The following is a 54,725-nucleotide window of genomic DNA, read 5'->3' as shown; positions in this document are numbered from 1 at the left end:
GCCGGCGGCCGTGCTTACACGCCCACTCGAGACCAGGCAAAGAGCGCGACTGCGGCCAGGGCCAGTACACCGAGTGCGAGCCACTGCCCGACTCCGGAGTCGGCGATCGGGGCGAAGAAGTCGACGAGCCCGGACCCCTGCAGGAGGCCGAGGCCGAGGAGGACCATGGCACCGATGGCGATCAGCCCGACCGTGATCCCCTCTTTCATCATCCACGCGGTCTCGTCGGCTTCCTGTGCGCCCGAGGTCGTCGGCTCGTCTATCGCGCCCTCGTCGGGGTCACTGTGCAACGGCCGTTCGTCGTTTTTGTCGTCCGCCATGTCACCGTTCTAGACGGTGAGTGGCCACGCAGACGGGAACCGGTTGTACCTGCAGTCACAGGGCGCGCTACGAGTGTTGGTCCTGTCGGCGTCGAAGGCCCTCGAGACGCAGGCCTAGAGGACGCCCATCTCGCCGAGTCGTTCGGGCAGATAGGTGTCCGTCACGAAGTCCAGGCCACGAGCGGCCAGCGACTGCTGTTCGGACTTCTTCCCGAGGTCGAGCTGGAGTTCGATCTGTTCCTCCCAGTAGTCGGTCTGGAACCGCGGGTCCTCGAGTTCGCTCTCGAGGGCGTTGATATCCGAATCCGACAGCGGGTCGGAGGGCAGATCGTACTCGACGATGTCGGCGGGCTGGATACCGATGAAGTCCGCCTCGGGGGTCGCGAGATACTCCGAGAGGTGGGCGGACTTGATCGAGCCGTAGGCCACCGAGCCGTAGATGCGGTACGACCACGGGTCGCCGTCGGTAAAGACCGTAACCGGCAGGTCGAGTTCGTCGTGGAGTCGCTTGGTGATCCGGCGGGTCGCGCGGGCGGGCTGGCCCTTCAGGTGGACGATCAGCGCGTTGAACTCCTCATCGAAGCCGTTCTCGACGAGCCGGTCGCGCATCCCGCCGGTCTCGACCGCGAGGATGAAGTCGGCGTCGGAGCCCAGAAACTCGATCGTGTCCGGGTTGTTCGGGATCTGGTAGCCGCCCTCGCCGACGTCTTCCTGACAGTGGATCTCGCGTTCGCCGCGGCGGGTCTGTTCGCGCAGGTGCAACGGCCCCATGATCGTCGCGCCCGACTCCTCGGGGCGCATGTGGAAGTCCTCACGGGTGACCCCCGAGACGATCTCGAGGTCCTCGACGAGGTTGTTCGACTCGTCCTGGCTCGAGAACTGGGCCTCCTCGTTGTCCCAGCTCTCCGAGAGGTAGTAGAGTTCACGCAGGGTCGAGGAGCGGTCCTCCTCGAGCTGGTCGGCGAGGAACTCGATCGTGTAGACCGCCTTCAGGAGCTTCCGAGCGCCCTGGACCGAGTTGGCCGATCGGGTCGACTCGCGGTCGCCGTAGACCCAGACGTCTTTGTCCTCGTCGTACTCGATGTTGTTCTTCGTCCGCGTCGGCACGGACATGTGGGGGATCTCGCCCAGTTCGAACTGGTCGTAAAACTGCGCGGCGAGATCGATCAACTGCTCTCTGGCTTCCTGGGTATCGTCTGCGCTCATTGGTTTACGGTCAGTTTCTCGCTTTCGACGCCTTTGACGTCCAGATCGAAGGTCGCGTCGTCCGGTACCTCGTACTCGAGGGCCGCTTCGTCGTCACTCGGGACCTCGGGTTCCCACTTGACGAACCACTCGCCGTCCATCTCGACGACGGTCGCGCCGTCCGAGAGGGCGGTCGGCTCCGCCGAGACGATGTCGGTGATCTCGAGCGATTCGTTCGTTCCCGAGTTGTTCTCGACGACGACCGAGACGGCCCGTCCGTCGCCGTTTGCCTCGACGTTGCGCTCGACGAGGACGTTGTTCATGATGCGAGCGATCGCGTCGTCGATGTCGGGTTCGTCGCGGTCGGTGACCTCGGCGACCTTCTCGGCCATCTCCGGGAGGATCTTCCCGAGGACGTTCTGTTTCTTCCGGCGCTGTTGCATCGAGCGCCGTTTGTTGAGGTAGCTCTTGAGATCGCGAGCGGCCTCACGGATGGCGAGTTCGATCTCGTCTTCGATCTCGGGGACGTTCGCGACGGCGTCTTTCGACTCGCTGGTGAAGGGGACGTTCGTCGAGGCGACGTGGACCATGATCACGACCGGGCCGTTGGGCAGGCCGGAGCCGCCGGGCTGATCTAACCCGTAGTTGCGCCAGCCGATCGACTTCACTACGTCCGTCGTGGCACAGGCCCCGCGCTGGTAGACCAGCGGGACGCGGTTGGCAAAGCGCATGACCTCGCCGGTGCCCTCCGCGGGGAGGTCGCCGCCGTAGGCGATCCCGGCCTCGACGATGAACGGATCGCCGCCGGAGACGCCCGCGTCACGGGTCGCCGAAGCGTAGAAGTCCGCGTCGAACTCCTTCTCGAGCCCCGCAGTGATGAGGTCCTCGGAGATCGGCGAGAGACACCGCGTCGGCGGTGCCATGATGTCGGTCGCCCGCATCGCGTCGACGAGGTCGCTGGTGGCGTCGCGGTCGCCGTTCAGCTCCCGCACGAGCGGCGGGTCGTCGGGCACGGTGGCCATCACGTCCCAGATTGCGTCGGTGACGTTCTCGCGGGCCGTCTCGCCGAAGGAGACGTCGTCGTACTCCTCGGTGAGATCGGCCGCGCGGTCGACGAACTCCCGAAGTCGCGTCCGCGTGAGCCGGTGGCGGACGTTCCCCTCGTCGTCGCCGGCCGCGAGTTCGTCCCCGAACGCGGCCCCGAGCCGGTCGGCGAAGGCGTGGATGGTCTCGTCGTCCTTGCGGGTACTCGTCGCCTCGTCCGCGAGGTCGTAGAGGTCGGCAACCAGTCGCGACTCGTCGTCAGCGCCACCGTCGTCCACCGACTCGGTTTCGACGGCGTCGATCAGCTCGAGCCAGACAGCTTCGACGGCGTTTTCCCGGACGGTGTCGCCGAACGTCGTTCCGTGGTCGTCTTCGACAGCTTCGGCGGCGGACTCGACCGTCTCGAGCAGTTCGTGGTAGGCGATGCGGTCGTAGTCGTCGACCCCGTCGGCGATGGACTGGGCGAACGCGGCCGTCGCCTCGGCACCTTTGTTCGCAGTGGCGTCTTCGACTGCGGCGTGGAGGTCGACGTTCTCGTGACTCGCGGGCGGTCGCCAGCGCATCTCGCGGCCGTAGTGACGATCGCGGAACTCGTCGATGATCGAGTCGGCAGTCTTCTTGCCGACGCGGGTGAACTCCTCCTGAACGAACCCGGAGACGGTCTGGGAGTCCGTGGCCGCGAGCATCTTCATCACGGTGCCGAGTTCGACGCCGTGGGGGTGGGGCCGGATCTCCTCGGTCTCCGCGGGGAGCTGGTCGGTCGCGCGTTCGAACTTGAAGTGTTCCTGCGGTTCGCGCAGCTCGAGGCGGGCGTGGGGGTTGACGACCGCCGTGTGCTTGATGTAGTCGTGGAGCTGCTGGCGGGCGCGCATGTTGGCTTCCATCTCGAGTTCGATGCGCGTGCCGTGGGGGCGGTCCCACGTGGTCGTCTCCTCGACGCTGATCTCGGGCTCGTTGTCGTCGGTATCGATGATGAGTTCGAAGTATTCGGCCTCCTCGGAGCCCTGCGTGCGGCTGGTGATCTTCGCGGGCTTGCCGCTGGTCAGTTGCGAGTAGAGGACGGCCGCGGAGATCCCGATCCCCTGCTGGCCGCGGGATTGTTCGCGTGCGTGAAAGCGAGAGCCGTAGAGCAGTTTCCCGAAGACTTTCGGGAGCGATTCCTTGGTCAGCCCCGGCCCGTTGTCCTCGACGATCAGGCGGTAGTAGTCGCCGGCCTCCTCGATCTCGACGTAGATATCCGGGAGAATTCCCGACTCCTCGGCGGCGTCTAAGGCGTTGTCGACGGCCTCCTTGACGGCCGTGACGAGGCCTCGAGCGCCGCTGTCGAAGCCGAGCATGTGCTTGTTCTTCTCGAAGAACTCGGCGATGGAGATCGACTGCTGGCTCTCGGCCAGCTCCTCGGCGATCCCCGGCTCGTCACCGAGTGTCGACTGGAACGACGTCATCGTCTCCCTGTACTAACGGGGAGGCTAAAAGGTGTGTGCTACCGGAGTGAAAGTGAATCCCCCGCGCGTTTCGTCTCGGTTCGATCCGCGGATACCGCCCGCTAACGGAACGAAACCGGCGTTCAGAAGGTAATAATCTCGTAATCGTCGTCGACCAGCGAGCGGATGCTCGAGTGACCCTCGTTGTCGTCTACCGTGACGACGCCGGCGTCGTTGACGGCGTCCTCGACGCCGAACGCGCCCGCACAGTAGTCACAGGCCGCTGCCTCGTCGCTGACCGACCGGTAGAGGTCGTGGTAGTCGTGGTCTGCGTCTTCCAGTTCGGGAATCCACTGCGTACCGGCTCCATCGAAGATGAGTTCCAGGTCGTCCTCGGGATTCTCGGCGAACTCCCGGGCCGCCTCGAGGCCGTTGACGAGCCGCCCGAGGTCGCTGTGGGAGTCGGTCCCTGCCAGAATTACGATTGCTGCGTTCGTCATTACGGAGGACGGTAGGCCAGTGGCCTATAAAAGGGAACGGCGGTCGCGTGCCGTGGACGCAGACCCGTCACGCTGACGAGGGTCAGCCGGGGCGAGGGGTTACGACACCGGGACGGACTGCGATAGAACGGTATCGTCCCGCCGGAGTCGGCCTCGGGCGGTCCCTGCCTTGTTGAAATCCTCGGTAGCGGCTCGGAGTGGCGTGCTGAATACAGCGGACGGATTCGAAACGACGGGAGCGTCACTCGGTCCACCTGATCTCGTACTCGAGTTCGTACCGTTGTTCTCCCGTTTCCGAATCAGTGAGTCGTTCGAGTTCGGTTTCAAATCGGGCGTGTTCCGGAATGGTGACGTCTCTCGAATCCGTTTCGCTCTTCAACTCGACGGGGCCGGATTCGATCTGTTCGGCCGCATCGCGTAGCGCCGCCGCGATTTCGGTTCTCGTCCGCTGGTCCTCGAGTTTGAACAGTTGCTCTTCGGGCATCGATTTTCCTCACGTTCCGGATTCCAATATAGGTGTGGCCCGCTCTCAAACCGCTCAGTGATCGACGGCGTCACCGCGGCCGGAATCGAACGGCAGGCGGTCGATCACGCCGTGTCCGCGTCCGGCGTCCCCTAGAGCGGCTCGACGCGAAATACGTACTCCGCGTAACTCCCATCGAGATTCGCGGGACTCTCCTCGGTGGCGTGCTCTTGACAGAGAACGGCCTCCGCCTCGACGGCACCGTGTCCGGTCTCCTCCTGATATCGTTCGAGGGCGACAAACGTCGCCCGCTCGGTGCAGCCACGGCGGTGACACTCGGGAGGCGAGTCCAAAGAGTCGTCGTCGCGTCGGTCCTCGTCGTCCGCTTGCCGCTCTCGTCCGCGTTCCGTGTCTGCCATCCCGACATCGTAGGGAAGCAAGCGGGATAATACTGTGGTCGTTCCCGATCTCGGTACCGCCTACGCGCTCCGTAAGTGGCTACTAGAGATCGGTATCGTAGCGGCGTACCCGCGTGGCAACTCCCGAGTGCGCGGGGAGTTACTGACAGAACAACAATAGATGTCCGTCTTACCGATCGTGGCTGTGGTCGTGTCCGTGGTCGTGCCCGCCCCGCGTGAACTGCCCCGAAAAGGCCCGCTGGACGACCTCCGAGAGCGCGGGGTGGATGTGGACCGACTGGCGGATGTCCTGGACCGTCCCGGAGCCGGCCGTCATCGCGACGACGACCTCCTGGATCAGGTTCGAGGCATCCGGCCCGACGATGTGACAGCCGAGGATCTCGCCCTCGAGGTCGATGATCGGCTTGACGAACCCCTCGGCTTTCATCGCCGACCCGCGGGCGGTCTCCTCGTAGCGGTAGGTGCGCGTGGCGTATTCCCGATCCGTCTCCCGCACTTCTTGTTCGGTCAGTCCGACGCCGGCGACCTCCGGCGAGCCGAAGACGGCGAAGGGCATCGCCGAGTAGTCGACCGGCTCGAGGGCCTCGCCGAACAGGTTCCGCGCGACGGTCCGCGCCTCGTGGTTCGCGTTGTGTTTCAGCAGGTATTCACCGACGATATCGCCCAGCGCCCAGACGCCGTCGGCGGTCGTCCGCAGATACTCGTCGGTTTCGACGAAGCCGGCGGCATCGGTCTCGATCCCGGCGGCCTCGACGTTCAGCGTGTCGGTGTTGGGGACGCGACCGGCGGCGACGAGCAGTTCGTCGCCGGTGACCGAGACCGTCTCGCCCGGCCCGGTCGTCTCCGCGTCCGCGTCGCCGTCCGACTCGGAGAACGGCCGTGCCTCGACCGTGATCGACTCCCCCGACTGCATTGCCGCAGTGGCCTCGTAGCCCGTGTAGACGTCGAACCGGTCGGCGTAGCGCTCGGTGAACTCGGCGGCGACCTCGTCGTCGGCGTCGGGAAGCAGGTGCGGCCGGCGGCCGACGATCGACACGTCGCTGCCGAAGGTACCGAAGAACTGCCCCAGTTCGGCGGCGATGTAGCCGCCGCCGACGATCACGAGGTGGTCCGGCGGCGACTCGAGTTGGAGCGCCTCGCGGCTGGTGAGGTAGTCGACGGAGTCGATCCCGTCGATCGGCGGGACCGCCGGGCGGGTCCCGGCCGCTACGAGGACGGTCTCGGCGGTGAGGCGCTCGCCGTCGTGGTCGCCGCCGGCGAGTTCGAGCGTCCGCTCGTCGACGAACCGGCCCTCCGCCTTGTACAGGTCGTGGCGGTCCGACGAGGAGAGGCCGCGCTCGAGCGAGTCGGAGCTGCCGTGGACGTCCGCGGTGACTTCGCGGACGATCTCGGCGACGTCGACGTCCTCGACGGTCGCGTCGATGTGGAACTCGTCGGCCCGCTCGATCGTCTCCAGCACGTCGGCGTGATACAGCAACTGCTTCGAGGGGATACAGCCGCGGTTCAGACAGGTCCCGCCGAGCCGTCCCTTCTCGACGATTGCGACCGATTGGCCCTGATTCACCGCCGCGTTCGCCACGTCCAGTCCCGATCCCGAACCGATGACCAGAAAGTCGTACTCTTCCATACGTGGGGGACGGCCCCTGACCCAATGAATATCGGGCCGTGTTTCCGCCCGATTCGGTCGGAACCCGTTCCGGTGGTGTCGGAAAATGACTGTGGGCTACCCCTGCGTTACTCCTCGATCGGCGGCCACTCCCAGGCGTCCGCCTCGACCACACCGAGGAGTCGCCGTCGCCGGTCGGTCTGATCGGCCAGCGCCTCGGCGAAGGCCTCGTCAGAGACTGTCGGGACGTCGTCCTCGCGCAGGCGCTCGAGGTCCGGCGCTCGCGGGACCGACGGCGCGGGGTCGATGAACGAGTCGTCTAAGGTCTCGAGGTAGCTCTGTGCGCTCGAGCGGCCGTTCTCGACGATCGCGGGGTCGAGCCCCTGTCCCTCGGGCATCGCGTACCGGGACAGCATGAGCGCCTCGTCGAGGATCGGGACGGCGACGGCCGAGGCCCGAGAGGCCTGCTCGCTGTGGTAGTAGTGGAGGATCGGGTAGGACTTGTGCTGTTCGGCGAGGGTACTCAGGTCCGCCGCGAGCGACTCGACGGTCAGCTCGAGCCCGCGGAAGTCCTCGCCGTTCCAGCCGGTTCGGAGGAACGCCTCGCTGCGCTCGCCCAACCCCGTCACGGTGCTGGCGAAGGAGCGTTTGTCGGCGACGGCACCGAGGACGGTCAGCACGTAGGAGACGCCGAGCGTGACGAAGGCCATGCCGGAGGCCGTCGTGAACGCGCTGGCGACCTCCCAGACGTTGCCGCCGTAAACGGGCGTGTAGTCGCCGTTTCCGTCCGTGAACATCGTGTAGGCGACGTAGTAGAACCGACCCCACCAGTCGGCGGGGCCGCCGGTCCGGCTGTCGACGACGGCGAGGGGCTCGCTCGCGAAGATGATCGTCCAGCCGACCCAGATCAGCCCGATCCACGTCGCGAGCGTGAGCATCAGAATGAGGGGGCCGGCGAGGCTGAGCGCGCGGTTGCGGTCCCCCGTCACGGCGCGCAGCCCCTTCCAGACCCCCGTCGTGAGTCGGCCCGACACGGGGCCGGAGCCACCGTCGACCCACAGCGTCGTCCAGACGATGTCGACGATGCCGGTGACGAGGATGACGATCCCGACGGCGAGATAGACCGGGTTCATTCGACGACCGCCCGCTGCTCGAGGGCCTCGGCCAGCACCTGTGCGATCTCCGCGTTGGTCTCGGGGCTGTAGTGGCCGCCCTCGCCGCGCTCGACGTACAGCGACTCGACGTCGCCGTCATCGGGCGAGAGGTGGATCGCCATGTCGATCGTCGTCAGGTCATCGTAGCGCTCGTCGAGTCGCTCGAGCAGGTCGCCGTAGATCGGGCCGTGTTCGGCCTCGTAGGTGGCGTACCGGAGCTGTTGGACCATCACGAACGTCGGCTCGAAGTCCCGCTTGTCCGCGTAGTCGACGAACTCCGCGATGAGCGCGTCGAAGAGGGCCTCGTGGGTGTCGAACAGTCGCTCGTGGTACCGCACGCGGGGCCGCTCCAGGCGGAGCGCCGACTGTGTCTGGGCCAGATCGAAGTCGATTCCCGGGATCGAGCGGCCGAGCCGCCGCTCGAGGTCCTTGCCGGCCGTGTACGCCGCGTAGCGGACGTGTTCGTTCTTCGCGAGGAAGTCAGCGGTGTAAGGACGGGTCGCGAAATGGGGCTCGAACCAGTGGTCGTAGTGGAAGTCGTACTCTCGGAGGAAATCCGCCTTGGACTCGAGATCGAGCAGCTCCTCCTTCTCGTCGACGGGGCTCTCGATCCGCTCTAATTCGCCGTCTTCCAGCACGTACCGGGGCTTGACCGCTAAGATATTGCCGAACTCCTGATAGTGTTTCCAGACCGAGAGGATGCGGGCGATCGAGGAGGCAGTGACGACCATGCAGACGTGGTCGGTCGGGTCCTCCGGATACTGCCGTTTGAGCCGCATCAGGGCCTGATCGAGACCGTAGTTGCCGCCGCCGTAGTTGGCGACGTGAGTGTCGAGTTCCTCGGCGAGGTAGTTCTGGAAGGTCTCGTCGTCGTCGACCTCGCGGCAGAAACAGTAGGAGTCACCGTAGGTCGAGACCGTCAGCTCGGCGTCGGAATCCCGCTCCTTGGCGGGACAGACCCGGCTCGCGTACTCGTCGGTCGAGTAAGTGACGACGGAACGGACCTCCTCGCCGGGGAGGTGGTCACCGGTGTCTTTCTGTTTCTCCCGGTTCGGCTGGGGACACCAGCCCAGTTCGGGGTCGAAGCTGCTGAACTTCCCCAGAAGCTCCCGATCGATCTCGGGGAACTCTTCGGTGGCGACCGAGGGGATCCGCTCGAGCGCTCGGTACGACACGACCTCGAGAACGACCGCGACGCCGACCACCGCGAGGGCGATCGCGACGAACGGAAGCATAGATATCGTACCGGAACGGGCGGTAAGTGGGTTGGGCCGGACAATGCCACTTTCAGGTCGCCGTGGGTCGTACGTCGACGGCTCGGCGTCGGTTTCGGATCCGGACGACGCTGTAAGTCCCCAGCGCGGTGGCGAGCAGTCCGGCGACGACGTCGATCCAGAAGCCGGGTTCGCTCGCCGTCTCGACGCCGCCACTGCCGGCACCCAGCAGGAACGTGGTGGCGACGAGCCAGAGGCCGACGAGCGCCGCGAGGACCGCGACGCCCATGCTCCCGAACGCCCCGTTCGTGCGGCGGACGTAGTTGTACGCGCCGGCGATCGACAGGGTCGCGCCGACGAAGACATCGTTCCAGAACTGGCCCGCGGCCAGTTCGAGGACGAACGCCTGCCCGAGGACCGCGAGCCCGACCAGGGCGATCGCCGCCGACAGCCACGTTCCGCGTTCGGCCCGGTTTGGTTCGAACGGCGTTTTGTCCCCGCCGGTCACCCCGTCGTCCCCGCGGTTGTCGTGTTCGCCGGTCCCGTCCTCGCGCCACGGGGTGTCGGGGTTCTCGGTACCGTCGTACTCGCTCATGGCCTCGAGATCCACGCCTCGGCGAAAAGAGGCCGCTGCCCGTGTATGCAGGCCGGACCGGTTCGAGGCCAGCGCCGTCAGAGCAGCCCGGCGATCGAGCGAACGAGCGACTCGGCGGTCACGAGCGACGTCAGGAACATCGCGACCACGGCCGCAAAGAAGATCGCCTGCTCGAGTCGGCTCGGCTCGAAGTAGCGCTTGATCGCCGCGAACAGTGCAAGCGCCGTGATCGGCAGCCCGACGACGCCGTTGACGGCGGGCATGAGCAGCGCCAGCCTGACCGGCGTGAACTCGGTGAACGCGAGGATCGGGATCGCGAGGGCGACCGAGAGGGCGATCAGGAAGTGGACGGTCCGGCGGAAGTGCAGGTCACCGAAGTGGGTCGTGAGTTCGTACGACTGGGGGACCATGAAGCCGGCGGCGAACAGCGTGCCGGTCGCGCTCGTGAAGGAGGCGGCACCGACTGCGAGGACGAACACCCCGAGTACCCACGGGCCGATCATGTCGATCAGCGGTTCCGCGGGGGCAGTTAGGGTGAGCGTCCCGTCGGGGACGGCCATCGCCGCCGCGATGACGACCGTCGCGCTGAGCGCGACGACGGCCGCCAGTCCGACGGTGTGATCTTTGCGGTAGCGGGAGACGTTCGTCCAGTCTTTCTCGTGTTGCATGCTCGTCTGGATGAAGAAGTTCGGATAGTAGACGGTCGTCCCCATCAGCGCGATGATCATCGTGAGATAGTTCAGATCGCCGGATATCGTCGGAACGAACCCCATCGCGACGCCGCCAAGCGAGGGCTGGAGGTTCGCGACGATGACTAGATACGAGGCGAAGATCGCGAGAACGAGCGTCGCGATGACGCCCTCGATGCGGCTGTACACCCGGAGTTCAACGAGCGAGATGCCCAGCGCCGCCATGAGGATGATCCCTACATATACGTTCGACAGTGGGGTCAGAAAGACCAGTGCTGCTCCCGCGAGCGCGTAGTTCGCTACGCTCCAGAACTGCATGATGAACGCGATTCCGAGCGCGAACGGTTTCGCCGCCGTCGGACCGATCACGTCCCTGATATAGTCCATGAGCGGTTCGTCCTTCGCCGCGAGGCGGGCCGACATCTCGTGCATCGTCAGCCCGACGCCGAGTGCCAGCGGCAGGACCCACAACAGGCCGAACCCGAAACTGACACCCGCCTGTGTCAGAATGTAGACGGACCCGGCTCCGAAAATGTTCGCCGCGAAGAGGAGACCGAGCCCGTACTGGTGAATTGTTTGTTTAGCCTTTTCGACAGGAACGTCGACCACGGTGCTGTGTTCTTCCATGTGTGGGACTGCTCCGAAAACCGGCAGACGCGTTGGCCGCTCGAGCCCGTCCGGCCGCATCGACTCGTGGCCGGACGAATTGCACCTGTGTACTGTCGCACGGAATGCTGTACCCGAAGCAACGATTGGGATCCGGTTGAGCGGAAAGCTTGAGATAGCAGCCCACCCCTCGCAAAGCCGACTCGAGTAATCCGATGTTTACCGATTCGTGACGGATCGACCCAGCGTGACGACCTCGAGGGCGTCGGGCTCGGAGCGACAGCGATCGCCGACACCGACCGATCAGCCCGCCGACCCGATCGAGACGTCGTCTCTCGAGAGTCGGCCGACGCCGCCGATCGGTCCCGTCTCGGGCCGCCCCCCTCGAGTCCCTGCTGGCACCACTTTCTTGGGAGTCCGGGTCGAAGCGGCCGATACAGGCCAAGTTGCCTTCAGAAGAAGGCCTATATATTTCTATCCCTTACCACAGGTGAAGACCAAATGCAAGGACAATCCCAACAGCAGGCCTACGACCGGGGTATCACCATCTTCTCCCCGGACGGACGCCTCTACCAAGTCGAGTACGCTCGCGAAGCCGTCAAACGCGGCACCGCGAGCGTCGGCGTTCGAACGCCCGACGGCGTCGTCCTCGCCGCGAACCGCCAGATCAGCTCGCCGCTCATGGAGCGCTCGAGCGTCGAGAAGATCCACAAGGCAGACGACCACGTCGGCGTCGCAAGCGCCGGCCACGTCGCCGACGCGCGCCAGCTGATCGACCTCGCGCGGCGACGCGCGCAGGGCGAACAGCTCCGCTACGGTCAGGAGATCGGCGTCGAGACGCTGACCCGATCGATCACCGATCACATCCAGGAGTACACCCAGACCGGCGGCGCACGGCCGTTCGGGGTCGCGCTGCTGGTCGGCGGCGTCGAGGACGGCCAGCCGCGGCTGTTCGAGACCGACCCCTCCGGCACCGACTACGAGTGGCAGGCCGCCGCCGTCGGCGGCGACCGCGACGTCATCCAGGGCTACCTCGAGGAGGAGTACCGCGAGGATCTGGACATCGACGCCGGCATCGAACTCGCCATCAGCGCGCTCAACGAGCCCGAAGAGGAGTCCGTCGCGGCCGAAGCGGTCGACGTCGCGACGATCACGACCGAGGACGAGTCGTTCAGTACGGTCGACGACGAGCGCCTCGAGTCGATCGTCGCGGAGATCGACACGGAGGAAAGCGATGAATAACCCGCTCTCGCAGGGCAACGGCGACCCCTCGCCGTACGAGCCCGAACTGGGGTCGCTGCCGAACGGCGGAGCGGCCGGCACCGACGACGAGACGGTCAACAAGACCGGGACGACGACCATCGGCATCACGACCGACGAGGGTGTCGTCATCGCGACGGACATGCGTGCCAGCCTCGGCGGGCGGTTCGTTTCGAACAAGAACGTCCAGAAGGTCGAGCAGATCCACCCGACCGGCGCACTGACGCTGGTCGGCTCCGTCGGCGGCGCGCAGTCGTTCATCTCGACGCTGCGAGCCGAGGTCAACCTCTATGAATCCCGGCGCGACGAGCCGATGCCGATCGAGGCGCTGGCGACGCTCGCGGGTAACTTCGCCCGGGGCGGCCCGTTCCGCGCGATCAACCCCATCCTCGGCGGCGTCGACAGCGAGGGCAGTCACGTCTACAGCATCGACCCCGCCGGCGGTGTCATGGCCGACGACTACACCGTCACCGGCTCCGGGATGCAACTGGCCTACGGCCTCCTCGAGCAGGAGTACGAGGACGACCTCTCGCTCGCGGACGCGAAGTCCGTCGCGGCCCGCGCGATCAAAAGCGCCGTCGAGCGCGACACCGGCTCGGGCAACGGCGTCTTCCTCGCGGAAGTCACCGGCGAGGGCGTCGACATTCAGGGCCACGAGGAGTTCGACGCGGTCATCTAAGCCGCTTCGACGGTCGTTTCGGGTTCGACGCCGCGATTCACCGGATCCGCGCTCGCGCGCGTACACGTGACTTTTATTAGGGCCGGACCGCTATCCGAAAGCAGGTTTTACATGTCCCAGGAAAGCGAGTACGGAGCCGGGCAGATTCAGGTCTTAGAGGGCCTGGAGGCTGTACGAAAGCGACCGGCGATGTACATCGGCTCTACCGATTCTCGAGGACTCCACCATCTGGTCTACGAAGTGGTGGACAACTCGATCGACGAGGCGCTGGCCGGCCACTGCGACGATATCACCGTCTCCATCCACGAGGACGGCTCGGTGAGCGTCGCCGACGACGGCCGCGGCATCCCCGTCGACACACACGAGGAGTACGACCGCCCTGCACTCGAGGTCATTCTGACCGTCCTCCACGCCGGGGGCAAGTTCGACAACAAGTCCTACCAGGTCTCCGGCGGCCTCCACGGCGTCGGCGTCTCCGTCGTCAACGCCCTCTCCGAACGACTCGAGGCCGAAGTCAAACGCGACGGCGGCGTCTTCCGCCACGCGTTCGAAGGCGGCGAACCCGTCGGCGACATGGAGCGGGTCCGCGATATGGAGCCCGACGAGGAGACCGGCACGCAGATCCAGTTCTGGCCCGATACGGGCATCTTCGAGACTGGCGAGATGTCCTTCTCGACGCTCTCGAACCGACTCCGCGAGCTGGCCTTCCTCAACTCGGGCGTCCGTATCACGCTCCGCGACGAGCGCGAGGAGACCGACGACGGCGACGTGGTCACCGAGACCTACGAGTACGACGGCGGCATCCGCGAGTTCGTCGAGTACCTGAACGAGACGCGCTCGGCGATGCACGAGGACGTCATCTACTTCGAGGACGAGGAACAGAGCATCCAGATCGAGGTCGCGATGCAGGCCACCGAGGAACTGCAGGGCTCGATCCACGCCTTCGCGAACAACATCAACACCCGCGAGGGCGGGACCCACCTCACCGGCTTCAAGACCGCCCTGACGCGGTGTGTCAACGACTACGCCAACGAGAACGACCTCCTCTCGGACCTCGATAACAACCTCACGGGCGAGGACATCCGCGAGGGGCTGACGGCGGTCATCTCGATCAAACACCCCGATCCCCAGTTCGAGGGCCAGACGAAGACCAAACTCGGCAATAGCGAAGTCCGAGGGATCGTCGAGAGCGCGATGCACGAGGGGCTTGGTACCTACTTCGAAGAACACCCCGACACCGCCGAGTCGATCGTCAACAAGGCCGTCGAGGCCGCCAAGGCCCGCATGGCCGCCCAGAAGGCCGAGGAACTCACGCGGCGCAAGTCCGCCCTCGAGTCCACGTCGCTGCCCGGGAAACTGGCCGACTGCCAGACCAAAGACCCGGAGGAGGCCGAACTGTTCATCGCTGAGGGAGACTCCGCCGGCGGCAGCGCGAAACAGGCCCGCAACCCCGACTTTCAGGCCATCCTGCCGATCAAAGGGAAGATCCTCAACGTCGAGAAACACCGGCTCGATCGCATCCTCGAGAACGACGAGATCCGGAACATGATCACCGCCATCGGCGCGGGGATCGGCGACGAGTTCGACATCGAGGACGTCCGCTACAAGAAGATCATCATGGCGACCGACGCCGACGTCGACGGGGCTCACATCCGGACGCTCCTGCTGACGTTTTTCTACCGGCACATGCGCCCGCTGCTCGAGGGTGGCTACGTCTACGCGACCCAGCCGCCGCTCTATCGCATCCGCTATCGCGGCGAGACCTACGACGCGATGACGGAGGCCGAACGCGACGAGATCGTCGCGGAGAAATGCGACGGTAACCCCTCGCAGGTCCAGCGGTTCAAGGGCTTAGGCGAGATGAACCCACAACAGCTCTGGGATACGACGATGGACCCGGACAACCGCATCCTCAAGCAGATCACGATCGAGGACGCGGCCGCGGCGGACAAGATGTTCTCCGTCCTGATGGGCGACGCCGTCGAACCCCGCAAGCAGTTCATCAAGGAACACGCGCCGGAAGCCGAGTGGATCGACATCTAGACCCGAACTTTTACCCTGCGTGCGGTCGCTTCGCGACCGCACTCGGTAAAACTTCGATGAAAAGCACTCCTCCCTCCCCGCCGCGCGGTAAGCCGCGCTCCGGGTCGGTCGTCGGCCCGCTCGAGCGTCCGCAGAGCGGACGCTCTCACGGATGCAGTGCTTGTAAGCTGACCGGATACCACCACGAAACCAAATGAAGACATGAGTTCAGACGTACCCGATCCGACTGATATCGAGGCGCGAGCGGTAGAGAACGTCCGCATCGAGGACGAAATGGAGCAGAGCTACATCGACTACGCGATGTCCGTCATCGCGGGCCGTGCGCTCCCCCGCGTCGAGGACGGCCTGAAACCCGTCCACCGGCGCATCCTCTATGCGATGCACGAGATGGGGGTCTCGAGCGGCTCGTCCCACCGGAAGTCCTCCTCGATCGTCGGGGAGACGATGGGTGACTACCACCCCCACGGCGACAGCGCGATCTACGACACGCTGGTCCGGATGGCACAGGACTTCTCGATGCGCTACCCGCTGGTCGACGGCCAGGGGAACTTCGGCTCGATGGACGGCGATCCGGCCGCCGCACAGCGGTACACCGAGGCCCGGATGTCGCCGATCTCCGAGGAGTTGCTCGAGGACATCGAGAAGGACACCGTCGACTTCTCCGCGAACTACGACGACCGCCTGCAGGAACCCGACGTCCTGCCGGCGGCGTTCCCGAACCTGCTCGTCAACGGTTCCTCCGGGATCGCGGTCGGGATGTCGACGAACATCCCGCCGCACAACCTCGGCGAGGTCGTCGACGCGACGATCGAACTGATCGACGATCCCGACGCGACGGTCGAGGACCTGATGGAGCATATCAAGGGTCCCGACTTCCCCACCGGTGCCAACATCGTCGGGCGCGACGCCATCTACTCGGCGTACAAGACCGGCCGCGGTCGCCTCCGCGTCCGCGCGGAGTTCGAGGTCGAGGAGTGGAAGAACGGGCGCGAACGGATCGTCGTCTCCGAACTCCCCTTCCAGTCCAACAAGGCCCGCCTCGTCGAGCGCATCGCCGACGACGTCAACGAGGGCGAGATCGAGGGCATCACCGACCTGCGCGACGAGTCCGACCGCGACGGCGTCCGGATCGTCATCGAACTCAACCGCGGGGCAAACGCCGAGGTCGTCAAGAACAAACTGCTCGAGAACCACCTCGAGAAGACCTTCGGCGTCATCAACCTCGCCCTGGTCGACGGCCAGCCGCGAGTCCTCTCGCTCAAGGAGACCTTGGAGGAGTACGTCGCCCACCGCCGCGAGGTCGTCCGCCGGCGCAGCGAGTACGACCTCGCCGAGGCCGAGGACCGCGCCCACATCCTCGAGGGCCGGCTGACGGCCGTCGAGAACGCCGAGGACGTCGTCGAGCTGATCCAGGACAGCGAGACGCGGTCGGACGCGAAGGAGAACCTCCAGGACGCCTACGACTTCTCCGCGGACCAGGCCGACCACATCGTCCGGATGCAACTTGGCAGCCTCACCTCGATGGAGGCCGCCGAGATCGAGACGGAGTACGAAGCCGTTCAGGCCGAGATCGAGCGCCTGACCGCCATCCTCGAGAGCGAGGAGGAACTGCTCTCGGTCATCAAAGAGGAACTCCGCGAGATCAAAGCGGAGTACGCCGACGACCGCCGCACCTCGATCATCGAGGATCAGGGGACGGTCACCCACGAGGACCTCATCCCCGAGGAGGAAGTCGTCGTCGTCATGACGGAAGACGACTACGTCAAGCGGATGCCGATCGAGCAGTTCGACCCCCAGGGTCGGGGCGGCAAGGGCATCATCGGCGCGGACGTCAAGGAGGACGACCGCGTCGCGACGGTCTTCCGGGCCAACACCCACGACTACCTGCTCTGCTTTACGAATCAGGGCGAGGTCTACCGGCTCAAGACCTACGAGATCCCCGAGATGGGCCGGACGGCCCGCGGGAAATCGGCGGTCAACATCCTCGATCTCGACCCCGGCGAGGACATCACGGCCATCGTCGACACCGACGCCCTCGAGGACGACGAGTACGTGACGATGGCCACCCGGAACGGCTACGTCAAACGCACCGCCGGCGAGGCGTTCGACAACATCCGCTCGACGGGGATCATCGCCGCCGATCTCGAGACGGGCGACGAACTCGTCGACGTCGAGGTCACCGACGGCTCGCAGGACCTGGTCATCGCGACCGAGGGCGGGATGACGATCCGCTTCGACGAGGACGAGGTCCGCGCGATGGGACGGAACGCCCGCGGTGTCAACGGCATCAAACTGCAGGACGGCGACGCCGTGGCGGGACTTGTCGCGACCGACGAAGGCGACGAGCAGGCGCTGCTGACAGTGACCGAGAACGGCTACGGCAAGCGGACGCCGCTTTCGGAGTACAGCACGCAGTCGCGGTACGGCAAGGGCCTGATCGACATCAAGACCGGCGAGCGAAACGGGCCCGTGACGGCCGTCAAAGCCGTCTCCGACGACGACCAACTCGTGCTGATGAGCGAACGCGGACAGATCGTTCGGACCCGCGTCGACGAGATTTCGACCGTCAGCCGGAACACGATGGGCGTGACCGTCATGGACGTCGAGGAGGGCGACGCAGTCGCTGCGGTCGACGACATCCCGGCAGCCGCCGCCGAAACCGGCGACGAACCGGTCGACGCGACGGACTGAGCCGGCCGCGCCTCGGCGCTGCTCGAGCGGGCGAAAAACGCTGTTTTCGAACCGATACGGCGGAGAGAGCAGACGCTAGATGGACGGAGAGACGGCGGTCGAGTGCCGATCAGTGGGCCGGTTCCTCGGCGGGCGCGACCATGTCGTCGATCCGCAGGATCAGGATGTTGTTCGTGTCGTCCTTGCCGTCGACTGTTCCCTCGATCAGCAGCTTCGAGAGCGGCGTCGGACCGACGGTGACCGAATCGTCCTCGTGGATGTCGCTCAGCGTCCCCTGAATGTGGATCTCGGCCCGGCAGAGTTCGGGGTGGTGAACGCTCGAGAGGTCGATTTCCTCGATGATGGTGGCGTCGACTGGTTCGCCCTCGTGTTGCATCGGGACCGCGGCGGGCTCGTCCATCTGCTGGATCTCGAGTGCCTCGTAGGCGGCTGCAGTGGGCTTGTAGCCACCTTTCGGCCCCGGTACACCCTCGACGAGCTGGAGGGCTTTGAGACTCTGCATCTGGTTACGGATCGTGCCGGGGTTACGGTCGACTTGTTCCGCGATGTCCTCGCCTTTGATGGCATCTTCGGACTCTTTGTGGAGGTTCGTGAGCGCGCGGAGGATTTTCTTCTGGCTGGGTGTGAGTTCGATGGATGACATAGGTATTTATTCGTATTTGGTTTCCTTAAACCCGGCGGGTGAGTCCGTCGGATTCGTGGGGGAACGTGACGTTTGCACGGGGGACGTGAAGATGTTTCTTTTCGTTCCGCGACGGAAACTAGGTGTCCGTTGGCACGATTCACCGGGAGTCAAACGCTTGCGAACTATCCCTGTGGATCCGGCTCTGCCGGGGTCACGACGCGGACGTGGTGTGCGACCGTTTCGGGCAGCGATACCGGCTCCTCGCTCTCGCTCGAGCGAGCAGTCACCATGCCGAAGGGGGCGACCTCGAGAATCTCGAGTTCGACGCCGGGTTCGACGCCGCGGTCAGCGAGATAGGAGAGAACCTCGGGGTCGCGGTCGGCAACCTCCGCGACGGTGACGACCGCCCCCTCTTCGAACTCGGAGATGGCCTTGCCTGCGGGCCGCTCGGGCGGCTCGAGGTCGGCGCCCGGGATCGGCGAGCCGTGGGGATCGACCGTGGGCTCGCCCAGCGCGTCGGCGACGCGGGCCTCGAAATCCTCGCTGATGTGGTGTTCGAGTCGGTCGGCCTCGGCGTGGACCTCCGACCAGTCGTAGTCGAGATGCTCGGTGAGGTAGGCCTCGAGCAGGCGGTGGTGGCGAACGATCTCGAGGGCGACCGTCTCGCCCTCGTCGGTCAGCGTGACGCCGCGGTACTTCTCGCGGTCGACGAGTTCCCGTTCCTCGAGCTTGTCGAGCATGCTGGTGACCGTCGGCGACGTGACGTCTAACTCCCCGGCGATCTCGGACGTGCGGATCCGCTCGTCGGTCCCGCGTTGGAGCTGGTAGATCGCCTTGAGGTAGTCCTCCATCACGTCGCTCAGCATCATGCTGTCCCGGAATTAGACGGGTCTAACCCTAAACCTGTCGCCCCCGAGAACGCCGCGGGATCGCCACGACCAAGCCGGTCGACCCTCTATCGTGGATATGGACCGAACCGTCAGGATCATTGGCGCGCCGATGGACTACGGGGCGAACCGCCGGGGGGTCGACATGGGACCGTCCGCGATCCGGTACGCGGATCTGGCCGACCGACTCGCCGAGGCGGACGTCGAACCCGTCGACGACGGCGACCTGACGATGCCCCGAGCAGAAGAACGGGATCCGGACGCCGACCAGCCCACCGACGGGAACGCGAAGTTCCTCCGGGAGGTCGAAGACGTCTGTCGGCGAGTGAGCGACCGCGTCGCGGCGACGCTCGCGGACGGGGAGTTCCCCCTCGTTCTCGGTGGCGACCACTCGGTTGCGATCGGCTCACTGGCGGGATCGGCACGCGAGGCCGACCTCGGCGCGATCTGGTTCGACGCCCATGCCGACATCAATACGCCCGAGACCTCGCCCAGCGGCAACGTCCACGGGATGCCGCTGGCCGCGGCGCTTGGCCACGGGTCGTTCGGCGAGACGGAGTGGGCTCCCGCCCCCCGGCTCCGGGCGTCTTCGATCGCGTACGTCGGTCTCCGGAGCATCGACGATCGCGAACGCGAACTGCTCCGGGAGAGCGAACTGACCGTCTTTACCATGTCCGACATCGATCAGCGGGGCGTCTCGTCCGTCGTCGAGGACGCGCTCGCTGTCGCAACCGACGGGACCGACGGCGTCCACGTCAGTCTCGACCTCGACTGGCTCGATCCCAAGACCGCGCCCGGCGTCGGCACTCCCGTCCGCGGCGGCGTCACCTACCGGGAGGCCCACGCCGCCCTCGAGGCCCTCTCGCGGCGCGAGCGCGCGGACGACGTCCTCAGATCGATGGACGTCGTCGAGGTCAATCCGATCCTGGACGAGGGCAACGAGACGGCGACGCTGGCAGCCGAACTGACCGCGAGTACGTTCGGCAAGCGCATCTTCTGACCGACCAGTCGTCGACGCCCGCTCTACGAAACGAGACGTTTGTCAACATTGTTCGTGGGGCAACCGGTTTCAACAGCTTTGTATCATAGTGTTTCTCAGTATGCCGTATGACTGAGAACGTCGTCGTGCTCGGAGCCGGCTACGCCGGAACCGGTGCGATCACGAAGCTCCAATCCGAACTCGGGGGCAACGCGCGACTGACCTGGATCGCCGATGTCGACTATCACCTCGTTCTCCACGAATCCCACCGCGTCATCCGCGATCCCAGCGTCCGATCGGACATCACCTTCCCCGTCGAGGAGATCGCCGACCCCGCGACCCGCTTCATTCAGGACGAGGTCGTCGGCCTCGACGTCGACGAGCAGGTCGTCGAACTCGAAGACACCGACGACGTCGAGTACGACTACGTTCTCGTCGGACTGGGCAGCCAGACCGCCTACTACGGCATCCCCGGCCTCGAGGAACACTCCCTGACCCTGAAGAGCTTGGACGACGCGCTGGAGATCCACGAAGCGGTCACAGAGGCAAGCCAGGAGGCGACCCGCGGCGAGCCCGCACAGGTCGTCATCGGCGGTGCCGGCCTCTCGGGTATCCAGACCGCCGGCGAGATCGCCGAGTTCCGCGACGAACACCGCGCGCCGATCGAGATCCACCTCGTCGAGGCGCTCGAGGAGATCTTCCCCGGCAACGACCCCGAGATCCAGCAGGCCCTGCGGGATCTCCTCGAGGACGCCGGCGTCCACATCCACACCGACGACCCGATCACCGAAGCCACCGCAGACCACATCGAGTTCGACGAGGGCGAACCCCTCGATCACGACGTCCTCGTCTGGACCGGCGGCATTACGGGTCGCGACGCGATGGACGACGCCGACCTCGAGAAGGAACACAACCGCGTCAACGCGAGCGCGAACTTCCAGACCTCGGACGAGCGCGTCTTCGCCATCGGCGACTCGGCGATCATCGATCAGGGCGACCAGCCCGCACCGCCGACGGCACAGGCCGCCTGGCAGGCCGCCGAAGTCGCTGGCGAGAACATCGCCCGCGCGATCCAGAACCGCCCGCTGAAGACCTGGGAACACGAGGACAAGGGGACCGTCATCTCCGTCGGCGACGAAGCCGTCGCCCACGAGGTCAAGCCCGCATTCGGCATCTCCCTGCCCGTCGACACCTTCGGCGGCATCCCGGCCAAGAACCTGAAGAAGATGATCGCAGCCCGCTGGATCGCCGACATCACCTCCTGGAACGAGGCCCGCAAGTCCTGGTCGTCGTTGTAGCTCGGTTTCGACGCCCCCGACTTCGAGAGTCCGTTTTCTTGCCCGCTCGAGCGAGTACGCCCTAGTCCGGCCGTTCGTCTGTCGATCCGTCACCGGTCGCCTCGCCCATCGGTTCCGCGGGGACGCCCGCGACCGTCGTCCCCGGTGGGACGTCACGAGTCACCAGCGAGTTCGCCGCCACCCGAGCGCCCGCTCCGATCTCGACGCCGGGCAGCACGATCGCGCCCGCGCCGATCATCGCCCGCTCGCCGACGACGACCTCGCCGGTCCGGTACTCCTCGTAGAGGAACTCGTGACAGAGGATCGTCGCGTCGTAGCCGACGATCGCGTCGGCCTCGACGGTGATCAGGTCCGGCCAAAAAACGTCCGGCGTGGCCTCGAGCCCCCACGAAACACCCTCGCCGACCGTGACGCCGATCCGACGCAGGAGCCAGCGCTTGAGTTTGAGACTCGGCGAGATCCGGACCAGCCAGACGACGACGTAGTTGATCGCGACCCGGAGCGGGTTGCGGGCGGCCGTCCAGTGGGCCAGCGAGTTGCGCGGCCCGGGCGTCGCGTGGCGTTCGACGCGCTCGTGTCGTGGCGTCGTATCGTCGGAACCCGTCACTGGATCGCGGTTTCGAGCCGTTGGCACATGAAACCGAGCGATGCGGAACCGCGTGTGACTATCGCTAGGTGCCCAACTAGTAAGGGGATACTGCTGTTGCGCTCCGAACTGACCCACCGCTATGTCCCGTTCCCGACAGACCGTCCTTGAGACCGAGACCATCTACGCACTACTCGCGGACGAAACACACCGGGCCGTCCTCGAGGCGCTTCGAGCGGGCGAGCCGGCGTCGCCCGACGAACTCGGTCGTCGCCTCGCCGCGTCGGATCGCTCCCTCGAAGAGAGTTCCGCCGGATGGACTGATCGTCGTGCGGTCACCGTCGAACTGATCCACTACTACCTGCCGAAACTCGACGATCACGACGTCGTCGAGTACGACCGGTCGGACGCGACGGTCACGACCGGATCGAACGTCGACGACATTGCACCGTTTCTCGACGGGATCGAAAGGGTCTCGTCCTGACGGCAGAAGTCGATTCCCCGGCGGCCGCTGTCTACGGCTGCCGAGGGTGATCCGGGTTCCAGCGGTCGCGTTCCGCGGCCGTCCGCGCGCCCGGAACCCCGACCAGGTCCCGAAAGGCCGACCCCGAGCGGGCACAGCGATAGGCCGGTTTGTACATCATGTTCTCGCCGCCGGCCCGGACGTTCCACTGCGAAGCGATCTCCTCGCGGAGGTAGTACTGTGCCCGCTCGTTGCCCGGCTTGACGTAGTAGTCGCTGAGCCGGATCGGATCCCGCTCGAAGAGCCCGCCGGGTTCGCGGCCGTCGACGATCACGACCGGCTTCTCGAGGTAGAGATCCCCGTTCTGTGCGCGTTTCGCGTGGGCATTCTCGGGATGGTCGTCGAGGATCGCCGCCCGCTCGGCCGGCGGCGTCTCCGGGCCGACGACGGCCACCTCGTCGACGGTGAAGTACCCGATCAGATAGCGGTGGGCGCGGTCACCGTCGGGCCGACGCAGGCCGGCGTAGAACCCGACGACGTCGCCCGGCTCGAGCGCGCGTAACCGCGAGACGTAGCCGCTGGTCCGGTGTTCGCCGTAGGTCAGCGCCGCGAAGTTGGGGTCACGATGGAGCGGCCAGGACTCGAGGGCGTCGCCGGCGACGGTCTCGGTCCCGTCGTGGACCGGCTGTGGCGTGATGCGGGTCGTCAAGTCCGCGGCGACGCCGTCACCGGCCCGCAGCTTCCACGAGCCGAGCGTTTCGGGTTCGGCCGTCTCGCGGGTCTTCTCCGGGATCGGAACGTACTCGAACCGCCCGTCGTCGTACAGCGGGGCCAGGGCACCGAGGTTCGTGCTGTCGGCGCCGACGCCGGCGAGGACGACCGTCATGGTGTTCGTCGTCCCGTCGGGACGGCGAGAGGGTAAAGCCCCCGGTCGCGTTCGATCACCCGTCCGCGCCGCGAGCGAGATAGAACAGGGGAATCGCGAATGCGAGGAACACCGACCCCAGCCCGGCGATGCCGATCCAGGCCGTCGACAGCCACCGGTCGGGGAGGACGCCACCGACCTCGAGGACCCACAGCAGGCTGTAGGACCCGAGGAGCAAACAGCCGGCCACGTAGAGCCGCAGGAGCCAGCCAGCGATCCGATAGAGCGTCGCCCTCGTGACCGCCGGCGGGAGCGTGTCCTCGAGGCCCTCGATCATCGGCTCACCGTCCGATCGGGAGGTCGATCACCGTCGTCGGCGACGGCGGTCACGTCGCCGCTCGAGGGTCCGTGACTGCGGGCCGTCGGAAGCGATGCCATCGATCGATACCGACGATGTGGCGTCGAACCGCTTGAATCTTCGTGTCCTCGGGACGGAGTCGGAACACCTGCTGACCGCGAAACCGGTCGCGTCCTCGTCGGTCGTCGCTGTGATCCGTTCGGACCCGACCGGTGCGCTCGCGAGAGGTACCCTTATCGGGGCGGACGTGCCACTCCAGCGTATGCGTGTCACCTTTCTCGGAACGGGCTCGGCGTTGCCCACTGGCGAACGGTTTCAGGCGGGCATCCTCGTCCAGGAGGACGGACGGACCGTCCTGATCGACTGCGGAGCCGGGGCCCTCCAGCGGCTCCAACAGTCCGGCGTCGGCTACGAGGGCGTCTCGACGGTGCTGCTGACCCACCACCACCTCGATCACGTCTCCGACCTGCTCCCGCTCGTGAAGGCCCGCTGGCTCGCCGGCGAGGACCACCTCGAGGTCGTCGGGCCGCAGGGAACCAAGGCGTTGCTCGACGACCTGCTCGCGGTCCACGAGTACATGCAGGACAAGATCGACCTGCGGGTCCGGGAGGTCGTCCCCGGCGAGTTCTCGGTCGCCGGGTTCGACGTCTCGGCCTACGAGACGCGCCACTCGCTGCCGTGTCTGGCCTATCGGTTCGACGATCGGTTTACCTTCAGCGGCGACAGCGAGGCCTTCGCGGGACTGGCCAACTTCGCCGAGGGGTCGGCGATCCTCGCCCACGACTGCTCGTTCCCCGACGACGTCGACGTCTCGAACCACCCGACGCCGGACAGCCTCGGCCGCGCGCTGGCCGGCCGGGAGATCGGCCGGGTCTACCTGACCCACCTCTACCCACACACCGAGGGCCGTCACGACGAGATGCTCGAGTCGATCGGAGCCCACTACGACGGCGACGTTCGGTTCGCCGAGGATCTTCAGACAATCTCGATCGAGTCGGGTCGAAACGAGTGACGGTCAGGAGCTGAAGAAAGTCAGCGTTGTAAGTATTTTTTGAAATTTCCAACCAGGCATATTGAGTTTTATCTGTTTTAAAACCCCGTTTCCAAACAAATATGTATAGTCGCGTTTGTAGGATCATAACAACAGAATGGTCCAACGCGAATCCACACGGCCGAACCGAGAGGTGACCGCATGAGCCTTCCCGATCGGCTCGCGGACGCCCTCATGTCCCACACGCGAATCGTTCTCGTCGTCCTTCTGCTCGCGACGGCGCTCGTCGGCGCGGGTATGCCGATGGTCGACGACGACTCTTCGCTCTCCCAGTTCGAGAGCGAGTCCGACGAAGCGAAAGCCCTCGAGCGCATCGATGAGAACTTCACCAGTGAGCAACGGGAAAACGCCACTACCGTCCAACTGATCGTTCGGGGTGGCGAGGATGACAACGTTCTCACGAAGGAGTCGCTGCTCGACTCTTTAGAGTTACAACAGGAGATCCGCGATGACGAGTCGATCAACGAGACGCTGGTCGAGAACCAGTCGATGGTCGGTGTCGAGAACGTCATCGCGACGTCGGTGATCAAAAACGAACAGGCGGCCGAACTCAACGCGACGCGGTCGCGGCTCAGCGACGGACTCAACACGACCGTCGGAATCCAGCGACAGTACGAGCAACTGAACGAGTCGTACAACGAGTCCGATCCGGAGTACCAGCGACAGGCCGCCGAACTCGAGGCCCAGCTCAACGCGACCGTCGAGAACGCGACGGTCGGCCTCACCGAGACCCAGACCGCGCGGTACGAGGCTGCGGTCCGGGACGTCCGTGAGATCGAGTCACAGCAGTACGAGATTCGGTCACAGACGGACGAGCCGGCGGAAGATCCCGAGTACCAGCGACTCTCGGCCCAACGCCAGCAAGCGTATCGGAACGGAACCGTCGGCGTCCTCGAGGCCGAGTACGCCGCCCTCCAGAGCAGCGAGCAACCGCCGCTCGAGGAACAGATCGAGGCCCTCGAGAGCCTCGACGACGAGGAGTTCGAGCGAACCCTCGAGTCGACGCTGTCGGGCGAGAGTGAGGACAACTTGGCGATCGGATTCATGCCGTCGTCGTACGAACCCGGCTCGACGCAGGCCGAAACGCGAATGACGGCGATCACGCAGTCGACCGCGGGTGGCAGTGCGGGCGGGATCGAAGGCGGCATGATCAGCGACGAGATCCTCGATAACCAACTCGAGATCCGCGATATCGCGGAGACACACGAACAGGACTATCTCGTCTTCGGTGCCGGTGTCATCACCGACGAGATCGACCGCTCGATGGGCGACAGCCTCGCTATCGTCGGCCCGCTCGCGCTGTTGTTCGTCGTGGTCGCCTTGCTCGTCGCCTACCGCGACCTGCTCGATATCGTCCTCGGGGTCGCCGGCATCGTCGCCGTCCTCGTCTGGACGTTCGGCTTCATGGGCTGGGCCGATATCGCGTTCAACCAGATGTTCGTCGCGGTCCCGGTGTTACTGATCGGGCTCTCGATCGACTACGCGATCCACGTCTTCATGCGCCACCGCGAACAGCGCGAGGCCGACGGCGCCGAGGGGACCGTCCGCGGTTCGATGACGGTCGCGCTGGCCGGCGTCGGCGCCGCCCTCGTCTGGGTGACGGCCACGACCGTCATTGGGTTCCTCTCGAACCTCGTCAGTCCGATCGGCCCCATCCGCGAGTTCGGGGTCGTCAGCTCCGTCGGTATCGTCGCCGCGCTGATCGTCTTCGGCGCGTTGATTCCCGCCGCCAAGGTCGAGATCGACGAGTTCCTCGAATCCCGCGGCTTCGACCGCCGCAAACGGGCCTTCGGGACCGGTGGCGGCCGTTTCAGCGAGGTGCTGACGGTCGGCTCGACCGCCGCCCGTCGGTTCCCGCTTGCCGTCCTGCTGGTCGTCGCGCTGATCACCGCCGGCGGCGCCTACGGGGCGACGCAGGTCGACACCAGCTTCCAGCAGGAGGACTTCCTCGCCGACAGCCCGCCGGAGTGGACGCAGAACCTCCCCGGCGGGATGGCTCCCGGCGAGTACCACGCCAAGGACAACCTCGAGTACGTCAACGAACACTTCCAGCCGGAAAACAGTCAGGCACAGATCCTCGTCGAAGGTGACGTCGCCGACGACGAGTTCCTCAACGCGACCGCGCAGGCACAGGAGGAGGCCGCCGCGGAAGGCGGCGTCGCCTACACGCTCGCGACCGGCGACGCCGACATCCAGGGCCCGCTCTCGACGATGGAACAAGTCGCCGGCCAGAACGAGTCGTTCAACGAGTCGTTCACCGCGGCCGATACGGACGGCGACGGCGTCCCCGACGAGAACGTCTCGGCGCTGTACGACCAGCTGTTCGAGATCGACGAAGACGCCGCGAGTCAGGTCATCCACCGGACCGACGGCGGCGAGTACGAGTCCGCACGGCTGATCGTCGGCGTTCAGGGTAATGCCTCAAGCGCGGAGACGACCGACGAGATGCGGGCCATCGCCGGTGATCTCGAGGATCGTGGCGACGGCGAGTGGAGCGCCATCGCGACCGGCGATCCGGTCGTCAGCCACATCGTCGAACAGGACCTGCTCGATACCGTCCTCGAGAGTCTGCTGATCACGCTCGTGGCGGTGTTCCTGTTCCTCACCGCCGCCTACTGGCTGGCCGGCAACAGCGCGTCGCTGGGGGCGGTCACCCTGCTCCCGGTCGCGTTCTCCGTGGCCTGGATCCTCGGCACGATGTATCTCATCGGGATGCCCTTCAACGTCCTCACGGGGATGATCACGAGTCTCACCGTCGGACTCGGCGTCGCCTACAGCATTCACATCAGCGAACGCTACCGGCTCGAACTCAAGCGCCAGGGCAACGTCTGGTCGGCGCTGCGGACGACCGTCACCGGCACCGGCGGCGCGTTGCTCGGCAGCGCGGCGACGACCGTCGGCGGGTTCGGGACGCTCGCCTTCGCGATCCTCCCCGCGCTCCAGCAGTTCGGGATCATCACCGGGCTGACGATCACGTACGCGTTCCTCGCGAGCGTCGTCGTCCTCCCGTCGCTGCTCGTGTTGTGGACGCGGTACTTCGGCCCGGACGTCTCGTTCGATACGGCCGGCGCCACCGGCTCCGCACCGACCGCCAGTGACGGCGGCGAACCGACCGACGACGGAGGGAGCAACGAGTGAGCGACGAGAACGCGGCCGTCGACGCCTTCGAAACGCTGGGGCTGACCAGCTACGAGGCCAAGGTCTTCATCGCCTTGCACCGGCTCGGCGCGGGGACCGCCCGCGATGTCGCCGACGTCACCGACGTCCCCCGGTCGCAGGTCTACAGCGTCGCCGAGAGTTTGGAATCGAAGGGTTTGCTCGAGGTCCAGCAGTCGAACCCGATCCGGTACCGGCCGGTGAGCGTCGACACCGCCCGGGAGACGCTCCGGAATCAGTTCGAACGCGAACAGGACCGGGCCTTCGAGTACGTCGAAACGGTCAAGAACGAACCCTCGGGTGAGGAAACCCAGGAGGACATCTGGACGGTCCGCGGTCGCGACCGCGTTACCGACCGGATCATCGAACTCGTCTCGAAGGCCGACGATCGGATCATCTTCGGGACGCGCCTCTCGGAACTGGTGACCGACTCGATCGAACGGACCCTCTCCGAGCGGGCGGCGGCCGGCGTCTCGGTCGTCATCGTCAGCAGGACGCCGGCGATCCACGAGCGGTTCGCCGACCATGAGGGGATCGTCGTCGACACCCCACCGAGCCACCGGGGGGACGATCAACGCTCCGGCCGTATCGCCGTCGCTGACGACGACAGCATCCTGTTGAGCGTCCTCGGCGGGGAGAGCGGCGAAACGGCGATCTGGAGTTCGGAGTCGGTGTTCGCCTCGGTGCTGATCCAACTCATCGAAGCCAGCGACGAGGTCAGGGGCGACTAAGCGCCCGTTGGCGAAGCCGACGGACTCACTCGAGTCGATACCGCAACAGGGCGGCGATCCCACCGAGGTTCGACAGCTGCTGGCCGGGTGGGAACTCGCTCGAGAAGACCGTCACCTCGCCACCTTTCTGCTCGGTCGTCCGGATGACGTCGTCGACGCTGATCGCCCACTCGCCGTCGGGACCGCGTTCTTTCTGTAAGCGGTCGTCGAGGACGAGCAGGTGTTCGATCGCGCCGAATTCGGCGGCTTTTTCGACCTGTTCGGGGCCGTAGGCCGCCTTGGCACCGTCCGCGATGCGCCGCGTGAGTTCGTCGATGTACTCGGCCTCGCTCTCGATGCGGGTCTCCTCTTGGACGTCCGCGACCGCGCCCCGTTTGAGTACCTCGTGGACACCACGGTCGCCGACGGCGGCCGTATCGACCATCGTGACCGTCTCGGCGACCTCGGGCTCGTTTTGCTCGAGATGCTTGTAGGCGTCCTGTTTCGTGAAGCCGGGGCCGGCGAGGATGATCGCGTCGACGTCCTGCCGTTTGAGAACCTCGCCGAGTTCTTCGAACAACTCCGAGCGCCCGCGGGCGTACTCGCCCTTGCCGGTCGTGCCGGTGATCGTCGCCCGCTCTTCCGTACCGTACTGGGCGACCGTGTGGACGTGGGCCTGTCCTTCCTCGACGGTCGCGATGGCCACGTCGGGGTTTTCGGTCGCCTCTTCGGCCTCCTCGAGGCGGGCCTCCTGGTCGGGTTTGAACCGCTTCTCGATCGAGAGTTCGTCGCGTGGTTCGACGTTGAGGGTGTGATGGAAGTTCAGCTGGTCCTCGCGCGAGCAGGCGACGATCTCGCCGCCGACGCGCAGTCGGTTGGCGAACTTGTGGAACTCGACGTCCTCGACGGCGATGGCGACCCACATGTGTTCGCGCTCGCCGCCGGTATCGCGCATCTGGTCGTCGTTGCGCTGGATCCGCCGGGTCGTATCGCCCGCGACGCGGTCGCCGGGCTCTAAGACGTACTGCAGGTGCCAGAGGTCGTCGACACTCTCGGGGACGACCGTGACCCGTTCGCGGCCGCCTTCGACCTGCTCCCGGTCTTTGATCTGCATGGCCGGTCGTTCGCGGGGTGGCGGTAAGTGGACTGCGATCGGGTCGTCCGGCGGTTCTCGTCCCGGACCGCCCGCGAGCCGCCGCGACGCGGGAATCGACGGTCGTATCAGTCGGCAGAGACTTTCGTGTTAATTGTCATCATTCAACATAGTAAGGGCGCGAGGCTATCCGCGCTGCGGTCCTCGTTCACGTATGAACCTGGGACACATGGCTCGGTTGGAAGACTTCGGAACACGGTCGTTAGTGACTCACGCCATCATGGCGACGACGTTTGCGGGGGCGATCGTGTCGGGACTGTTCATCGACGGCCAGATCGGACTCGTGTCGTTCGTCGCGTTCCTGAACTTCACCGCCGGCGTCTGGGTCGCACAGTCGACCCACTCGCTGGGGAACGCCCGCACCGACGACTCCTACGACGGGATCCTCTCGGTATTGGCCGACACGACCGGTGAGAAGAGCTACCGAGGGCTCGACACTGGCCGACTCGCCCGGCTCCTGACCCTGATCGCGGTCGTGACGGCCGTCTCGCTTCTGGTCTCCGGGGAAGTCCTCTCCGGTACCGTGGCCTCGATCGGTGCCGTCGCAATCGGCGTCGTGGCGCTCGTGACGGCGATGGTCGGGTTCCTGATCGCGATGAGTTCGGCGTACGACGCGTCCGAACGCGAACGGATGCGGACCGTCGAGCGCGACTCGTCCGAACCCGGAGGTACCGACCGATCGTCGGGCGAACTCGAGGATGGCTCCGACATCAGGATCTCGATCCGGGAATCACACGTGGACGAACCGGCCTCGGAGTACCGGTAGACGCGGACGACACTGCCAGAGCGGGTTCATCAGTCCCGAAGCGATTCGAGTTTTCCTTTGGCCTTCTCGAGGCCGGACTCGAAGGTCGCCTCGATCTCCTCGACGGATCGTTCGACGTAGTGGACACGCTCTTTGGGGACCCGGCGAACGACGTCGTTGCCGTCGTCGTCGGTCCCGTACGCGAACAGCCAGTGATCCTGGAAGTAAGCGATGCGGTCGTTGTCGACCGTGGCCCGTTCGTCGGTCTCGCCGGGCGTCTCGTAGACGATCGTCGCGGTCCCGAGTTCGGGGTCCGAATCGGTGTCGGTATCGATATCGACCATGGTGGTCGCGTCCACGAACCGCGGTGTAGTCGTGGGGCCGGCAGATGCAGCCACCGGCCAGCGGGAGGGTGGCCCGTAGCTGACGGCGGGACCCGTGGCTGCCCCGATGGCGCTCGCTTCGAGGACGGAAGGCACGGCTTCGAAAACGTAGACTCGGTGTCGGTCAGCGATCAGACGAGGAGCTGGATGTCGGATTCGGCCATGTGTTGCAACGCAGTGGCTGCACCCACACCCGTCGTGACGCCGTCGTAGAAGTCGTCCTCGTCGTAGTCCATCAACTCGATCGTCATCTGGCAGGCCTGCAGGTCGACGCCGCTTTCGAGTGAGAGATCGATCAACTCCTCGATGGTGGCGGTCCCGTTCTCGTCGATCTTCTTTTGCATCATCTTCGTGGCCATCATGTCCATCCCGGGCAGCGCAGCGACGGCGTTCGGGACCGGCATGCTCGGGTTGCCGACGGCACTCAGCTTGAGGTCCTTCGACTTCTCCTCGTGGAGGATGTCGAGCCCCCAGAACGTGTGGAAAACGACGACGTCCCAGCCGAAGGCGGCCGCCGTACTCGCGAGGATCAGCGGCGGATACGCCATGTCGAAACTGCCCTGCGTGGCGACGATGGTCATCTTCTGCTGATCGTCGCCGACCGCCGTCTCGAGCGCGGCGACTTTCTCCTCGAGTTCCGCGACCTGTGTCCGCAGCTCCTCCTCGGTCATCGGCTCGCCGTCCGTCGCCGACGGTGTGTCCGTACTCATCTTACGCCGTCTTCTGCACGTAGTGTTTGTAGACGTCGCCGTCCTCGACCTGCTCGAGGAGTTCGACGCCATCGGTCCCGGTCGCCCAGCCGTCGATGTCGCTCATACTACCCGAGTCCGTCGCTACGACCTCGAGGACGTCGTCCTCGTCGAGGTCGTCGATGGCGGACTTGGTCTTGACGACTGGCATGGGACACGATGCACCTTTGACGTCGAGCGTCTCCGTGATGTCGAATTCGTCACTCATAGTTGGATACTCCGTATCTGTATTGGAGCTACTACACAATATTGGCCACGAGGTTAAAAGGATGTCGGTTATTGTAGAATACACAAACAACCGGTCCCCCGCACAGGCGCAATACAACCATCTAGGTTGCGTTTATGGTCTCTTAAGGTGGTTACTCTCATATCCTACCGGCACTATATTGTGCGATGGAGGAACTACTATGCAAATCCTTTTATGCGACCAGCCAATACAGAGGGATGTACGACAATGAACCCAGAAGACTTCCCGACCCCGGACGCAGAAGTCGAAACGATCACGCCGGACACGCTGAAGAGCCGCATCGACGCGGGCGAAGACGTCACGCTCCTCGATGCGCGTATGGAATCGGACTACGACGAGTGGCACGTCGACGGCGAGACCGTCGAGTCGATCAACGTCCCGTACTTCGAGTTCCTCGAGGACGAAATCGACGACGACGTCCTTGCACGAATCCCCCAGGACCGCGAGGTAACCGTCCTCTGTGCCAAGGGTGGTGCCAGCGAGTTCGTCGCAGGCACGCTCGCGGACCGCGGGTACGATGTCAATCACCTCGAGGACGGGATGAACGGCTGGGCGCGCATCTACGAGCGCGTCGAGGTTACCGGCTACGACGGCTCGGGGACGCTCTACCAGTACCAGCGCCCCTCCTCGGGCTGTCTCGGGTACCTGCTCGTCGACGGCGGTGAGGCCGCCGTCGTCGATCCGCTGCGGGCGTTTACCGATCGCTACCTCGCGGATGCCGAGGAGCTGGGCGTCGACCTGCAGTACGCACTCGATACGCACATCCACGCCGACCACATCTCTGGCGTCCGCGACCTCGACGACGACGGGGTCGAGGGCGTCATCCCCGCAGCGGCGGTCGACCGCGGGGTCACCTACGCCGACGAGCTGACCCAGGCCGAGGACGGCGACCAGTTCCAGGTCGGCGACGCCACCATCGAGACGATCGCGACGCCCGGCCACACGACCGGGATGACCTCGTACCTGCTCGATGCGAGCCTGCTCGCGACCGGCGACGGGCTGTTCATCGAGAGCGTCGCCCGCCCCGACCTCGAGGAGGGCGACGACGGGGCCCCCGACGCGGCCCGAACCCTCTACGAGTCGCTCCAGGAGCGGGTCCTCACCCTGCCCGACGAGACCCTGATCGGCGGCGCTCACTTCAGCGATTCCGCCGTCCCGGCCGCCGACGGCACCTACACCGCGCCGATCGGCGACCTCGTCGAGGAGATGGACGCCCTGACGATGGACGAGGACGAGTTCGTCGAGCTGATCCTCTCGGACATGCCGCCCCGACCGGCCAACTACGAGGCCATCATCGCGACGAACCTCGGGCAGCAAGCGGCCGACGACGAGGAGGCGTTCGAACTCGAACTCGGCCCGAACAACTGCGCGGCGAGCCAGGAGTCGCTCGCCGGTGACTAACGCCACATGGTAGCTGATCCAATCGCGCTCCAACTGACCGCCGAGCTGTTCCCCAACGGGATCAGCCGGTACGCCATCGGCGGACTGCTCGTCGGTCTCGGCACGGTCGTGATCTACGTCGGGACCGGTATCCCGGCCGGGGCGAGTACGTTCCTCGAGTCGACGCTGTCGTACGTCTCGGGGCAGTCCCGGTTCCAGCAGTACGTCTCGTCGCGAGACTGGCGGGTCGTGTTCACGCTCGGTATCATCCTGGGTGCGTTCGCGTTCGCGGCGACGGTCCAGTCGGGCGTGTTGACGACCTCGCTCTACGAGCCCGGGACCACCGGCGAACTGTACGAGGTCGGCGGCGTGACGCTCTGGTCGACCGACGTACAGCCCTGGCGACTGCTGGTCGGCGGCGTGTTCGTCGGGATCGGCACCCGAATCGGCAAAGGGTGTACGTCCGGTCACGGCGTCTGTGGCGTCGGTTCGGCGTCGAAGACGTCGCTGGTCGGCGTGGCGACGTTCCTGACGGTCGCGATCGTGACCGCACAGGTCGTTTCGGCACTGGGGGTGTCGCCATGAGCGAGACGGTCACCGCTCGAGTTGGCGAGCAGGGAGGTGACGGCCCGTGAGCGGCGATCGCCATCCCCTGTTCATGCCGCTGATCCTCGTCGGCGGCCTGATCTTCGGGTTCGGGCTCGGGTTCAGCCAGATGGCGCGTCCGGAGGTCGTGCTGAACTTCCTGCAGTTCGAGGACTTCGGACTGCTGTTCGTGATGTTCGGCGCGGCGATCGTCTCGGGGGTCGCGTTCGCCGTGATGCCCCGACTCCGCGATAGCGCGCCGCTGACCGGCGATCGATACGAACGCCGGCTGAAGCCCTTCGACCGGAACGTCCTGATCGGCGGGGCGATCTTCGGCGTCGGCTGGGGCCTCTCGGGCATCTGTCCCGGTGCCGCCTACGCCAGCCTCGGCGTCGGCAACGTCTCCATCCTGTGGGCGCTCGCCGGCATGTTCGCCGGCGCGTACCTGCAGGGAGCCTGGCGAAGCAAGCGCGCCGCGGCCGACACAGCCCCGGCAGGTGCCGACTAACGCCGTTCACAGCTCGTGTTTCACAACCTGAAAGACAGGCGGTTCATACACTAATGGATCCAGGAACGATACTACTGTTTGCAGCCGCCGCGCTCGCGAGCCTGTTTATGGCCTGGGTGATCGGCGCCGGCTCGAGCGGCGCGACGCCGTTTGCCCCGGCCGTCGGGGCGAACGCCATCTCGACGATGCGCGCGGCGTTTCTCGTCGGTATCCTCGGGTTCGCCGGCGCGGTGACACAAGGCGCGAGCGTCTCGGAAGCCGTCGGGAGCGGCCTCGTCGAGGGCGTCACGCTCCCGACCACCGGCGTCATCGTCGTGTTGCTGCTCGGCGCCGGCCTGATGGCGATCGGCATCTCCACCGGCTACCCGATCGCGACCGCGTTCACCGTGACCGGCTCGGTCATCGGCGTCGGCTTCGCGCTCGGCGGCGATCCGGCCTGGGGGAAGTACGTCGAGATCGGCGCGGTCTGGCTACTCACGCCGTTCGTCGGCGGCGGGATCGCCTATGGGCTCGCCAGTATCCTCCCGCGACCGGACGTCCCGGAGGACGTCAGCGTCCCGATCCTCGCCGGGATCGTCGGCACGGTCGTCGCGAACCTCGAGTTCTCGTTTCTCTCGTCGGTCGGGGGGACGCTCGCCGCCGCCGGGGCCACGCTGGTTCCCGTCGACGGCGTCGCCACCGCGACCGCGATCTCGCTCGGCTTCGGAGCGATCGCCGCGGCCGTCGTTCGCTGGGACGTCGGTCGCGATCAGGCCGGCGGTCTGCGTCGGTTCCTGCTCGCGCTCGGTTCGCTCGTGGCGTTCTCGGCGGGCGCGAGTCAGGTCGGGCTGGCGGTCGGTCCGTTGTTCCCGCTCCTCGAGGCCGTGCCGTCAGTCTCGCCGCTGGTGGTGTTGCTCGGCGGCGGGGTCGGGATCCTCGTCGGCTCCTGGACGAGCGCACCCCGCATGATCAAGTCGATCTCGCAGGAGTACGCGTCGCTGGGGCCGCGCCGATCGATCTCGACGCTCGTCCCGTCGTTTCTCATCGCACAGACCGCGGTCCTGTTGGGGGTCCCGGTCTCGTTCAACGAGATCATCGTCAGCGCCATCATCGGTAGCGGACTCGCGGTCACCGGTGGGGACGGTGTCAGTCCCCGTAAGCTGGGACTCACCGTCGCCGCGTGGGTCGGGTCGTTCGGACTCGCGTTCGGACTCGGCTACGGCGCGATGCTGCTGTTGGAACTCTGAGTCGCGGGCAGACGCGGTCGGCTCCTCGAGTTGGCCCGTTTCGGTCAGTTCCCGGTCGCTGTCGCGGTCGTCCATGCGTTCTCGAGAGGTGACGGACACCGGGTACCGCTTGCGAGTCGCAGTATCCTTTTCGTCCTCGAGATTGCTATCCATGGTTGCATGCAGAAAATAAATCTCGACGACATGACGCCGGAATCGGGAGGCCAGAAGCGACGAAGCGTATCGGACCCGCTCGACGCCACGGATTTCTCGATGAACTACTACGCACTCGAGCCGGGCGAGGAGTTTGCCGGCAGCCTCCATACACATCTCGACCAAGAGGAGACGTTTTTCGTCCTCGAGGGGGAGGCCACGTTCGAGACGAAACCGGAGCTAGGGGCGGCTAGCGAAACCGTCACGGTCAGCGAGGGCGAGATGATCCGGTTCGATGCGGGGGAGTACCAGCAGGGGCGAAACGAAGCCGACGAGCCCCTCCGGGCGCTCGCGCTCGGCACGCCACAGGAGTCGACCGACATCCGAGTCGCAGTGCCGTGTCGGGACTGTGGCGAAAGCGAGTACATGGAGTTCACGATGGTCGACGGGGAGCAGGCGATGGAATGCCCGGACTGTGGTACCGAACTCGAGGTCGATAGTAGCTCCTGAAACGATTTCCACACCGGTCGCAACGTTGTCCTGCGATCGGGTGTGCAGTGACTTTCAAGAGCGACGATAGTACTGGCGTCGGCTCGGCACTACCGCGTCCGGATCCAGCGTGGGAGGTCGTGGACGGCGAACAGCGTGTAACCGGCCGAATCAATACCGACTTACCTCTCCCTTAACGAGCGTCCACACTGATGGCTACTCGTGACTCGTGGGTTTCGAATCTGGGGTTCGTTCTCGCTGCGGTCGGCAGCGCCGCCGGACTCGGGAACATCTGGCGGTTCCCGTGGCTGACGGCCGAGAACGGTGGGAGTGCGTTCCTCGTGATGTATCTACTGCTGATCATCGGCGTCGGTGTACCGGGCCTCCTTGCCGAATTCGTGCTGGGGCGACGCGGAAAACAGACGCCGACCGGGGCCCTTCGCTCGCTCATCGGTTCCCCCGAGGGACCGGCGCTGGGGTCGTTTAACGTGGTCACGACGATCGTGATGCTCTCTTTCTACTCGGTCGTTGGCGGCTGGATCCTCCGCTATACGCTGGTTTCGCCGGTTGGTGCGTATTTCGGCCAGCCAGCGCAGTACTTCGGGCAGATGAGTTACGGCCTGCAGGCAGTGGGGTTCCATCTGGCCTTTCTCGCTATCATCGCCGCGATCGTCTTCTTCGGTGTGAGCCGCGGCATCGAACGGGTCTCGAAGGTCATGCTCCCGGCCGTCGTGGTACTCCTTATCGGTCTCGCGGCGTGGACGATGACGCAGCCGGATACTGCCGCCGGTTACGCGTTCTATCTCGGCTTCGACGGCGAGTACCTCGCTGCAAACTTCGTGAGTATTCTCGGCCCGGCGGCGGGACAAGCGCTGTTCACGCTCTCGCTCGGCGCCGGTGCGATGCTTACCTATGCGTCCTACCTCGAGGACGATGCGTCGCTTCCGCGTGCCACGCTCGTCATCGCGATTTCGAATACGGTCATCGGGGTACTCGCCGGACTGATCGTGATCCCGCTGCTGTTCTCACAGGGTATCGATCCGGGACAGGGCGGTCCGGGGGCGCTATTCGTCGCGCTCGCATCGGTGTTCGGCTCGCTGCCGGGCGGTGCCGTCGTCGCGACGGTCTTCTTCGCAACCGTGTTGCTGGCCGCCGTGACCAGTGGCATCAGCCTCCTCGAGACACCTGTTGCAACACTTGTCGACGAGTACGGCGTCTCGCGCCGACGGGCGACAGTGGGAGTCTCGCTCCTGATCGCAGTGACCGGTGGCGGACTGGCACTCGCGAGTTCGGTCTTCCGGTTCGTCTCCGGACCGCTCGTCGATATCATGCTGTCGGTCGGGCTGTTCGCGTTTCTCGCGATCGCCGGGTGGATCCTGCGGACGGAGGCAATCGAGGAGTTCAGCGCTGGTGCCGGCCGCTTGGACGCGCTGGCCACGCCGTGGGTAATGACCGTCAGCTGGGTACTACCCGTCGTCGTTCTGTTTTCGTTGCTGAGTACGTTCACGTCTCTTGCCGGCATCTCACTGGGGCTGAATGGGCGCGCCGTCGTCGCTATCACCGGGACGATCGTCTGCCGGATCGCCGTCGCAAGCGCCACTGGTGACTGACACGGCCCACCGGGATTCGAGCTGCCGTCGCTCGGTGTTCACGAACGAGGAGAGACACTGTTCGAACAGTCAGGACGACTGCTGGGTCGCTGCTGCTGGGTCGCTGCTGCTGGGTCGCTGCTGCTGGGTCGCTACGCGTGTTGTGCGATCAGCCCCTCGAGCGTCCCGCGGTCCTGTGCGCCGACCATGCGTTCGACCGGCTGGCCGTCGGCGTAGAGGACGAGCGTCGGCACGCCGCGAGCGCCCAGCTGCTGGGCGATCCGCTGGTGCGCGTCGACGTCGACTTTCGCGACCGCGGCGTCAGTCTCGGCTGCGAGGGCCTCGATCGTCGGCTCCAGCATCTGACAGGGACCACACCAGTCGGCATAACAGTCCACGAGGACGACATCGTACTCCTCGACGACTTCGTCGAGGTGACCCTGGCCCGTGATCGCGATCGGCTCGTCGGGCGTGTCGACACCCTCGCCGGCGTCGGCCGCGTCGAGGCTCTCACCGTTCTCGAGGCGTTCCCGCAACTCCTGTTTCTTCCGCTCGCGGATCCGTTGTCGTTCGTCGTCGATGGACTCGCTCATCGGCTACCAGTAGGACTCCACGATTATAATGATTTTGTACTTCTAGAGCAATATTGGCTCGACGAAACGGCCGAAACCGCTCTTCGCGGACGACGTGACCGACCGATCGACGGTCGCGGCAGTCGCACCGAGTCGAATGGGTAGAACACCTTCGGAGCGGATTTTCGGGGGAAGGATCCGTTTCTATCGCTCTCTGGAGATCGCAGGGTTCGGGCCGACGACCGAGAAACCGGACGAGGACGGTCGTCACATATATATCCACTGCTGATTCCTGAACAGGTGGCTTTCTCAATAATGCCATTACTATACAATACTTCTCTCCGAGTGTGATCGAACGATGACCGACCCACGCGACGCGATCGAACGGTATGCGGGACGAGCGACGGCCCTCGGCGTCGTCTTCCTCGTCGCCGCGGCCACGACGGCGTCCGCCCAGCCCCACGGCGGTAGCGCCGGTGGATCGATGGGCGGCTGGGGAGCGGTCGGCGGCTGGCTGTTCCGCTGGCCGGTCCTGCTACTCGGGCTGCTCGCACTGCTGGTCGTCTGGGCCGGCAGTCGACGCCCGGGAGACCGCATCGATCGCGCCGACCGATCCGACCGGGCGCTCGAGCAACTCCGCGAGCGCTACGCCCGCGGGGAACTCTCGACGGACGAGTTCGAACGACGACGACGCAACCTGCAATCGTAGACCAATGACTGACACAGACGATCCGGACGTGACGATCGACTCGAAGGACGCATCGTGTCCCGGCCCGCTGATGGACCTCATCGGGAAGGTGAAGACACTCGACGCCGGTACCGTGGTCGAACTCCAGACCACCGCACGGAACTCCACGACGGACGTTCCGGAGTGGCTCGAGGAGGCCGGCCACGACTTACTCGAGATCGAGGAGCGCGACGAGTACTGGAGCATCTACCTGGAGGTCAACTGAAATGCACCGAATCGCTATCGTCGGCGGCGGAACGGGCGGAACGGTCCTCGCGAATCGACTCGCGGACGAGCTACAGTCCGAAATCGAGGCCGGCACGGTCGAGGTCCGACTGATCACGGCCGATCCGAACCACGTCTACAAGCCGACGTTCCTGTACGTGCCCTTCGGGAAGAAGACGGTCGACGACGCGAAACGGCCGATCGAGGAACTGGTCGACGCCCGGGTTTCGATCACGATCGACGAAGTCGTCGACGTCGATACCGACCGGAACCGCCTGTCGCTGGCCGACAGGACGACGCGACTGCACTACGACCAGCTCGTGCTAGCGACCGGCGCGAACCTCGAGCCCGAGGCCGTCCCCGGACTCGCCGAGGGCGGCCATCACTTCTACGGCCCCGACGGCGCAACGCGACTCCGAGACGAACTCGCCGAGTTCACCGAGGGCCACCTCGTGTTGAGCGTCGTCGGCGTCCCACACATGTGTCCGGCCGCGCCCGTGGAGTTCCCGCTGATGGTCGACGACTGGCTCCGCGAGCGTGGCCGGCGCGAGGACATCGAGATCACCTACACGTACCCGATCAACCGCGCCCACGGCCTCGAGTCGGTCGCCGACTGGGCGACCGACCTGTTCGAGGAACGTGACATCGCCCTCGAGACGTTCTTCAACGTCGACGAGGTCGACCCCGACGCGGAGGTCATCGAGACGGTCGAAGGCGACGAACTCGAGTACGACCTGCTCGTGGCGATTCCACCCCACCGGGGCAGCGATCTCGTGATCGACGCGGGGCTGGGCGAGGACGGCTGGGTCGACGTCGACAGGCACACGCTCGAGGCGACCGAGGCCGAGGACGTCTACGCGATCGGTGACGTCGCGGACGTTCCCACGAGCAAGGCCGGCAGCGTCGCCCACTACGAGGCGGGCGCCGTCGCCGATCGGATCGCCAGCCGCGCCCGCGGGGAAACGCCGACTGCGACCTACGATGGAAAGACCGTCTGCTTCCTCGAGGCCGGCATGGACGAGGCGACGTTCATCGAGTTCGAGTACGGTGAAGAACCGTACGTCCGCGAACCGTCGAAACCGCTCCACTGGGCGAAGCTCGGCTACAACGAGTCCTACTGGCTCACCGCACGGGGGTTGCTGTAGATGTCCGAATCCACAACCGAGACCACCGACACCGGGGAGCCGACGCTCGAGGACCTCGTCGCCGAAAACCCCGACGAGGTCGCCCGGTTCATCGAGCGGCTCGGGGTCGTCAACGAACTGCTCGATACGGCGGATCTCGCGACCGCCGCGATGGACGACCGGATGGTCGAGGAGGTGGCCGGGACGGCGACGAACCTCGGTGCGGCAGCCGACGAACTGGCGACGCCCGAGGCCGCGCGGCTCGGCGAGGCGACCGGCGAGAACGCCGACGACCTGGCTGACGCGATCGAGACGCTCGCTCGCCTCCAGCGGTCGGGGACGCTCGACGATCTGCTGGCGATGACGGACCTGTTCGCGCTCGCGTCGTCGGCGATGGACGACGACATGGTCACGGACCTCGCGGCGACCGGAACACGTCTCGGTGAGGTGGCCGACACGGCGGCTGACGACGACGTGGCTCGGACGCTCGGGGACCTGCTCGAGGCCGTCGGCGAGGCCGGGGCCGAGCCTGCGGACCCCGTCGGTCCGGTCGGCGTCGCCAAAGCGCTGCGCGATCCGGATACTCAGGCCGGAATCGGTTTTCTGCTCGCACTCGCGAAAGCGCTGGGACGAACGACGGGATAACTGGTCACCCCGCCTCTCACAGCGAATTCGGGCCGTCCGCGTTCACCGGGCGTGAGTCGCCGCTGTCGGCGTGGACGTGTGGCTCCTGGCAGTGGGAGAAGCCGACGACCGGTCACTCGCCCGTCTGCCGTCGCTGTCGGGTTCGACGTCGTCGCTACCGCTCTCGAGGAACGGGACGACGGCGGTACCCGCGAGGCAACGGCGACGGAGGTCGCGTCGGCACTCGTGTCGCTGCATGGCAAGCCGGGCTCGGTTTCGGATCGCCGGTCAGGCCGCTCGGTTCGGCGGGATCAGCATGACGTTCCCGTCCGCCCGTGCGACGATGTCTTCGGAGACGCTCCCGAGCAACAGTCGGCGGAGTCGGCTGTGCCCGCGCGAGCCGACGAGGGTCGTAGTCGGCTCGTACTCGGCCTCCGCGGCGAGGATCTCGTCGGCGGGATCGCCCCGTCGGACTACGGTTCGCGTCTCGATCCCCCAGTCCTCGAGTCGCGTCGCCAACTCCGCTAGTCGCGCTTCGGGATCGTCGTCCTCCGGAAGCCCCGGGTCCTTCGGCGTTTCGACGTGGACCAGCGTTGCCTCCTGGGTCGCGTGGCGGAGGTACGAGAACGCCTCGAAGGCCCGCTCGGCGTTCTCGGAGAAGTCCGTCGCGTACAGCACCCGCCGGAACAGGTGTTCGCGGACGACGTCCGGCTCGTCCGCCTCGCGTTCGATCCGGTTGACCAGCAACGGCACGACCGTCGTGCGCGCGAGGTTGCGCGCGGTCGAACCAATGACGCGGTTCTCGAGCGGGCTCTTCCCGCGCGAGCCGACGACGGTGAGGCTGGCACCGACGGCCTCGGCGATGCCGTTGATTCGTCGGTGGGGCGTCCCGCGGACGACGTGCGTCTCGACATCGAAGCCCGCGTCTTCGACGACGCGGCGGTAGCGCTCGAGCGCCTGTTCGCGGCGTTTCTCGAAGTTCATCCCGGGCATGCCCGCGTGGACGTTCGACGGAATCACGGTCACGAGATGGATCTCCTCGACGCCGATTCGGCCGAGACACTCGAGACAGGTCTCGCTCTCGATCGTCGCCTCGCTGGCAGCGGAGAGGTCGGTCGCACAGATCGCTTTCATACTACTCGTAGGGCCGACGACACTATATTGTTTCCGGCTACCAATACCGGCGTCGGCCACGCGGTCGTGGACGGGCGGACAGTGACTCGAACTCCGCAAGTGTCAACCGAGCAGACGCAGAGGGCGTGACCGATGGAACCGCCCGATTCGATCGTTTTGACCGCGCGCGAACCGCACGGATGGGTCCTGGCCCGACCCGTATATTCTCGTAAGTTATTCGCATATCTTCGTAGGATAGCCGTGAGATAGATCGCAGTAATATTGTGCGCAATTCCCAAAAGCGTTATAGTCGTCCTCCGGGTAGACAGTACTGAGCAGAAACCCATGAGAAGTACACAACCGAACGGCGGTGGTCGATCCCGATGATCGATCTCGCCACGTCTTCGTCAGCAGTACAGGCAGGCGCCCTCGTCGGTGCCGTCCTCCTCGAGGCGTTCGTCCTCTACGTCGGGTACGGCGCGCTCGAGCGAGTCGCAACGCCGGTCGTTGAACGGATCAAACACGCATAATGGAACCGTTTGGAATCGCACTGACGACGCTCGTACTGTTCGTGAGCTTCGGCTTCATGGTCGGCGTCCTGTTCGGCTTCTTCGGGATGGGCGGCTCGTTCCTCGTCACGCCCGCGTTGCTCGTGATGGGGTATCCCGCCAGAGTCGCCGTCGGGAGCGGGATGGCTTTCGTCTTCGGGACGGCAGTCATCGCGACGCTCAAGCACCACGACCTGGGCCAAGTCGACTACAAACTCGGCGGGTTGATGATCGTCGGGACATCGGTCGGTATCGAGGTCGGGCGAATCGGGGTGTTCTACCTCGAGGATCTCGGCCTCGCCAGCGGTGTCATCGGTATCACGTACGTCGTCCTGCTGGGCGCGATCGGCGTGTTCGTCACGCGGAACGCGCTCAAAAACGACGGCAGTAGTGGGTCCGGTGGCGGCCACCACGACGCGGCCGACGACGAGATCGATCCGGACGCGATCCCCGACATCGCGAAGAAGATCCAGTCCTACCGCGTCCCGCCGATGATGACGATCGCGGGCGGCATCCAGGTCTCGCTGTGGATGGTCCTTGGCGTCGCGTTCGCGACGGGACTGCTGTCGGGCTTCCTGGGTGTCGGCGGCGGCTTCATCCGGATGCCCGCGATGTTCTACCTCATCGGGGTACCGGTCCCCGTCGCGGTCGGGACCGACCTCTTCGAGATCGTGTTCTCGGGCGGGATCGGGTCGTTCCTCTACGGGATGGAAGGCGGCGTCGACCTCTCGATCGTCGCGCCGCTGCTCGCAGGGAGCGCGCTGGGCGCCAGGATCGGTTCGGCCGCGACCAGCATCGTCAACGAAGACGACATCAAGATCTACTTCGGACTGATGCTCCTGGGCGGGTCGATCGCCGTGGCGTTCCAGCAGGCCGGCGACTACTTCGCCATCGAGATCTTCAACACCGTCGGCTTCGCCCTGATCCTGCTCTCGGCGTTCATGGTCAGCGGGGCCGTGATCTACAGCACTGTGACGGAGATGCGCGCACAGGCGAACGCGTCCGTACCGTCGGCGGACTGAGGACGCTCTCCGCCGCTCGTTGCGTTTCATCGCAGTTCATCGAGATTGCACGATATTCACACAACCCTTATAGCGATGCGGCCCCTATCACCGGATAGTAACATGGCAAACTCGATGGCAGAGCAACTACAGCAGGACATGGAGTGTGAGGGGTTACTGGAGTGTATCCACGGACTCAAGCAACTCGACAAGGACTGCTTTCGCGTCCTCGTCGAGAGCGAGCAAGCGCTGACGATCGACGAGGTCGCCGATCGGGTCGACCGCGAGCGTTCGACCGCGTACCGATCGATCCAGCGCTTGCTCAAGAGCGGGTTCATCCAAAAAGAGCAGATCAACTACGATCAGGGCGGGTACTATCACGTCTACTACCCGACGGACCCGACCCAGATCGCAAACGACATGCAGCGAAAGCTAAACGACTGGTACGCGAAGATGGGGCAACTCATCCAGGAGTTCGAGGACAAGTACGAACATGCGGAGGCCGATACCGAGATTCCTGCCCAGAGCTAACCGTCTCCCGGTCGATATCCGCTAATTATACGCGTCTTCTCACAGCAGTAGCCCCGCGAAAGCCCGCGGCTGTAGCGGAAGTAGCAATCGAACGCTTGATTCGACCCCGTCTCCAGTCCGGCCGCCGGCAGCGGACGCCCCTCGTGAGAAAGCAAGGGACGGGACTTTCCGGTCGGGAGTACCATACTCGACGGATCCGACCGACGAACCGAGATCCGCGATAGCGTAGGTATGGCGTTTCTGAGAAAGATCGGGTCGGTCCGACGACAGTCGCTCGACGCATCGACGAGACCGACCAGTGAACCGCGTCAGTCTCGAGTCGGGACCGAAGACGGCTACGGAAAAAAGAAGCGACCGGCCGAATGCGGCCGCGTTACTGCACTGCGTGTGTCTCGAGCGCGTCGACGAGCGTGTCGGCCTGCTGGAAGCCGTCGTCGAAGCGAGCGACCGCCTCGCCGTCACGCAGGACGACGAGCGTCGGGACGCTCCGAACGTCGAATTCGGCGGTGAGATCCGGGACGTGACCGGCGTTGACCGTCGCGACGACTCCCGGTGCGCTGCGTGCGACCACACCGAGTACCGGCTCCATGGACGCGCAGATACCACAGCCGGACGTGACGAACTCGAGCAAGACGAGGTCGTGTGTCGCGAGCAGTTCGTCGTAGTCGGTCCCGTCGGTCAACTGGACGGGGCTTCGGGTCGTGGGGCCGTTGCCGGTTGACTCCGGCGGCGTTGAGTCGGTCATCACTGTTGGTAGGCCCTGAACGTATTTCAGTGTTTTGTGTCCACCATACAATACTAGTTGCTCTTGCTAGACCGAGCCACTGATTGAACGCGGTCGACGGTGACGCCCCGCCATGGTCGGAGGAGGCAGTGAATATCGCCGCCATCTATGACGCGTGGATTTCCGGGAACCCCTCGTGAATGCCCTCGAGAAGGCCCGATTCGAGACGTGCGCCGACTACCGGTGACTCGAGCGATGATGAATCTCGCCGTATCGCACAGTCGAATACGTCGGGCCCGATGATTGCCTGCAAACGACGGTCCCGTCCCGTCTCCACCAACCTTCGAACTAGCATGAGTGCCTCCGAATCCAGAGTCGACGTCGAACAGTTTCTCACCAACCTCCTCGCGTTCCGATACCGGGAAGTGACGATGGTCGGCGCGACGGTGGCCGTTCTCGTCGCCGCGGTCGTCTTCTTCCCCGGATTCGAGAACGTCGGGAACGGTGTCCAGTCCGACCTTTCGGTCGGGTTGCTCGCTGGGATCGTCCTGGTCGCGATCGTCGCCGGCGCCGTCAAGGGCATGACCGGGTTCGGCTACTCGCTCATCATGACGCCGATCGTCGCGTCGGTGATCGATCCGACCGTCGCCGTCGTCGTCCTGGCGATCCCGCCGTGGATGCTCAACATGTTCCAGATCGCCGAAACCGGGACGGGACGGGCGTTCGTTCGCGAGGAGTGGACGCTGCTGGTACTCGCGATCGCGGGGACCATCGTCGGCGTTGCGGCGCTCGCGACGTTCAGCGTCGGCCCGATCGTCGCGTTCGTCATCGGTCTCGTCCTCTTCGGTTACGTGGCCTTTCAGTTCGTACAGAACTTCGTCACGGTCGAGCAAGCCCACCACCCGTTCGCACTCGGTGCCGCCGGGTTCTTTCAGGGCTTCCTGCTTGCGTTCGCGAACCTCGGGCCGCTCCTCCCGGCGTACTTCCACACCTTCGAACGCGACACCGAGCGATACATCGGCGGACTGTCGATGGTACTCGGGACGATCTTCACGGTCCGTCTCGTGCAGATGGCGCTGTTCACCGACCTCCTGACGACCTACCGGCTCTGGCTCGGTTCGATGATCGCAGTGGTTACCATCGTCGGGTTGTTGCTGGGTACGTACCTCCGGCGCTTCGAGTTCGACGAGCGAACGTTCGACTGGTTCGTCGTCGGACTCCTGTTTGTCATCTCGCTTAACATCTTCCGGAACACCGTGCCGGCACTGTTCTTCTAGATTCGGGGCAACGTCACTTCGTCAGCGAGAGCAAAACGAGCCCCATCCCGCTCGAGACGATGACAGCCTGCACGAGGGCGGCGGACGCGATCGTCGTCCCGAACACGTGATAGATGAGTCCCTCACAGATCGCCCCGGCACCGATGAAGACGAATCCGCCGGAGACGTACAGCATCGGCGTCCGTCCGCTCCGGCGATAGCCGTGAAACGCCAGATACGCGACGACGAGACTCAAAGCGAGCGTAATCAGTTTGGCGAGGAGGAACGACGCGTCCATTACTCGTCACCCCGGATCCCGCGCCAGAGGTCGGTGAAGTTGTCGGCGAGTTCGTCGCGTGTCTCCATCGTCAGCGAGAGCTGTCCGTCGGTGACGTCGACGTGGAGTTCCTCGAGTGTGGTTTCGAACTCGCTTCGGTGAGAGCCGTCCGCGTCGACGGTTCTGCATTCCTCGATGAGGTCGTATTCTTGCAGCGTCGACACACGGCGATAAACCGTCGTCAGCGAGGCGTCACACTCCTCGCTGAGCGTCTTCGCTGTCTTCGGTCCGCCCCGATCGGCGGCGAGGAGTATCTTCCGTGCGTACTCGTCCGCGAGGAGCTGGAAGATCGCCGCCGAGTCCGAGGAACCACCGGGTTGCACACGAGAGACCCTCTCGTTCAGCGGCAAATAGGCCACGATTCGCTGACCCGGCAAATCACCGCAACCGTCTTGTATTGCCCTTCGAGCGGCGTCGGTGAGATGCCGTCATAGCGACTCGTCGGGGCGGACGGCTGTTCGAACGCAGTTCAAAACCGATCAGACGGCACAGGTCGGACACGTCCGGCTGTGGCGGACGTAGATCAGCCCGAGCAGCAGGACCACTGAGAGGGCCCCGAAAACCGGTCGTAACGGATCGACGTACGTCATTATCGCGGAGGAACTGAACAACGCGAGCAAAACGACGTTACAGATCGGACAGCTGACTGCCAGAAACCCGCCGACGAGACCGCCAAGCGCCAGGCGATCTTCGCCGCTCGTGTCGCCGTCCTCGAGCCCGGGTTCGACTCGCTCGGTCGCCAGCCGCTGTGCGGTGTACACGCCGGCGAGCAGTGCGGTCGACGTCAGGAACAGGTAGTCGACGGGCGTCCGCGGGACCATCCGAACGTAGAGCGGGTTCGGAATCAGGCCGGTGACGAGTCCGAACAGCAGGAACACGCCGATTCCAGCGGCCGCTCCGTACCCCATCGCCCGGCGATCCGAGCGGATCGGTCGGAGGAATCCCCGGCCCGTCATTTCGCCCCCTCCGTCGCGATGACACACCGTTCGGGATGGCCCGTCCGGCCGAGAAAGAACAGCAACAGCACGAGCCCGGCGACGCGAAGCGCCGCGCCGTCGTACGGGAGTGTCGCGAGGCCTCCGGCGAACCCGAGAAAACCGAGGAGACCGGCACCACAGCTCGCACAGCCAGAGGCGAGAAGTCCGGGGACGACTCCCGAGAGGTCGGCGAGACTCGAGACGCCGACGATTCGCAGCTGTGTGACGGCGTTGACGACGGCGATCCCCGACAGCAGCGCGTAGAGGACGACGATCCCGAGTCCGGTCCAGCCGTCGGTGCGGTACACCGTCTCCGTAAGTGAGACGACGACGTACTCGAACCAGTGGAGGCCGTCGCCGAGCATCTGGAGCGAGAACGCCGGCATCGTACTCAGGAGTAAGAGGACGTAGGTGGCGGCCGCGACGGCAACGAAACCGATCGTCCCCCGCCACGTTTCGAACGGATACGAGACCGCTGCGATGAGGTTCGTCAGATACTCCCGGCCCGCGGCGCGCATAGTCATCCGATCGGATCGACGGGAGACGACCTGAAATCACCAACTCCGATTTGCTGACCCAGCAAATCGGCGATTCCGTTAGGAACACGGACCAGAAACGCTCGGCAACACCGATGTCACTCGAGCAGCCATCCCGTCGCGCGTTCCTCGCCGGCTCCGTCGTGACACTCGGCGCCGGTGGCGCCTACTATCTCACGCGATCCGACGACACCGCACAGCATCTCTCCCCGTCGTTTCACTCGAGCGACGAGACGTCAGCGTTCGGCGTCGATCTCGGCGGCAAGCCGATCATGGGCTCGCGAGCGGCACCGCTCGAGATCTACTACTGGACCGACTTCCAGTGCCCGTTCTGCGAGCGGTTCGAACGGGAGACGCTCCCCGACCTCGTTCGGGAGTACGTCGAACCGGGTGACGTTCGCATCGTCTTCGTCTCGGTGCCCTATTTCGGTGCGGACTCGATGACCGCCGCGGTTGCCGGCAAGTGCGTCTGGGAGCGGGTTCGCGACGACGATCCCGGCGCATACTGGGACTGGCATACGGCGGTGTTCGACGAACAGGGCGAGAAGAACTCGGGGTGGGCGTCGACGGACAACCTCCTCGAGTACACCCGTTCCGTCGACGGCGTCGACGCGGACGCCCTCGAGTCGTGTCTCGAGGACCGACGGTCGGAGTTCGAAGCCGCGGTCGAAGCCGATGCGGAACGGGCGACCGAGTTCGGTATTTCGGGCACGCCGTCGTTCGTCGTCTTCGATCCGGAGTCCGAGGCGGCGGGATCGCTCACCGGTGCCCAGCCGCCGGAACGGTTCGACGACGCGATCGAACGGGTCAGGGACGCGTAGCACCGAACGGCGTCGGATCCGGCGTCCGTCCGACGGGCTCGGCGGTCGTCCGGGCTATCGGCATTGCGTCGGCAAACGGCCGCGTCAGGCGCTGTTTCGACGTTCGTACCCCAAGCCCTACTTCCCGGCAGGACCGAGATCCAATCGACGCCGCTCGCGGTTCACGAGAACGGACGGACGACCGACAACAGGTTCCGCTCCCAACAGCCATGATCGACCCAGTCCTCGGCAGTCGGCTGCAGTTCGCGCTCACCACGATCGTTCACATCATCTTCCCGGTGATGAGCATGGGGCTCGCCCCCTTCCTCGTCTACTTCACGTGGAAGGACATCCGCACCGGCGAGCCGATCTACGAGCAGTTGCGCCGGTTCTGGACGCGGATCTTCGCCGTCAGCTTCGTTGTCGGCACCGTGACCGGTATCGTCCTCGAGTTCGAGTTCGGGACCAACTTCGCGGCGTTTTCGACGACTGCCGGCGAACTCTTCGGCGGCCCGCTCGCGCTCGAGGGCATGATGGCGTTCATGCTCGAGGCGACGTTTCTCGGCATCTTCGTCTTCGGGCGCGAGCGGGTCGGGAACGCGCTGTATATGGTGTCGGCGGTCGCGGTCGGACTGGGGACGTGGCTCTCGGCGGTCTGGATCCTGATCGCCAACTCCTGGATGCAGACCCCGCGGGGCTACGAGTTGACGACGGCGAACGGCCACACGATCGTCGAACTGGTCGATCCGGTCGCGGCCTACGCCAACCCCCGGTTCCCCTGGATGTTCGTCCACATGCAAAACGCCGCCGTCGAGTCCGTCGCGCTGTTTATGGCCGGGCTCGGCGCGTATTTCGTCTTCAGACACCACGTCTGGGAGTACCCGGTCGAGAACGTCGCGTTCTGGGAGACAACGCTCAAGTTCGGCCTCATCGCGTTGCTCGTTACCGCGCCGTTGCAGGTGCTACACGGCGACCTGTACGCGCGACACATCGTGGAAACCCAGCCCCAGAAGTTCGCCGCGATGGAAGCCGTCTGGGAGACCGACTCCTACGTCCCCGAGTACATCGTCGCGTTCCCGACCAGCCTCGACCAGCTGCTGGATCCGCGGGCCAAGGAGATCTTCGGCATCGGCATCCCCGGCGGCGCGTCGTGGCTCGCGAGCGGCGGCGATCCGCAGGCGACGATTCAGGGACTCGAGGAGTTCGAGGGAAAACAGCCGCCCGTGGCGATCGTCTTCTGGTCGTTCCGGATGATGGTCGGTCTCGGGTTCTGGTTCGTCCTGCTCGCCGTCTGGGGCGGCTACCGCTGGTGGAGCGGCGAACTCCTCGAGGACGATCTCCTTCACAAGGCCCTGATGCTCTCGACGCTGCTCGGCATTGTCGCGGTCGAACTGGGCTGGATCGTCACGGAGGTCGGCCGCCAGCCGTGGGTCGTACAAGACGTTTTGCGGACGACAGACGGCGTCTCGCCGGGGTTGACCGCCGGCGAGGCGACGGTGACGCTCGTGGGGTTCGCGGTCGTCTACCTCGGCCTCCTGGCCCTCTACACCTATGTCGTCGTCCGCATCGTTCGGGCCGGCCCGCCGGACGGGGACGACCTCGCGACGCGGGACGCGTCGGACCGGCCCGCGTCGGAGGTGAGCGCCGATGACTGAGCCGGCCGCGCTCGCGACCGAGCCGCTGTTCGGTCTCCCGCTGGCCGACCTCTGGTTCGGACTGGTGTTTTTCATCCTCGCGATGTTCCTCTTTCTGGACGGCTTCGACTTCGGGGTCGGCGCGCTGTTCGCGACGCGCGAAGACGACGACGAACGCGAACGGTTGCTGGCGGCCATCGGGCCGTTCTGGGACGGCAACGAGGTGTGGCTCGTCGTCTTCGGCGGCGCGCTGTTCGCGGCCTTTCCGTCGGTCTACGCCAACCTCTTCAGCCGCCACTACCTGTTGATGTTCGCCATTCTGGGCGCGCTCATCGTCCGAGGGCTCGCGCCCGAGATGTACGAACAGCGCCACGACGACGGCTGGCAGCGCTGGTGGGGCCGGGCGTTCGTCGTCGGCAGCCTCACCGCCCCCTTCTTTCTGGGCATGTTCACCGCGAACTGGGTGACCGGCGCGACGTCGATCGTCACCCTCCCGGCGCTGGTCGTCGGTCTCGCCGTCGTCGCGCTCACCGTCGTCGACGGCGTGGCCTTCCTCCGACTGAAGACTCGAGGCGACTTACGCGACGACCTCGAGACGGACGGCCACCGCGCGCTCGGCGCGTACCTCGTCCTCGTCGTCGCGGCGCTTGGCTCCGTGTACGTGGCCGAACCGGCGTTGCGGTCGGCCCTGCTCTCGGCACCGGTGCTGGCGCTCGTCCTCGCGACGCTCGCGTTCGCCGGCGCGTACGCGGCGGCGACGCGGGCGGACCGCTACTACGTGGCGTTCGGCGCGGCCGCGGGGCTGGTCTTCGCGCTGGTCGCCATCGTCGCCGGCCTGATGTACCCGTCCATCGATCGAGCGGCCGGACTGACGGTCGAGACGGCCATCGTCTCGACGCTGCAGCTCAATCTCATGTCCGTCGGCGCGGCCGTCCTGTTGCCGCTCGTGTTCGTCTACTTCGCGGTCCTCTACACCGCGTTCAGCGGGCCGATCGAAACGGGTGAGTCGTACTGATGGCAGCCGACGGCGATGATGGTCGACCCGCGGCTCGCGACGACGGCCGCACCGGCGACCGGACGACGACCGGACGGCAACCCCGACTCGGCTCTCGAGTCCTGCTGACGTGGCTCGAGCTGACGGTCGTCGGGATCACCGGCGGCCTCCTCGGCGCGACGGTCGGCGGCCCGCCCGGGTTCGTCGTCTATCTGATGACGACGCTCCTGTCGGTCGGGATCGTCTTCCACAACGTCAACGAACTGATCAAGGGCTGGCTTCGAGCGACACGGGTGGATCGACTACCCGAGACGACGGAGTAAAACGGGGACTACGCCGGGCGCATGGTCGTCGAACGCCCGAACGACCACGGTCGAGCGGACTGCCTGCTCACTCGAGCGTCGCGATCAACAGGAACGTCTCCGGACGGACGGCCCCGTGTTCGATCTCGAACCCGGCCTCGCGGAGCGCGTCCGCCGCCTCGTCGGCACTGTACCGTTCCTCGACCGGCGGACCGGCCTCGCCGGTGCCGGTCGCCGCCCAGTCGACGATCACGAGTCGCCCGTTCGGAGCGAGGGACCGCCGGATCTCGGCGATCGCCTCGTCGCTCGCGAACTCGTGGTAGGTCATCGTCGAGAACGCGGCGTCGACGTCGCCGTCGTCGAACGGGAGGTCGCTCACGTCGCTGGTCACGAGATCGACGTTCTCCGGAACGCCTTTCTCGCGGTAGTACTCGTGCATCGCCGCCTGCAGGTCGACCGCGTAGACCGCCCTAGCGTGTGGAGCGACGTCGTCGGTGAAGAAGCCGGTCCCGCTCCCGAGGTCGGCGACGGTGTCGTCCGGCGAAAGCGAGAGCGCCCACAGCAGTTCCTCGGCCGAGACGAACCGGTATCGCTGCTCGGCTTCCTCTAACTTGTCCGCTCGCTCGGCGTCGAACGTGTGGTGACCCACGGTTACAGGGCCTCGAAAGCGTCGTCGACGATTTCGCCGGTATCCGCGATTATATCGGCCATCTCGTCGTCGTCCGGCGCCATCCCGACGAGCCGTGCGATCCGCATGATCGAGACGTGATAGACCAGCTGGCGGCCGGGCGCTTCCTCCCGGACGACGACGTTACACGGGAAGAGTCCGCCCATCTTCCCGTCGGTCGCCTCGAGCGCCCGGTCGGCCACTGCCGGGTTACACGCCCCGAGGACGTAGTAGGGGTCGCGGTCGGCGTCGACCTTCTCGTTCAACAGTTCCGACGGGGAGAACTCGACGGGGACCCCGAAGCCGGCGTCGGTGAACACCTCGCGGACGTGTTCGATGGCTTCCTCGTGGTCCATCTCGAGGGTCGTCTGTGTGGCACCGATGTCGTCCGGATCGATCTGACTCGGGTCAATGGGTAACGCCATTGTGTGGAGTATTGGGCGTTTAAGACAAATGCCTTTCGACGGCTCGTCTCCGCACACGAAAACGGCTCGGCGCGTGTCGGCGTTTCGAGGCCGCCTCCCGACCGGGACACGGTCTCGACGCCTCGTCGAGAGTCACCGAATCGACGGTCCGCTGCTTCGCTCGTTCCGAGACCCCGTCCCGTCCGCGAGGGCGGAAAAACGCCCCAATACATTTACGCACACCCGATCGAAAACCGACGCATGGACTCCGACTCGGCCTCCCGACGGTCGCTTCTCGGACTCGCGGGCGTTGCGAGCCTTTGTTGTCTCGGAACCGGCGGCCTGGTGGTCGGCGGGACCGCTGCCGTCGCCGGCGGAGCCGCGGCCGGGAACGCGAGCAGCGGGGTCGTGCAACTGGCGGTCACCCTCGTCACGATCGGCGTGATCGGGATCGGACTGCGGTTTCGGACCCGCTGTTCGGACTGTGACACCTGAATCGAACCCGCGGAAACCGAACCGGCCGCGCCTGTCGTCCCTTCCCGTCGTTCACCGCTCGAGGTGTGATCGCGGCTCCGATGCCGGCCCGAACTGTTCGTCGGCGAACCACGAGATGATGCTCCCCTCGGCCCGATGTAGCACGTCGCTACACGTCGCTTTCGAGACGTTCAACCGATCGGCGACGTCCGTCAACGTCGCCTCCCGCGGCGTCGCGTAATAGCCGGCTTCCAGTGCCGTCGTCATTACTTCCTGTTGTCTGTCCGTGAGCAGCCGGTCCGCCTGCGTCGTCCCGATTTCGGCGACGGATTCGAGCGTGTACTCGATCCCGGCGGCCTCGAGGGCCTCCCCGAGAGCCGAAAATCGCGACGAGGACGTCACCAGTTCCCACGTGGCTTCGCCGTTCTGGATCGAAAACGGCAGTCTGATCGGCACCCCGGCCTGCCACAGCGGCAAGAGAAGCGGCGGACTGGTCGCTTCGACCTGGAGGAGCGCCGTCTCCTCCTGCTTCCAGAGCAGTTCCACGTCGACAACGTCGGACCGTTGCTCGATGGCCGTCAGTATCGGGAGCGGGTCGTCCGTCGTCAGGTTGAGCAGTGCGATCCCCGCCTGCTCGCCCGCGAGTGCGGTAACGATCTCGAAGACCGCCTCCGAATGCGTCGTCGAGACGTCTCGGATCCAGATCCCGTCCGGCAACGAGATCGAGAGCGTGGCTCGTGGCATACAGGACCTGACTCGTCGCGCCTTTTTACGTTCTCTACTAACATAGTAGTGGTACAGCTATATATTCGCGAGAGGGCTACCCGTACGGCCGAACGCCTACGCGACGGGGAGGCGAACACGAGAGTAGTGACACAACTATGAACATGCAGACGCGGAACGATCCGTTCATCCTCATGGCAGGGGTGTACCTGACGGTCGGCCTGCTCGCCGCGATCGGAACGCTGACCGTCGAGGCCGGACTCCTCGAGCCGCTCCCCCGCCTCCGGTGGGTGACGGTTCACTTCGTTACGATCGGCGGGCTGACCCAGGCGGTGTTCGGTGCCCTGCCGGCGTTCGTCGCGGCGCGTTCGACTCG

61 protein-coding genes (1 of these 61 only partly in view) are annotated in these 54,725 nt (G+C 65.5%); 31 read left to right on the top strand and 30 right to left on the bottom strand.

Annotation, left to right across the window (positions count from 1 at the left end):
* Positions 1-14: 14 nt before the first annotated feature.
* The 11 genes from NP511_RS17745 to NP511_RS17695 all read right to left on the bottom strand — a co-directional run bounded on the left by NP511_RS17745 (position 15) and on the right by NP511_RS17695 (position 11,240).
* Complete coding sequence (locus tag NP511_RS17745) at positions 15-320, bottom strand: hypothetical protein (RefSeq protein ID WP_006650568.1); 306 nt, start codon at positions 318-320, stop codon at positions 15-17.
* A gap of 114 nt (positions 321-434) precedes the next feature.
* A complete protein-coding gene (locus NP511_RS17740) occupies positions 435-1,526 on the bottom strand; it encodes a DNA topoisomerase IV subunit A (RefSeq protein ID WP_015298872.1) in 1,092 nt (363 codons plus the stop codon).
* Positions 1,523-3,994 (bottom strand): DNA topoisomerase VI subunit B, encoded by a 2,472-nt coding sequence (locus NP511_RS17735; protein ID WP_049966508.1) that lies wholly within the window; start codon positions 3,992-3,994, stop codon positions 1,523-1,525. The genes NP511_RS17740 and NP511_RS17735 overlap by 4 nt, the downstream gene beginning before the upstream one ends.
* Before the next feature lie 122 nt (positions 3,995-4,116).
* Positions 4,117-4,473, bottom strand: coding sequence for a DsrE family protein (locus tag NP511_RS17730; protein WP_049966507.1), 357 nt, complete (start codon positions 4,471-4,473; stop codon positions 4,117-4,119).
* A 241-nt stretch (positions 4,474-4,714) separates the two neighbouring features.
* Positions 4,715-4,957, bottom strand: a complete 243-nt coding sequence (locus NP511_RS17725) for an amphi-Trp domain-containing protein (RefSeq protein WP_006650564.1) — start codon at positions 4,955-4,957, stop codon at positions 4,715-4,717.
* A gap of 131 nt (positions 4,958-5,088) precedes the next feature.
* Positions 5,089-5,355 carry a hypothetical protein gene (locus tag NP511_RS17720; RefSeq protein WP_006650563.1) on the bottom strand — a complete coding sequence of 89 codons (267 nt, stop codon included), beginning with the start codon at positions 5,353-5,355 and terminating at the stop codon, positions 5,089-5,091.
* Positions 5,356-5,524: 169 nt separating this feature from the next.
* Positions 5,525-6,982 (bottom strand): dihydrolipoyl dehydrogenase, encoded by a 1,458-nt coding sequence (locus tag NP511_RS17715; RefSeq protein ID WP_049966506.1) that lies wholly within the window; start codon positions 6,980-6,982, stop codon positions 5,525-5,527.
* 107 nt (positions 6,983-7,089) lie between these two features.
* Entirely contained in the window at positions 7,090-8,094 is a 1,005-nt protein-coding gene (locus NP511_RS17710; protein ID WP_049966505.1) for a hypothetical protein, read from the bottom strand.
* A complete protein-coding gene (locus tag NP511_RS17705) occupies positions 8,091-9,350 on the bottom strand; it encodes a hypothetical protein (protein WP_049966504.1) in 1,260 nt (419 codons plus the stop codon). Before NP511_RS17705 ends, NP511_RS17710 begins: the two co-directional genes overlap by 4 nt.
* Before the next feature lie 52 nt (positions 9,351-9,402).
* Positions 9,403-9,924: a hypothetical protein gene (locus NP511_RS17700; RefSeq protein WP_233274362.1), complete on the bottom strand. Its 522-nt coding sequence runs from the start codon at positions 9,922-9,924 to the stop codon at positions 9,403-9,405.
* A 77-nt stretch (positions 9,925-10,001) separates the two neighbouring features.
* Positions 10,002-11,240: an NRAMP family divalent metal transporter gene (locus NP511_RS17695; protein ID WP_049966502.1), complete on the bottom strand. Its 1,239-nt coding sequence runs from the start codon at positions 11,238-11,240 to the stop codon at positions 10,002-10,004.
* A gap of 480 nt (positions 11,241-11,720) precedes the next feature.
* Here NP511_RS17695 and psmA point away from each other — a divergent pair, with 480 nt between their 5' ends.
* The 4 genes from psmA to gyrA all read left to right on the top strand — a co-directional run bounded on the left by psmA (position 11,721) and on the right by gyrA (position 17,892).
* Entirely contained in the window at positions 11,721-12,461 is a 741-nt protein-coding gene (gene psmA / locus NP511_RS17690) for an archaeal proteasome endopeptidase complex subunit alpha (protein ID WP_049966501.1), read from the top strand.
* Positions 12,454-13,158 (top strand): archaeal proteasome endopeptidase complex subunit beta, encoded by a 705-nt coding sequence (gene psmB / locus NP511_RS17685; RefSeq protein ID WP_006650557.1) that lies wholly within the window; start codon positions 12,454-12,456, stop codon positions 13,156-13,158. The genes psmA and psmB overlap by 8 nt, the downstream gene beginning before the upstream one ends.
* A gap of 111 nt (positions 13,159-13,269) precedes the next feature.
* The gene (gyrB, locus tag NP511_RS17680; protein WP_049966500.1) at positions 13,270-15,201 is read left to right on the top strand and encodes a DNA topoisomerase (ATP-hydrolyzing) subunit B; all 1,932 of its coding nucleotides are present in this window, start codon (positions 13,270-13,272) and stop codon (positions 15,199-15,201) included.
* A 201-nt stretch (positions 15,202-15,402) separates the two neighbouring features.
* Positions 15,403-17,892: a DNA gyrase subunit A gene (gyrA, locus tag NP511_RS17675; RefSeq protein ID WP_049966499.1), complete on the top strand. Its 2,490-nt coding sequence runs from the start codon at positions 15,403-15,405 to the stop codon at positions 17,890-17,892.
* 109 nt (positions 17,893-18,001) lie between these two features.
* Here gyrA and NP511_RS17670 read toward each other — a convergent pair whose 3' ends face one another.
* Positions 18,002-18,535 (bottom strand): Rrf2 family transcriptional regulator, encoded by a 534-nt coding sequence (locus tag NP511_RS17670; protein ID WP_006179387.1) that lies wholly within the window; start codon positions 18,533-18,535, stop codon positions 18,002-18,004.
* Positions 18,536-18,699: 164 nt separating this feature from the next.
* Positions 18,700-19,386 (bottom strand): metal-dependent transcriptional regulator, encoded by a 687-nt coding sequence (locus NP511_RS17665; protein ID WP_006650553.1) that lies wholly within the window; start codon positions 19,384-19,386, stop codon positions 18,700-18,702.
* A 97-nt stretch (positions 19,387-19,483) separates the two neighbouring features.
* Here NP511_RS17665 and rocF point away from each other — a divergent pair, with 97 nt between their 5' ends.
* Together rocF and NP511_RS17655 are read left to right on the top strand one after the other, a co-directional pair.
* Positions 19,484-20,404, top strand: coding sequence for an arginase (rocF, locus tag NP511_RS17660; protein ID WP_049966498.1), 921 nt, complete (start codon positions 19,484-19,486; stop codon positions 20,402-20,404).
* A gap of 107 nt (positions 20,405-20,511) precedes the next feature.
* Positions 20,512-21,681 (top strand): NAD(P)/FAD-dependent oxidoreductase, encoded by a 1,170-nt coding sequence (locus tag NP511_RS17655; RefSeq protein WP_006650551.1) that lies wholly within the window; start codon positions 20,512-20,514, stop codon positions 21,679-21,681.
* A 61-nt stretch (positions 21,682-21,742) separates the two neighbouring features.
* Here the strand turns inward: NP511_RS17655 and NP511_RS17650 are convergent, their stop codons facing one another.
* Positions 21,743-22,288 carry an acyltransferase gene (locus NP511_RS17650; protein ID WP_006650550.1) on the bottom strand — a complete coding sequence of 182 codons (546 nt, stop codon included), beginning with the start codon at positions 22,286-22,288 and terminating at the stop codon, positions 21,743-21,745.
* Between the two features lie 121 nt (positions 22,289-22,409).
* On the opposite strand from NP511_RS17650, the gene NP511_RS17645 reads away from it, so the two are divergent.
* Entirely contained in the window at positions 22,410-22,751 is a 342-nt protein-coding gene (locus NP511_RS17645; protein WP_049966497.1) for a DUF7344 domain-containing protein, read from the top strand.
* Positions 22,752-22,782: 31 nt separating this feature from the next.
* Here NP511_RS17645 and NP511_RS17640 read toward each other — a convergent pair whose 3' ends face one another.
* Both NP511_RS17640 and NP511_RS17635 read right to left on the bottom strand, forming a co-directional pair.
* Complete coding sequence (locus NP511_RS17640) at positions 22,783-23,616, bottom strand: Nmad3 family putative nucleotide modification protein (RefSeq protein ID WP_049966496.1); 834 nt, start codon at positions 23,614-23,616, stop codon at positions 22,783-22,785.
* A gap of 55 nt (positions 23,617-23,671) precedes the next feature.
* Positions 23,672-23,932, bottom strand: coding sequence for a hypothetical protein (locus NP511_RS17635; RefSeq protein ID WP_049966495.1), 261 nt, complete (start codon positions 23,930-23,932; stop codon positions 23,672-23,674).
* 283 nt (positions 23,933-24,215) lie between these two features.
* Here NP511_RS17635 and NP511_RS17630 point away from each other — a divergent pair, with 283 nt between their 5' ends.
* The 3 genes from NP511_RS17630 to NP511_RS17620 all read left to right on the top strand — a co-directional run bounded on the left by NP511_RS17630 (position 24,216) and on the right by NP511_RS17620 (position 28,891).
* Positions 24,216-24,965 carry an MBL fold metallo-hydrolase gene (locus tag NP511_RS17630; protein ID WP_049966918.1) on the top strand — a complete coding sequence of 250 codons (750 nt, stop codon included), beginning with the start codon at positions 24,216-24,218 and terminating at the stop codon, positions 24,963-24,965.
* Between the two features lie 180 nt (positions 24,966-25,145).
* Positions 25,146-28,142, top strand: coding sequence for an MMPL family transporter (locus NP511_RS17625; RefSeq protein WP_049966494.1), 2,997 nt, complete (start codon positions 25,146-25,148; stop codon positions 28,140-28,142).
* On the top strand, positions 28,139-28,891 hold the full coding sequence (locus NP511_RS17620) for a TrmB family transcriptional regulator (protein ID WP_006650544.1): 753 nt from the start codon (positions 28,139-28,141) through the stop codon (positions 28,889-28,891). Before NP511_RS17625 ends, NP511_RS17620 begins: the two co-directional genes overlap by 4 nt.
* 25 nt (positions 28,892-28,916) lie before the next feature.
* Here NP511_RS17620 and NP511_RS17615 read toward each other — a convergent pair whose 3' ends face one another.
* Positions 28,917-29,984, bottom strand: a complete 1,068-nt coding sequence (locus NP511_RS17615) for an mRNA surveillance protein pelota (protein ID WP_006179398.1) — start codon at positions 29,982-29,984, stop codon at positions 28,917-28,919.
* Positions 29,985-30,177: 193 nt separating this feature from the next.
* Between NP511_RS17615 and NP511_RS17610 the strand changes: the two genes are divergently transcribed.
* A complete protein-coding gene (locus NP511_RS17610) occupies positions 30,178-30,789 on the top strand; it encodes a hypothetical protein (protein WP_084158312.1) in 612 nt (203 codons plus the stop codon).
* Positions 30,790-30,818: 29 nt separating this feature from the next.
* On the opposite strand, the gene NP511_RS17605 is transcribed toward NP511_RS17610, so the two are convergent.
* From NP511_RS17605 to NP511_RS17595, 3 genes are all read right to left on the bottom strand, one after another.
* Entirely contained in the window at positions 30,819-31,112 is a 294-nt protein-coding gene (locus NP511_RS17605) for a hypothetical protein (RefSeq protein ID WP_015298865.1), read from the bottom strand.
* Between the two features lie 170 nt (positions 31,113-31,282).
* Positions 31,283-31,861: a DsrE/DsrF/DrsH-like family protein gene (locus tag NP511_RS17600; RefSeq protein ID WP_006650542.1), complete on the bottom strand. Its 579-nt coding sequence runs from the start codon at positions 31,859-31,861 to the stop codon at positions 31,283-31,285.
* 1 nt (position 31,862) lies between these two features.
* On the bottom strand, positions 31,863-32,108 hold the full coding sequence (locus NP511_RS17595; protein WP_006650541.1) for a sulfurtransferase TusA family protein: 246 nt from the start codon (positions 32,106-32,108) through the stop codon (positions 31,863-31,865).
* 246 nt (positions 32,109-32,354) lie between these two features.
* Here NP511_RS17595 and NP511_RS17590 point away from each other — a divergent pair, with 246 nt between their 5' ends.
* The 6 genes from NP511_RS17590 to NP511_RS17565 all read left to right on the top strand — a co-directional run bounded on the left by NP511_RS17590 (position 32,355) and on the right by NP511_RS17565 (position 38,077).
* Positions 32,355-33,548 carry an MBL fold metallo-hydrolase gene (locus NP511_RS17590; protein ID WP_006650540.1) on the top strand — a complete coding sequence of 398 codons (1,194 nt, stop codon included), beginning with the start codon at positions 32,355-32,357 and terminating at the stop codon, positions 33,546-33,548.
* 6 nt (positions 33,549-33,554) lie between these two features.
* A complete protein-coding gene (locus tag NP511_RS17585) occupies positions 33,555-34,112 on the top strand; it encodes a YeeE/YedE family protein (RefSeq protein WP_006650539.1) in 558 nt (185 codons plus the stop codon).
* Positions 34,113-34,158: 46 nt separating this feature from the next.
* The gene (locus tag NP511_RS17580; protein ID WP_084158311.1) at positions 34,159-34,620 is read left to right on the top strand and encodes a YeeE/YedE family protein; all 462 of its coding nucleotides are present in this window, start codon (positions 34,159-34,161) and stop codon (positions 34,618-34,620) included.
* 53 nt (positions 34,621-34,673) lie between these two features.
* The gene (locus NP511_RS17575; protein ID WP_049966492.1) at positions 34,674-35,846 is read left to right on the top strand and encodes an inorganic phosphate transporter; all 1,173 of its coding nucleotides are present in this window, start codon (positions 34,674-34,676) and stop codon (positions 35,844-35,846) included.
* Between the two features lie 159 nt (positions 35,847-36,005).
* Positions 36,006-36,488, top strand: coding sequence for a cupin domain-containing protein (locus NP511_RS17570; RefSeq protein ID WP_049966491.1), 483 nt, complete (start codon positions 36,006-36,008; stop codon positions 36,486-36,488).
* Positions 36,489-36,679: 191 nt separating this feature from the next.
* Entirely contained in the window at positions 36,680-38,077 is a 1,398-nt protein-coding gene (locus NP511_RS17565; RefSeq protein WP_006650535.1) for a sodium-dependent transporter, read from the top strand.
* A gap of 131 nt (positions 38,078-38,208) precedes the next feature.
* Here NP511_RS17565 and NP511_RS17560 read toward each other — a convergent pair whose 3' ends face one another.
* Positions 38,209-38,649 carry a thioredoxin family protein gene (locus NP511_RS17560; RefSeq protein WP_049966490.1) on the bottom strand — a complete coding sequence of 147 codons (441 nt, stop codon included), beginning with the start codon at positions 38,647-38,649 and terminating at the stop codon, positions 38,209-38,211.
* A 337-nt stretch (positions 38,650-38,986) separates the two neighbouring features.
* On the opposite strand from NP511_RS17560, the gene NP511_RS17555 reads away from it, so the two are divergent.
* Genes NP511_RS17555 through NP511_RS17540 form a run of 4 tightly spaced genes read left to right on the top strand, consistent with a single transcriptional unit; the run spans position 38,987 to position 41,349 of the window.
* Positions 38,987-39,337 carry an SHOCT domain-containing protein gene (locus tag NP511_RS17555; RefSeq protein ID WP_006650533.1) on the top strand — a complete coding sequence of 117 codons (351 nt, stop codon included), beginning with the start codon at positions 38,987-38,989 and terminating at the stop codon, positions 39,335-39,337.
* A 4-nt stretch (positions 39,338-39,341) separates the two neighbouring features.
* Positions 39,342-39,581, top strand: coding sequence for a sulfurtransferase TusA family protein (locus tag NP511_RS17550; protein ID WP_006650532.1), 240 nt, complete (start codon positions 39,342-39,344; stop codon positions 39,579-39,581).
* A gap of 1 nt (position 39,582) precedes the next feature.
* Positions 39,583-40,725 carry an NAD(P)/FAD-dependent oxidoreductase gene (locus NP511_RS17545; RefSeq protein WP_049966489.1) on the top strand — a complete coding sequence of 381 codons (1,143 nt, stop codon included), beginning with the start codon at positions 39,583-39,585 and terminating at the stop codon, positions 40,723-40,725.
* Positions 40,726-41,349 carry a helical membrane plugin domain-containing protein gene (locus tag NP511_RS17540; RefSeq protein ID WP_049966488.1) on the top strand — a complete coding sequence of 208 codons (624 nt, stop codon included), beginning with the start codon at positions 40,726-40,728 and terminating at the stop codon, positions 41,347-41,349.
* A 267-nt stretch (positions 41,350-41,616) separates the two neighbouring features.
* Here NP511_RS17540 and NP511_RS17535 read toward each other — a convergent pair whose 3' ends face one another.
* Entirely contained in the window at positions 41,617-42,462 is an 846-nt protein-coding gene (locus NP511_RS17535; RefSeq protein WP_049966487.1) for a universal stress protein, read from the bottom strand.
* Between the two features lie 362 nt (positions 42,463-42,824).
* On the opposite strand from NP511_RS17535, the gene NP511_RS17530 reads away from it, so the two are divergent.
* From NP511_RS17530 to NP511_RS17520, 3 genes are all read left to right on the top strand, one after another.
* Positions 42,825-42,971 (top strand): DUF7512 family protein, encoded by a 147-nt coding sequence (locus NP511_RS17530; protein WP_006650528.1) that lies wholly within the window; start codon positions 42,825-42,827, stop codon positions 42,969-42,971.
* Positions 42,971-44,011 (top strand): sulfite exporter TauE/SafE family protein, encoded by a 1,041-nt coding sequence (locus NP511_RS17525; protein ID WP_006650527.1) that lies wholly within the window; start codon positions 42,971-42,973, stop codon positions 44,009-44,011. The genes NP511_RS17530 and NP511_RS17525 overlap by 1 nt, the downstream gene beginning before the upstream one ends.
* Before the next feature lie 102 nt (positions 44,012-44,113).
* Positions 44,114-44,521 (top strand): helix-turn-helix domain-containing protein, encoded by a 408-nt coding sequence (locus NP511_RS17520; RefSeq protein WP_006179413.1) that lies wholly within the window; start codon positions 44,114-44,116, stop codon positions 44,519-44,521.
* 373 nt (positions 44,522-44,894) lie between these two features.
* Here NP511_RS17520 and NP511_RS17515 read toward each other — a convergent pair whose 3' ends face one another.
* Complete coding sequence (locus tag NP511_RS17515) at positions 44,895-45,266, bottom strand: thioredoxin family protein (RefSeq protein WP_049966486.1); 372 nt, start codon at positions 45,264-45,266, stop codon at positions 44,895-44,897.
* Positions 45,267-45,598: 332 nt separating this feature from the next.
* Here NP511_RS17515 and NP511_RS17510 point away from each other — a divergent pair, with 332 nt between their 5' ends.
* Positions 45,599-46,522, top strand: a complete 924-nt coding sequence (locus NP511_RS17510) for a sulfite exporter TauE/SafE family protein (protein ID WP_049966485.1) — start codon at positions 45,599-45,601, stop codon at positions 46,520-46,522.
* 13 nt (positions 46,523-46,535) lie between these two features.
* Here the strand turns inward: NP511_RS17510 and NP511_RS17505 are convergent, their stop codons facing one another.
* The 4 genes from NP511_RS17505 to NP511_RS17490 all read right to left on the bottom strand — a co-directional run bounded on the left by NP511_RS17505 (position 46,536) and on the right by NP511_RS17490 (position 48,339).
* The gene (locus NP511_RS17505) at positions 46,536-46,799 is read right to left on the bottom strand and encodes a DUF7521 family protein (protein ID WP_006650524.1); all 264 of its coding nucleotides are present in this window, start codon (positions 46,797-46,799) and stop codon (positions 46,536-46,538) included.
* Positions 46,799-47,161 carry a winged helix-turn-helix domain-containing protein gene (locus tag NP511_RS17500; protein ID WP_006650523.1) on the bottom strand — a complete coding sequence of 121 codons (363 nt, stop codon included), beginning with the start codon at positions 47,159-47,161 and terminating at the stop codon, positions 46,799-46,801. Before NP511_RS17500 ends, NP511_RS17505 begins: the two co-directional genes overlap by 1 nt.
* Positions 47,162-47,317: 156 nt before the next feature.
* Positions 47,318-47,794, bottom strand: a complete 477-nt coding sequence (locus NP511_RS17495; RefSeq protein WP_049966484.1) for a hypothetical protein — start codon at positions 47,792-47,794, stop codon at positions 47,318-47,320.
* Positions 47,791-48,339 (bottom strand): hypothetical protein, encoded by a 549-nt coding sequence (locus NP511_RS17490; protein WP_049966483.1) that lies wholly within the window; start codon positions 48,337-48,339, stop codon positions 47,791-47,793. Before NP511_RS17490 ends, NP511_RS17495 begins: the two co-directional genes overlap by 4 nt.
* 107 nt (positions 48,340-48,446) lie before the next feature.
* Here NP511_RS17490 and NP511_RS17485 point away from each other — a divergent pair, with 107 nt between their 5' ends.
* The 4 genes from NP511_RS17485 to NP511_RS17470 all read left to right on the top strand — a co-directional run bounded on the left by NP511_RS17485 (position 48,447) and on the right by NP511_RS17470 (position 52,102).
* Positions 48,447-49,172: a DsbA family protein gene (locus tag NP511_RS17485; RefSeq protein WP_049966482.1), complete on the top strand. Its 726-nt coding sequence runs from the start codon at positions 48,447-48,449 to the stop codon at positions 49,170-49,172.
* Between the two features lie 209 nt (positions 49,173-49,381).
* Positions 49,382-50,806, top strand: a complete 1,425-nt coding sequence (locus NP511_RS17480; RefSeq protein ID WP_049966481.1) for a cytochrome ubiquinol oxidase subunit I — start codon at positions 49,382-49,384, stop codon at positions 50,804-50,806.
* A complete protein-coding gene (cydB, locus tag NP511_RS17475; protein ID WP_049966480.1) occupies positions 50,799-51,800 on the top strand; it encodes a cytochrome d ubiquinol oxidase subunit II in 1,002 nt (333 codons plus the stop codon). Before NP511_RS17480 ends, cydB begins: the two co-directional genes overlap by 8 nt.
* Complete coding sequence (locus NP511_RS17470; RefSeq protein ID WP_049966479.1) at positions 51,800-52,102, top strand: hypothetical protein; 303 nt, start codon at positions 51,800-51,802, stop codon at positions 52,100-52,102. The genes cydB and NP511_RS17470 overlap by 1 nt, the downstream gene beginning before the upstream one ends.
* A 67-nt stretch (positions 52,103-52,169) precedes the next feature.
* Here the strand turns inward: NP511_RS17470 and NP511_RS17465 are convergent, their stop codons facing one another.
* Positions 52,170-52,730, bottom strand: a complete 561-nt coding sequence (locus tag NP511_RS17465; RefSeq protein WP_049966478.1) for a class I SAM-dependent methyltransferase — start codon at positions 52,728-52,730, stop codon at positions 52,170-52,172.
* 2 nt (positions 52,731-52,732) lie between these two features.
* Positions 52,733-53,173 (bottom strand): DUF302 domain-containing protein, encoded by a 441-nt coding sequence (locus tag NP511_RS17460; protein ID WP_049966477.1) that lies wholly within the window; start codon positions 53,171-53,173, stop codon positions 52,733-52,735.
* Positions 53,174-53,413: 240 nt separating this feature from the next.
* Here NP511_RS17460 and NP511_RS17455 point away from each other — a divergent pair, with 240 nt between their 5' ends.
* On the top strand, positions 53,414-53,647 hold the full coding sequence (locus NP511_RS17455; protein ID WP_049966476.1) for a hypothetical protein: 234 nt from the start codon (positions 53,414-53,416) through the stop codon (positions 53,645-53,647).
* 51 nt (positions 53,648-53,698) lie between these two features.
* On the opposite strand, the gene NP511_RS17450 is transcribed toward NP511_RS17455, so the two are convergent.
* The gene (locus tag NP511_RS17450) at positions 53,699-54,370 is read right to left on the bottom strand and encodes a helix-turn-helix domain-containing protein (RefSeq protein WP_049966475.1); all 672 of its coding nucleotides are present in this window, start codon (positions 54,368-54,370) and stop codon (positions 53,699-53,701) included.
* A gap of 137 nt (positions 54,371-54,507) precedes the next feature.
* Between NP511_RS17450 and NP511_RS17445 the strand changes: the two genes are divergently transcribed.
* Positions 54,508-54,725, top strand: partial view of a heme-copper oxidase family protein gene (locus tag NP511_RS17445; RefSeq protein WP_136396900.1) — the 5' portion only. Its footprint extends 1,045 nt past the window's final position; the window shows 218 of its 1,263 coding nt (coding positions 1-218); its start codon is at positions 54,508-54,510; the stop codon falls past the right edge of the window.

It is taken from the genome of Natrinema thermotolerans, assembly GCF_031165565.1.
Classification (GTDB): Archaea; Halobacteriota; Halobacteria; order Halobacteriales; family Natrialbaceae; genus Natrinema; species Natrinema thermotolerans.
The sequence above is the reverse complement of the archived record's forward strand: the minus strand, read 5'-3'. Positions and strand labels throughout refer to the sequence as shown.

Bases quoted from the DNA above. Each gene is read 5' to 3' on its own strand.
- NP511_RS17480 (WP_049966481.1), top strand. From the start codon at position 49,382: ATGATCGACCCAGTCCTCGGCAGTCGGCTGCAGTTCGCGCTCACCACG.
- cydB (WP_049966480.1), top strand. From the start codon at position 50,799: ATGACTGAGCCGGCCGCGCTCGCGACCGAGCCGCTGTTCGGTCTCCCG.
- NP511_RS17565 (WP_006650535.1), top strand. From the start codon at position 36,680: ATGGCTACTCGTGACTCGTGGGTTTCGAATCTGGGGTTCGTTCTCGCT.
- NP511_RS17665 (WP_006650553.1), bottom strand. From the start codon at position 19,386: ATGATGCTGAGCGACGTGATGGAGGACTACCTCAAGGCGATCTACCAG.
- NP511_RS17530 (WP_006650528.1), top strand. From the start codon at position 42,825: ATGATCGATCTCGCCACGTCTTCGTCAGCAGTACAGGCAGGCGCCCTC.
- NP511_RS17600 (WP_006650542.1), bottom strand. From the start codon at position 31,861: ATGAGTACGGACACACCGTCGGCGACGGACGGCGAGCCGATGACCGAG.
- NP511_RS17455 (WP_049966476.1), top strand. From the start codon at position 53,414: ATGGACTCCGACTCGGCCTCCCGACGGTCGCTTCTCGGACTCGCGGGC.
- NP511_RS17700 (WP_233274362.1), bottom strand. From the start codon at position 9,924: ATGAGCGAGTACGACGGTACCGAGAACCCCGACACCCCGTGGCGCGAG.
- NP511_RS17705 (WP_049966504.1), bottom strand. From the start codon at position 9,350: ATGCTTCCGTTCGTCGCGATCGCCCTCGCGGTGGTCGGCGTCGCGGTC.
- NP511_RS17740 (WP_015298872.1), bottom strand. From the start codon at position 1,526: ATGAGCGCAGACGATACCCAGGAAGCCAGAGAGCAGTTGATCGATCTC.
- NP511_RS17540 (WP_049966488.1), top strand. From the start codon at position 40,726: ATGTCCGAATCCACAACCGAGACCACCGACACCGGGGAGCCGACGCTC.
- NP511_RS17555 (WP_006650533.1), top strand. From the start codon at position 38,987: ATGACCGACCCACGCGACGCGATCGAACGGTATGCGGGACGAGCGACG.
- NP511_RS17495 (WP_049966484.1), bottom strand. From the start codon at position 47,794: ATGACGGGCCGGGGATTCCTCCGACCGATCCGCTCGGATCGCCGGGCG.
- NP511_RS17460 (WP_049966477.1), bottom strand. From the start codon at position 53,173: ATGGCGTTACCCATTGACCCGAGTCAGATCGATCCGGACGACATCGGT.
- NP511_RS17645 (WP_049966497.1), top strand. From the start codon at position 22,410: ATGTCCCGTTCCCGACAGACCGTCCTTGAGACCGAGACCATCTACGCA.
- NP511_RS17625 (WP_049966494.1), top strand. From the start codon at position 25,146: ATGAGCCTTCCCGATCGGCTCGCGGACGCCCTCATGTCCCACACGCGA.
- psmA (WP_049966501.1), top strand. From the start codon at position 11,721: ATGCAAGGACAATCCCAACAGCAGGCCTACGACCGGGGTATCACCATC.
- NP511_RS17695 (WP_049966502.1), bottom strand. From the start codon at position 11,240: ATGGAAGAACACAGCACCGTGGTCGACGTTCCTGTCGAAAAGGCTAAA.
- NP511_RS17615 (WP_006179398.1), bottom strand. From the start codon at position 29,984: ATGCAGATCAAAGACCGGGAGCAGGTCGAAGGCGGCCGCGAACGGGTC.
- NP511_RS17505 (WP_006650524.1), bottom strand. From the start codon at position 46,799: ATGGACGCGTCGTTCCTCCTCGCCAAACTGATTACGCTCGCTTTGAGT.
- NP511_RS17470 (WP_049966479.1), top strand. From the start codon at position 51,800: ATGGCAGCCGACGGCGATGATGGTCGACCCGCGGCTCGCGACGACGGC.
- NP511_RS17595 (WP_006650541.1), bottom strand. From the start codon at position 32,108: ATGAGTGACGAATTCGACATCACGGAGACGCTCGACGTCAAAGGTGCA.
- NP511_RS17610 (WP_084158312.1), top strand. From the start codon at position 30,178: ATGAACCTGGGACACATGGCTCGGTTGGAAGACTTCGGAACACGGTCG.
- NP511_RS17635 (WP_049966495.1), bottom strand. From the start codon at position 23,932: ATGATCGAGGGCCTCGAGGACACGCTCCCGCCGGCGGTCACGAGGGCG.
- NP511_RS17550 (WP_006650532.1), top strand. From the start codon at position 39,342: ATGACTGACACAGACGATCCGGACGTGACGATCGACTCGAAGGACGCA.
- NP511_RS17560 (WP_049966490.1), bottom strand. From the start codon at position 38,649: ATGAGCGAGTCCATCGACGACGAACGACAACGGATCCGCGAGCGGAAG.
- NP511_RS17735 (WP_049966508.1), bottom strand. From the start codon at position 3,994: ATGACGTCGTTCCAGTCGACACTCGGTGACGAGCCGGGGATCGCCGAG.
- rocF (WP_049966498.1), top strand. From the start codon at position 19,484: ATGGACCGAACCGTCAGGATCATTGGCGCGCCGATGGACTACGGGGCG.
- NP511_RS17485 (WP_049966482.1), top strand. From the start codon at position 48,447: ATGTCACTCGAGCAGCCATCCCGTCGCGCGTTCCTCGCCGGCTCCGTC.
- NP511_RS17745 (WP_006650568.1), bottom strand. From the start codon at position 320: ATGGCGGACGACAAAAACGACGAACGGCCGTTGCACAGTGACCCCGAC.
- NP511_RS17605 (WP_015298865.1), bottom strand. From the start codon at position 31,112: ATGGTCGATATCGATACCGACACCGATTCGGACCCCGAACTCGGGACC.
- NP511_RS17520 (WP_006179413.1), top strand. From the start codon at position 44,114: ATGGCAAACTCGATGGCAGAGCAACTACAGCAGGACATGGAGTGTGAG.
- NP511_RS17575 (WP_049966492.1), top strand. From the start codon at position 34,674: ATGGATCCAGGAACGATACTACTGTTTGCAGCCGCCGCGCTCGCGAGC.
- NP511_RS17515 (WP_049966486.1), bottom strand. From the start codon at position 45,266: ATGACCGACTCAACGCCGCCGGAGTCAACCGGCAACGGCCCCACGACC.
- NP511_RS17715 (WP_049966506.1), bottom strand. From the start codon at position 6,982: ATGGAAGAGTACGACTTTCTGGTCATCGGTTCGGGATCGGGACTGGAC.
- NP511_RS17545 (WP_049966489.1), top strand. From the start codon at position 39,583: ATGCACCGAATCGCTATCGTCGGCGGCGGAACGGGCGGAACGGTCCTC.
- gyrB (WP_049966500.1), top strand. From the start codon at position 13,270: ATGTCCCAGGAAAGCGAGTACGGAGCCGGGCAGATTCAGGTCTTAGAG.
- NP511_RS17730 (WP_049966507.1), bottom strand. From the start codon at position 4,473: ATGACGAACGCAGCAATCGTAATTCTGGCAGGGACCGACTCCCACAGC.
- NP511_RS17630 (WP_049966918.1), top strand. From the start codon at position 24,216: ATGCGTGTCACCTTTCTCGGAACGGGCTCGGCGTTGCCCACTGGCGAA.
- NP511_RS17710 (WP_049966505.1), bottom strand. From the start codon at position 8,094: ATGAACCCGGTCTATCTCGCCGTCGGGATCGTCATCCTCGTCACCGGC.
- NP511_RS17640 (WP_049966496.1), bottom strand. From the start codon at position 23,616: ATGACGGTCGTCCTCGCCGGCGTCGGCGCCGACAGCACGAACCTCGGT.
- NP511_RS17585 (WP_006650539.1), top strand. From the start codon at position 33,555: ATGGTAGCTGATCCAATCGCGCTCCAACTGACCGCCGAGCTGTTCCCC.
- NP511_RS17510 (WP_049966485.1), top strand. From the start codon at position 45,599: ATGAGTGCCTCCGAATCCAGAGTCGACGTCGAACAGTTTCTCACCAAC.
- NP511_RS17590 (WP_006650540.1), top strand. From the start codon at position 32,355: ATGAACCCAGAAGACTTCCCGACCCCGGACGCAGAAGTCGAAACGATC.
- NP511_RS17670 (WP_006179387.1), bottom strand. From the start codon at position 18,535: ATGTCATCCATCGAACTCACACCCAGCCAGAAGAAAATCCTCCGCGCG.
- NP511_RS17570 (WP_049966491.1), top strand. From the start codon at position 36,006: ATGCAGAAAATAAATCTCGACGACATGACGCCGGAATCGGGAGGCCAG.
- psmB (WP_006650557.1), top strand. From the start codon at position 12,454: ATGAATAACCCGCTCTCGCAGGGCAACGGCGACCCCTCGCCGTACGAG.
- NP511_RS17655 (WP_006650551.1), top strand. From the start codon at position 20,512: ATGACTGAGAACGTCGTCGTGCTCGGAGCCGGCTACGCCGGAACCGGT.
- NP511_RS17525 (WP_006650527.1), top strand. From the start codon at position 42,971: ATGGAACCGTTTGGAATCGCACTGACGACGCTCGTACTGTTCGTGAGC.
- gyrA (WP_049966499.1), top strand. From the start codon at position 15,403: ATGAGTTCAGACGTACCCGATCCGACTGATATCGAGGCGCGAGCGGTA.
- NP511_RS17725 (WP_006650564.1), bottom strand. From the start codon at position 4,957: ATGCCCGAAGAGCAACTGTTCAAACTCGAGGACCAGCGGACGAGAACC.
- NP511_RS17535 (WP_049966487.1), bottom strand. From the start codon at position 42,462: ATGAAAGCGATCTGTGCGACCGACCTCTCCGCTGCCAGCGAGGCGACG.
- NP511_RS17490 (WP_049966483.1), bottom strand. From the start codon at position 48,339: ATGACTATGCGCGCCGCGGGCCGGGAGTATCTGACGAACCTCATCGCA.
- NP511_RS17720 (WP_006650563.1), bottom strand. From the start codon at position 5,355: ATGGCAGACACGGAACGCGGACGAGAGCGGCAAGCGGACGACGAGGAC.
- NP511_RS17450 (WP_049966475.1), bottom strand. From the start codon at position 54,370: ATGCCACGAGCCACGCTCTCGATCTCGTTGCCGGACGGGATCTGGATC.